This is a genomic window from Neobacillus bataviensis (assembly GCF_019969725.1).
Genome location: NZ_JAHXYW010000012.1, coordinates 114,465 through 172,135, shown reverse-complemented (window position 1 = coordinate 172,135; position 57,671 = coordinate 114,465). Strand labels below are relative to the sequence as shown.

Genomic DNA, 57,671 nt, shown 5'->3' with positions numbered 1-57,671 from the left:
AATTTTGCCTTAAAATGTAGAACAATAACAAGTGAGTGTTTAGGTGGAATTTACTAAAAATTGAGAATCTATCAAATCGGGAAGAGGTGGAAGTATGAAAGAGAAAATTTTAATCGTTGACGATCAATTTGGTATTCGCATTTTGCTAAATGAGGTGTTCCAAAAAGAAGGGTATCAAACATTCCAGGCGGCTAACGGCGTTCAGGCACTTGATATTGTAACAAAGCACGACCCTGATCTTGTCCTTTTGGATATGAAAATCCCGGGCATGGACGGAATCGAAATCTTGAAGCGAATGAAAGTCATCGACCCAGACATCCGTGTGATCATCATGACCGCCTACGGAGAATTGGATATGATTCAAGAAGCAAAAGACCTTGGTGCCATCACTCATTTTGCTAAACCATTTGATATTGATGATATCCGTGCTGCAGTACGAAAGCACATTCCGCAAAAGGCAAACTAAAGTCATTTTTTTAAAAAAATAACTAGATTCAAAAAGACAAAAAGGCAGCGAAAATGCCTTTTTTTCATACAAAAGGTGGAAATAGGAAAATGACCGCGCTTTCATTATGACACTTTTAAAAACACTGTTAGATTAATGGCATTTCTACTTTTATTCTGATATGATACATATGAACTTTGACCGGTTGCTATCTTTTCAGATGGATACATATTCATTTTAATTAGGGAAAACATTTATATGAAAAGATAACGACCCAATTTAAGGAGGAATAGAAATGCCTTTAGTTTCCATGACAGAAATGCTTAACAAAGCAAAGGCGGAAGGCTACGCGGTTGGGCAATTTAACCTTAATAACTTAGAGTTTACCCAAGCGATTCTTCAAGCTGCTGAAGCAGAAAAATCACCGGTTATTCTTGGTGTGTCTGAAGGGGCAGCCCGTTATATGTCCGGCTTCAAAACCGTTGTAAAAATGGTAGAGGGATTAATGGAAGATTTAAATGTTACCGTTCCAGTTGCGATTCACCTTGACCACGGTTCAAGCTTTGAAAAATGTAAAGAAGCAATCGATGCAGGCTTCACATCTGTTATGATCGATGCTTCCCACCACCCATTTGAAGAGAATGTCGCTACGACTTCAAAAGTAGTAGAATACGCTCATTCAAAAGGTGTTTCAGTTGAAGCAGAATTAGGAACAGTTGGCGGCCAAGAGGACGATGTGGTTGCTGACGGCGTTATCTATGCAGATCCTGCAGAGTGTAAAGAGCTAGTAACTCGTACAGGCATCGACTGCCTTGCACCAGCACTAGGTTCCGTACACGGCCCTTACAAAGGCGAACCAAAGCTTGGTTACAAGGAAATGGAAGAAATCGGTCAAGCTACTGGTCTTCCGCTTGTTCTTCATGGTGGAACAGGAATCCCAACAGCTGATATCCAAAAGTCCATTTCTTTAGGAACAGCGAAAATCAATGTTAATACTGAAAACCAAATCGCATCTGCGAAAGTGGTTCGCGAAGTATTGGCAGCTAAACCAAATGAATATGATCCACGTAAATATTTAGGACCAGCTCGCGATGCCATTAAAGAAACGGTTTCTGGCAAAATGCGCGAATTCGGTTCTTCAGGCAGAGCGTAATACAAGAACGCCTTCTATGGCCGTTTTTGTAGTTTGCCGCAATTGTGATAAAATGAAAACCGCCCTTATCTAAGGGCGGTTTCAGTGTGTTCAACGTAAACTGAAAATTTAGTCGAAATTTGGAGGGAAAATCATGAAGTTTTTTATCGATACTGCGAATTTAGAAGAAATCCGTGAAGTGCATGAGTTAGGGTTATTAGCAGGTGTAACAACGAATCCATCTCTAGTTGCAAGAGAAAAAGACGTTTCTTTCCATGACCGTATTAAAGAAATTGCGGCGCTTGTTCCTGGTTCAGTCAGTGCGGAAGTTATCTCTCTTGATGCTGAAGGCATGATTAGAGAAGGAGAAGAACTAGCTGCCATTGCCCCAAATATTACGATTAAAGTTCCAATGACTCCAGATGGATTAAAAGCATGTAATCATTTTTCAAAAAAGGGAGTAACGGTAAACGTAACCTTGATTTTTAATGCGAACCAAGCATTGCTTGCTGCAAGAGCAGGTGCTACTTATGTTTCTCCGTTCCTTGGCAGATTGGATGATATCGGTCAAAATGGTTTAGAGCTCATTTCGCAGGTTGCTGATATTTTTGCCGTACATGGCCTTGAAACCCAAATCATTGCTGCCTCTATCCGTAACCCAATCCATGTAACCGAAGCAGCATTAAGAGGCGCAGATATTGCGACAATTCCTTACAAAGTTCTAATCAGCTTGTTCCATCATCCATTAACAGATAAAGGGATTGAAGGCTTCCTAAAAGACTGGAATGCCCGTAATAACGCATAATTAATCTGCAGTTTTTCCATTTTCGTCAAATTTTTTTAATATGGATACATGAAAATAAAATTTTAGTGTAAACTATAAGATAGACAAACTGTCGGAATTTGACTTTTTATGTTGGAAAAATATACCTAGAGCCTTGCGTCAACATCAAGGTGTTTTTTTTACAAACCGCTGTAAGCGCATTCGGAATAAGGCATGGCTTAGAAGGGAGTCGAAAATGGAAAAACTTAAAATTGCAGGCGGATATCCGCTGAAGGGAACGGTTCGCATCAGCGGAGCCAAAAATAGTGCCGTTGCCTTAATTCCTGCCACCATTTTAGCAGAATCACCAGTGACAATTGAAGGACTGCCGGAGATTTCGGACGTGGAAATCTTAAAGGATTTGCTCGAAGAAATCGGCGGCAAAGTTGAAATAACGAACGATGAAATGACGGTTGACCCATCGACGATGATTTCTATGCCGCTGCCAAACGGAAAAGTAAAAAAACTGCGTGCGTCCTATTATCTAATGGGAGCAATGCTCGGCCGCTTTAAAAAAGCTGTCATTGGTTTACCAGGAGGCTGCCATTTGGGGCCAAGACCGATTGATCAGCATATTAAAGGCTTCGAGGCACTTGGCGCGCAAATCACCAACGAACAAGGGGCGATTTATTTGCGTGCGGACGAGCTTCGCGGCGCACGGATTTATCTCGATGTCGTCAGTGTGGGTGCGACCATCAATATCATGCTTGCTGCCGTTCGGGCAAAAGGACGGACAATCATTGAAAATGCGGCGAAAGAGCCAGAAATTATTGATGTCGCTACACTTTTAACGAACATGGGCGCGAAGATTAAAGGGGCCGGAACGGATGTGATCCGGATTGATGGCGTCGATACGCTGCACGGCTGCCGTCATACGATTATTCCTGACCGGATTGAAGCAGGAACCTATATGATTTTGGGAGCCGCCGTTGGGGAAGGAGTCCTCATCGACAATGTCATCCCGCAGCATTTGGAATCATTAATTGCCAAGCTGCGTGAAATGGGCGTCTACATTGAATCAGGCGACGACCAGGTGTTTGTCGACGGCGGAGCGGCGAAATTGAAGGCTGTTGATATCAAAACGCTTGTTTATCCTGGCTTTCCAACCGACCTGCAGCAGCCATTTACAACTCTTTTAACAAAAGCGACCGGTTCAAGCGTCGTCACCGATACGATTTATGGTGCCCGCTTTAAACATATCGATGAACTTAGAAGAATGAACGCCAATATTAAAGTGGAAGGCCGTTCGGCAATCATAAATGGTCCTATCCAGCTTCAAGGGGCAAAAGTGAAGGCGAGCGATCTTCGTGCCGGAGCGGCTCTCTTTATCGCCGGCCTCATGGCAGAAGGGATTACCGAAGTAACTGGCCTTGAACACATCGATCGTGGCTATAGCAATCTGGTTGAAAAATTAAATGGCCTCGGTGCGACGGTTTGGCGTGAAGCTTTAACGAACGAAGAAGTCGAGCAGTTGAAAAACACATAGAAAAGCGGAAGCGCCTTGCCCAGGGGTGACAAGCATAAGACGTGCCGGCGGGAAGGTTGTTTTTTAACCTTCTCGACGGATTGGCTTATGACCTCGAGCCCCTAGGCGCTGCAGCTAGACATTAATCGAAGTTATATAAATGAAAACGGGGGATGGAATTCATGGAAAGAAGCTTAACGATGGAACTTGTCCGCGTCACAGAAGGAGCGGCGCTGGCCTCTGCACGCTGGATGGGCCGCGGAAAAAAGGATGAAGCTGACGGTGCAGCTACATCGGCGATGCGCGATGTATTCGATACCGTTCCAATGAAAGGTACCGTTGTAATTGGTGAAGGGGAAATGGATGAAGCACCAATGCTTTATATCGGCGAAAAGCTTGGAACCGGCTATGGCCCGCGCGTGGATGTTGCTGTTGACCCGCTTGAAGGCACCAATATTTTAGCGTCTGGCGGCTGGAATGCTTTGGCCGTTTTAGCAGTAGCTGATCATGGAAACCTTCTTCATGCCCCAGATATGTACATGGAAAAAATCGCCGTCGGCCCAGAAGCCGTTGGCCAAATTGATATCAATGCTTCTGTTTTGGACAACCTGAAGGCTGTTGCCAAAGCGAAAAACAAAGATATCCAGGATGTCGTGGCAACCGTATTGAACCGTCCTCGCCACGAGCATATCATCGCCCAGCTTCGTGAAGCAGGCGCCCGGATTAAGCTGATCAACGATGGTGACGTCGCTGGTGCCATCAATACGGCATTCGACGATACCGGTGTCGATATTCTGTTTGGCTCTGGCGGTGCGCCAGAGGGAGTTATTTCGGCGGTTGCGCTGAAATGTCTCGGAGGCGAAATCATGGGAAAACTTCTGCCTCAAAATGATGCCGAGCTTGAGCGCTGCATCAAAATGGGCTTAGATGTAAACCGCGTGCTTCGTATGGAGGATCTCGTAAAGGGCGATGACGCTATTTTTACCGCAACTGGTGTAACTGACGGTGAATTATTGCGCGGCGTTCAATTCAAAGGATCACATGCATCGACACACTCGATTGTCATGCGTGCTAAATCCGGCACGGTCCGCTTCATTGAAGGCCGTCACAGCTTGAACAAGAAGCCAAATCTAGTGATTAAATAAAAACAGATAAAGGGGAGACCAGCCAGCGGCTGGTCTCCCAAACTCCATATCTCCAAGAGGGATTCCTTTCAGAAAAAATTTCCAACATTAGATAAAAGAAAATCTAGTTGATTATTTTTTTGCTAAGGGGGTAAAATAGATATTGTTTTTTATCTTGCATATTTTTCTGCAAATCTATTCATTTCAATTCTACTTCTATTTCAATTCCTCTAATCTCTTAATTACCTATTGACCATCTTTTACAAAAAGAAAGAGCGGATTCGAAGGGAAAATTTAAAAGTGTGGTGTACAAATGGACTTAACAATTTCAAGTTTAGAAAACATGAAGCTGAAGGAGCTTTATGAGCTTGCGCGTGAATATAAAGTGACCTATTACAGCAAATTAACCAAAAAAGAATTAATTTTTGCGATTTTAAAATCCCGTGCCGAGCAGCAGGGCTATTTCTTTATGGAAGGCGTCTTGGAAATCATCCAGTCAGAAGGCTTTGGCTTCCTGCGTCCGATTAACTATTCGCCAAGTTCAGAAGATATTTATATTTCCGCCTCGCAAATCCGCCGTTTCGATCTGCGCAACGGGGACAAAGTGTCCGGTAAAGTTCGTCCCCCAAAGGAAAATGAACGTTACTACGGTTTGCTGCATGTAGAAGCAGTTAATGGTGAAGACCCTGAATCGGCAAAAGAACGCGTTTACTTCCCGGCATTGACACCGTTGTATCCGAACCGTCAAATGAAGCTGGAAACAACGCCAAAACATCTTTCTACCAGAATCATGGATTTAGTTGCTCCGGTTGGTTTTGGACAGCGCGGACTGATTGTCGCTCCTCCTAAAGCCGGTAAAACGATGCTGTTAAAGGAAATCGCCAACAGCATTACGACAAACCATCCGGATGTTGAATTAATCGTACTTTTAATCGACGAGCGTCCGGAAGAGGTTACCGATATTGAGCGTTCTGTTGCGGGTGATGTCGTCAGCTCAACGTTTGATGAAGTGCCGGAAAATCATATTAAAGTCGCTGAGCTTGTGCTGGACCGTGCGATGCGTTTGGTTGAGCACAAACGCGATGTTGTCATTTTGATGGATAGTATCACGCGTTTAGCGCGTGCCTATAACCTTGTCATTCCGCCAAGCGGCCGTACGCTTTCCGGCGGTATTGACCCGGCTGCGTTCCACCGTCCGAAGCGTTTCTTCGGGGCTGCCCGTAATATTGAAGAGGGCGGCAGCTTGACTATTTTGGCTACGGCACTTGTGGATACCGGGTCACGGATGGATGATGTTATTTATGAGGAATTTAAAGGGACAGGCAATATGGAGCTGCATCTTGACCGCAGTCTTGCTGAGCGCCGTGTTTTCCCTGCGCTTGATATCCGCCGTTCCGGAACACGTAAGGAAGAATTGCTTATTCCAAAGGATCATCTTGATAAATTATGGGCGATTCGTAAGTCAATGTCCGATTCACCGGATTTTGCAGAACGCTTCTTGAAAAAATTAAGACAGACGAAGTCAAACGAAGAGTTCTTTGCACAGCTGAACGAGGAACTAAAGTCACGTCGTTCCTAAATGGAATAGAAGGGCCGGCCTGGTTTAGTCACAGGCTTAAGTTCCTTTTTCAAAAATAAAGAAGTCCTTTTCAAAAAAATCCCAACTTGCAAAAGTAGGTTACCCTTGTTATAATGGGTGCAGTGTGTTTTTAGTATTTCATGCTTGTTTTTAAGACAGGCATTTATATAACTCTGTTTCGAAAGATTCAGGGCGGAAGGAGATGAAAAGAATGAAAGCAGGAATTCATCCAAATTATAAAACAGTAACGGTGACATGTGCATGTGGTAATACATTTGAAACTGGTTCTGTTAAGAAAGAAATTCGCGTTGAAACTTGTTCAGAATGTCATCCATTCTATACTGGTCGCCAAAAATTCGCTGAAGCTGGCGGACGTGTTGACCGTTTCAACAAAAAATACGGCCTTAAGCAGCAACAATAATTTTTGCAAAGACAACAGGCGAGTGGGAAAACTTACTTGCCTGTTTTTTTATTTGACTAAAATGATAATTTTACTATAAATATGATCGTGTATCAGGGTTCGTTTAGAGGAAGGAGACGCCGTTTATGTATTTAATGAAGCAAAGCGGATGGGTTGAGGTTATCTGTGGCAGTATGTTTTCTGGAAAGTCGGAGGAATTGATTCGCCGTGTTCGGCGGGCTCAATTTGCCAAACAAAAAATAGCTGTGTTTAAGCCGAAGATTGATAATCGCTACAGTGAACAGTCTGTCGTTTCCCATAATGGCTCTTCTTTTCATGCGAAGCCAATTTCCCATTCGATTGAGATTCTGCATCATGTCGAGGCAGATATGGATATTATTGCAATTGATGAAGTGCAGTTTTTTGATGAGGGCATTGTAAGGGTAGTGCAGCAGCTGGCAGACAGCGGTCATCGCGTCGTATGTGCTGGTCTTGATATGGATTTCCGCGGGGAGCCGTTTGGACAAATGCCGGCGTTGATGGCGATTGCTGAAACGGTAACGAAGCTGCAGGCGGTTTGTACGGTATGCGGTTCACCATCGAGCCGGACGCAGCGTCTGATTGATGGACGACCTGCCTCGTATCATGACCCGGTTATCATGGTCGGCGCGTCCGAAGCGTACGAGCCTCGCTGCCGTCACCACCATGAAGTGCCAAAAACAGCATCATACCGCGGGGCGGTTGAGCAGGAAGTTTGATGTATGATACATAACTGTCTAGGAAGTGATTCCTGGGCAGTTTTTTTTGTAGGCTTGGAAAGATTTCTCTCGTTCAGTTCGGCAAGCTGGCGGGCATGATAGTAATGGAGGTGTTTTATGCGGAAAAAGTGGATGTTTTTCTCGTTTATCATGTTGTTAATGGTAACTGGATGTCAGAACAATCGTGCGGCTGAGGAAAAAGATAGCGCATATGATTTGCGGAAAGACCGAACGTCACCTAATTTTATGTCCAACCGCAATAATGGGGGCGAGCGGGACGTGGCGGAAAATGATATTGCCGACCAAAATCCTAACTTCCTTAATCTGAATAGGTCAGGAGATCGCGGAGAATTTGATGGTGAAAATCAGGGCAGCGATGTCGACAAGGCGAAAAAGGTTATTGCGGCAACAGACGAGTTTGTCACCGACTCCGTTTGGATGAATGGCGACCGGATGTGGGTTTCTGTTTATAAAAAAGGCATGCTCTCCGACAGGGAAAGAATGGACGCTGAAGCACGCCTCCACCGCAAACTAATGCGGGCCCTGCCGCGTTACAATATCGAAGTTAGAGTGAAGGAAGACCGAAGATAACATGCTCTGTTTACCAGGGCATGTTTTTTTGTATCAAAAATTGGTTTTGACTGAGTTTAACGCCTATACTATAATTAGAATGTTATGGACTAAAACTCGAGGTGAATAACTTGTTTGATCGTCTTCAATCCGTTGAAGATCGCTACGAAAGATTAAATGAACTTTTAAGCGATCCGGAAATCATTAATGATTCAAAAAAACTACGTGAATATTCAAAAGAACAATCTGACATACAAGAAACTGTGCAAACGTACCGCCAATATAAAGAGGCTCGCGAACAGCTGGCTGACGCAAAGGCGATGCTTGAGGATAAGCTCGATGCCGAAATGCGTGAAATGGTGAAGGAAGAAGTAAACGAGCTGGAAGCGCAAATCGAAGAGCTGGAATCCCGCATGAAGATTCTTCTGATTCCAAAGGACCCGAACGATGACAAAAACGTTATCTTCGAAATTCGCGGTGCGGCCGGCGGGGAAGAGGCAGCGCTGTTTGCTGGTTCGCTTTACCGGATGTACAGCCGTTATGCCGAAGCGCAGGGCTGGAAAACAGATTTGATTGATGCCAATCCGACTGGCCTTGGCGGCTACAAAGAGATCAGCTTTATGATCAATGGTGCCGGCGCTTACTCCAAATTGAAATTTGAAAATGGCGCCCATCGTGTACAGCGTGTGCCGGAAACCGAATCAGGCGGACGGATTCATACTTCAACAGCAACGGTTGTTTGTTTGCCGGAAGCGGAAGAAGTAGAGATTGAAATCCACGATAAGGATATTCGTTTTGATACGTTTGCCTCCAGTGGTGCCGGCGGACAGTCCGTTAATACAACGATGTCAGCTGTTCGTTTAACGCACATTCCAACAGGAATTGTGGTATCCTGTCAGGACGAAAAATCACAGCATAAGAACAAAGACAAAGCGATGAAAGTATTGCGCGCGCGCGTCTATGATAAATTCCAGCAGGAAGCACAGGCGGAATACGATCAAGTGCGTAAATCAGCGGTTGGTACCGGCGACCGTTCTGAGCGAATCCGTACTTACAACTTCCCGCAAAATCGTGTGACGGACCATCGCATTGGTTTAACGATTCAAAAGCTGGACCAAATATTAGAAGGCAAGCTGGATGAAGTCATCGATGCCTTGATTATGGAAGATCAAGCGAAAAGACTGGAAGAGGCTGCAGATGAGTAAAAAAGTATTCGAAGCTCTTAATTGGGCTTCTTCTTTTTTAAAAAAAGCAAATCGGGATGAGAATGCGGGCGAGCTATTGCTTCGGCATTTTACCGGGATGTCGCGGTCGCAGCTGTTTGCCAATATGCGCGATGATGTAGATCCGGCTGTGCTGTTACGTTTCGAGAAAGCTGTTCACGAGCATGTCCGCGGTGTACCGGTTCAGTATATGATCGGCTCTGAGGAGTTTTACGGCCGGACGTTCCTGGTCAATGAAGAAGTGCTCATTCCAAGGCCGGAAACTGAGGAGCTCGTTTACGAAACGCTTAAGAGAATAAATAAGCTGGGTTTAAAAAAGGTAGTGGATATCGGTACGGGTAGCGGTGCAATTGCCATCAGCGTGAAGCTGGAGCAGCCAGCATTAAAGGTCTTCGCTTCTGATATTGCGGAGGAATCCTTAATTGTGGCACGGGAAAATGCCAGCCGGCTTGAGGCCGACGTTGAATTTATTCAGGGTGATTTATTAAAGCCGTTTATGGGCGGCGAGTTTGATGTTGTCATTTCTAATCCGCCGTATATTCCGACGGGGGATATGGTGACGATGTCGGAAGTGGTCACAGAACATGAACCGCATCGGGCTTTGTTTGCGGGCGAGGACGGACTTGATTTTTACCGCCGCTTTATGCACGAGCTGCCTGAAGTGCTAGCTTCGCGCGCGCTGGTATGTTTCGAAATTGGGGCCGGTCAGGGCGAAGCGGTAGCGGAGCTTTTTCAAAAAGCATTTAAGGAAGTTAAGGTTGAAATCGTGAATGATATAAACGGCAAGGACCGGATGGTGTTTGCGGAAATTGGCTTCGGGAAGTGATCTCCCGGGGCTTTTTTTATTGTGTGGGTTTCATAATGCCCGTGAGTTTAGAAAATGAGTCTTGGCAGTCGATAAGAGAGGTTCATAAAGCCCGCGAGCTTGGAAAAAGAGTCTTGACGGTCGATAAGAGAGGTTCATAATGCCCGTGAGCCTGGAAAAAAGGGTGCAACGGTCGATAAGAAAGGTTCATAAAGCCCGCTGGGCTGAAATAAAGGCGGTAGCGGTTGATTAGTGCGGAGTAATATGAAATGTTCGGGTAAAAATATTAAAATTTACTAGTTTAAGATTCTTGGTTTCTGTCCACAATGAGGATATCGAAGGGACGGTGCTGAGAGTGAGAAGCAAAGTAGTGGTTTGGGCTTACTTAGTGGTATTATCATTGGGAACAATGTTGAGTTTATATATGCCAAAAACGGAAGCGGCAGAGAAGGAATCGATTGTAATTCCAGGGGAAGCAATCCGCCTCCGAATATTGGCGAATAGTGATTTTGAACAGGACCAGGCGATCAAGCGGAAGGTGCGCGACGCGGTTAATGCCCAGATTACCTTATGGGTGCAGGATTTAACGTCGATGGAAAAAGCAAGAGCGGTGATCAATGCGAAGCTGCCGGAGATTCAAGCGATTGCGGAACAAGTGGTGCGCGAGCAAAATTCCGATCAATCGGTGAAAGTAGAATTTGGCAAGGTTCAGTTTCCGACAAAGCTTTATGGCCAGTTTTTATATCCGGCCGGAGAATACCAGGCGATTTTGATTACATTGGGTAAAGGTGAGGGGGCCAATTGGTGGTGTGTGCTGTACCCGCCGTTATGCTTTCTGGATTTTTCAAATGGGATTGCCGTAAGCAAAGGCTTTGATGAAAAGGAACATGTTGAAGCGCAAACGGTCCAGGAAGAGCCGGTTAAGGCAGCGGTCGAACCGCGAGTGAAGACTAAACCTGTTGAAAAGCAACCACAAGTGAAGACTAAACCGGTTGAAAGACAGCCGCAAGTATCAGTGGTAAAGCAGCCGAAAGCACCCGTTAAAAAAGAGACGGTTGAAAAATCGTCAGCTGTAGTGGAAAATTATACGTTAGCGAAGCAAGAGCAGCTTTTAGAAGAAGAGCCTGTGCAAGAAATAGAAACGGTTAAGCAAGAGAAAAAACCGGTTTATACGGCAGAGGATGAACAGCCGGTGAAAGTGAAGTTTTTCGTGGTAGAGATGTGGGAAAAGCTATTTAATTAAACCAGTTCCTTTCAGCGGAGCTGGTTTTTTTAATAGATTTGCCGGTTCTATTTTATCTATCTTTTTAATATTCATAGAGTAGAAATGAAAAAAGAAGAGGTGGATAAGATGGAATTATTAATTCGCAAGGCGGGTAAAGAGGATCTCGGCAATTTAAGAGAGTTTTTGGAGCGGGCCAATCTTGGGACGGATGGAGTAAATGAGGACTCGATTGGCTGCTTTTTGCTGCTAGAAGATGAGGAAGGTACGCTTAAGGGCACGCTTGGGATGGAGGCTTATACGGATTTTGGGCTGCTGCGCTCGCTTGTCGTTACGCCTGGACAAGCTGAAAAGGAGATTTTTGTTCTTTTCGATCAAATGGTGCAATTGGCGAAAGAAAAAGGAATGCAAAGTTTATTTTTGGCAACAAATAAAGGAACGGCCCTTCCGTTTTTTGAATTAATGGGCTTTCAGAAAATTGGACGGGGAGATTTACCGCAGCAGTTTTATGGATCAAAACATATTCGACACGTTTTGAATGTGGATAACTCATTATTTTTAAAATTTTCTTTATAACTGTGGATATATCCACAAAGTTATCCACTATTTCCAGAAACTTATGCACAATTTGTGGATAAAACTTGTATTTATCCCCGCCTTCTTTTATACTTTCAAACGTACTATTTGTAAAATATGAGTCTAATCGCCGTTTTTCGTCAAATTTCGATAAAAGACTCGTTTCTGATAAAGGTGGATAACTATGAACACAAAGGTCTGGATAGTGGATAAAAATGTGGATAATTTAGAAAGTAATCCACAAATTGTGGATGCAGCGAATTTTTTGCGGGAAAATGGAGTGGTGGCCCTGCCGACAGAGACCGTTTATGGCCTCGGCGGCAACGCTGAAAGTGACGAGGCGGTGGCGAAAATTTTCGCTGCCAAGGGGAGGCCTGGGGATAATCCGTTAATTATTCACATCGCCGATAAAGAGCAGCTTAGTAGATTTGTGAGTGAGGTTCCTCGGACAGCGGAAGTGTTAATGGATGCGTTTTGGCCTGGGCCGCTGACGATTGTTTTTAATAAGAAAGAGGGCGTTCTGTCGGAAAAAGCGACGGCTGGACTTTCGACCGTGGCAGTAAGGATGCCGGATCATCCGGTGGCTCTGGCTTTGTTGAAGTCATGCGGGCTGCCGATTGCGGCGCCAAGTGCGAACAGCTCGGGCAAGCCGAGTCCGACAAGTGCGGATCATGTGCTCGATGATTTAAATGGGAAAATTGCCGGGGTTGTGGATGGCGGACCGACGGGAGTTGGCGTGGAGTCAACGGTGGTAGACTGCACCGAAGCAGTACCGGTTATTTTGCGCCCGGGCGGAGTGACGAAGGAGCAGCTTGAGGCTGTGATTGGCGAGGTTCGGGTCGACCCGGCTTTGACGGATGAAGCCTCGAAGCCAAAATCCCCGGGCATGAAATACAAGCATTATGCCCCGAATGCTCCGCTATATTTGGTGTCAGGCACCAGAGATTTTCTTCAGCGTTTAGTGGAAGAAAAGGAGAAGGAAGGGCTTTCGGCCGGAGTGTTAACGACGGAAGAGTACGTGGATCTGTTTAAGGCGGATGTGGTGCTCGCCTGCGGGCAGCGGGCCGAGCTGGAGACGGTTGCGGCAGCGCTATATGATACGCTCCGCCGTTTTAATCAATTAAAGGTGGATATTATTTTTAGTGAGATGTTTCCGAATGAAGGTGTGGGGCATGCGATCATGAACCGCCTTTTGAAGGCTGCTGGGAATAAAATAATTGGCGAGTAAGCACCAGGTCCTGCTGAATTGCGGGGCTTGGTGTTTTTTTGTATGTACGCAAGCTTTTTTTTAAAAGGAGCCCCAGTCTACGTGCCGGAAAACTCAGTACAAGAGCGATTTGGGTAACGTAGAACCCGCCTACGTGCCGGAAAACTTGGTATAGGAGCAATTTGGTTAACGTAGAACCCGCCTACGTGCCGGAAAACTTGGTATAGGAGCAATTTGGTTAACGTAGAACCCGCCTACGTGCCGGAAAACTTGGTACAGAAGCAATTTGGTTAACGTAGAACCCGCCTACGTGCCGGAAAACTTGGTATAGGAGCAATTTGGGTAACGTAGAACCCGCCTACGTGCTCGAAAACTTGGTATAGGAGCAATTTGGGTAACGTAGAACCCGCCTACGTGCCGGAAAACTTGGTACAGAAGCAATTTGGGTAACATAGCCCCCGTTTACGTGCCCGTAACCTCGATTCCAGAACTAATTCGGTCACGTAGCCCCATCCCTTCCCAATTTCCAGAAGCGCTAAAATAGAAGTAAACGCCCCAGCCATTTCCCCGCTCTACTTCTAAATCATATAGGACGTGCATATGCTGAAATAGTTAGTCCAAGGGGGCGAAGACAGAATGTCGGAGATGTTCGGAGAAGTCATGACACTACTATTAATGGCATTTGCACTAGGGATGGATGCCTTTTCGGTCGCGCTCGGCATGGGAATGCACAAACTGCGGCTCAAAAAAATCTTTGAAATCGGCATCACTATTGGACTTTTCCATGTTTGGATGCCGCTTTTGGGCCTCGTTGCAGGCAAATTTTTATCAGAAAAATTTGGAGCCTTCGCCACCTTTATTGGCGGCTTACTTTTAATCGTTTTAGGGGTGCAGATGATTTGGGCAAGCCTCAAAAAAGGGGAGGAAAAAGCCATCACACCTGCCGGGATTGGCTTAATCATATTTGCGCTCAGCGTCAGCCTCGACAGCTTTTCCGTCGGACTTTCCTTAGGCATATACGGTGCCAAAACGCTTTTGGTCTTATTATGCTTTGGAATCGCGGCAACTGTGCAAACATGGGCGGGGTTACTGCTCGGAAGAAAGGTCAGCAGCTGGATGGGGAGCTACAGCGAGGCACTAGGCGGAGCAATTTTATTGGCCTTTGGCATAAAACTGCTAGCACCACTTTGGCAAATTTTATAAAAATAAACAGGATTATCCTCCAAATAAATAGAATTGTAGAATATATCATTCTATTAATTGGGGAGGGGCGGCGTGTGCAGCCAAACATTTGGGTAAAAATTTGTATTGCTCTGATCGTTATCTCTTATTCTCTTGTTCCGGGACTGGCAACAGCGGAAACAACCTCGGAAATCCAATTATTCGAAAAAGTGACCGATCAAACGACGTCGATTAAAGGGAAAACGATTGAAAACGCAAAAGTCTCAGTGGAAAACAATCAGGGAATCCTGGGCTCTGCTCCAGCCGATTCGGCAGGACAATTTGAAGTGGCCATTCCAAAGCAGCCAGCAGGCACGATGCTGACGATTTCGGCGGAGGATGGGGCCAATCATACATACGAATTGTTAGTTAAGACAGCCGTAACAGGATGGGTTAAAGAAGGCAGCCTTTGGTATTATTATGGAACAAATGGAGAAAAGCAAACAGGCTGGATCACCGACAAAGGCCAAGCCTATTATCTTGACCAATCTGGTGTGATGAAAACGGGCTGGTTATTAGAGAATGGCAAGTGGTATTTTTTAAAAAATAACGGCGCTATGGCAACGGGCTGGATTCAAACAGGTGGCAAATGGTATTTTCTTGACTCTAAGGGGGTCATGCAGACCGGCTGGCTCCTGGATGGCGGCAAGTGGTATTATTTAAGCGGTTCCGGGCAGATGCTAAGCGGCTGGGTGAAGGACGGAAGCCGTTGGTACTATATGAACAGCAAAGGTGCGATGCAGACGGGCTGGGTTTTCACTAGCGGTAAATGGTACTATCTTGCATCAAATGGGGCTATGAAAACAGGCTGGCTGCTCGATGGCGGCAAGTGGTACTATCTCAATAGTGACGGCTCGATGAGGAGCGGCAGCTGGATCCAAAGCGGAAAGGACCGTTTTTACCTAGGCAGCAAGGGGTACGTTTCATCAGTTCAGCTGGATGTTCCGCTAGTTGCGCAAATGCCGGAGCTGCCGCGCGGCTGTGAAGTGACGTCACTCGACATGTTGCTCTTGGATGCTGGAAAAAATGTTTCAAAAATGACGCTTGCTTCCCAGGTGCGGAAAGACCCGACGCCATATTCGAAAACGAATGGCCAAGTATACTTCGGAAATCCGTATTCGGGTTTTGTCGGCGACATGTATACGTTTAATAAGCCAGGGCTTGGGGTTTACCACGGGCCAATTGCGGATTTGGCGGAACGCTACCTGCCAAACCGGGTGATCGATTTCACGGGCAGCAGCTTTGAGGAAATCTATAAGCATCTGAACAGTGGCAAACCGGTGTGGGTCATCAACAATGTGTTGTTCGATACGGTCCCATCCCAATACTGGCAAACATGGAATACGCCGACAGGAAGAATTTCTATTACCTATAAAGAGCACAGCGTCCTGATCACAGGCTATGACAGCCAATATATTTATTTCAATGACCCGCTAAGTGTTACTAAAAATCGTAAAGTTTCCATCAGCGCCTTCAAACGCGGCTGGGAGCAAATGGGGAAACAAGCCATCTCTTATCGCTAAGTGGAGCAGGCATTTTTGAATGGTGGAAATTTTGTTTTATAATAGGGGGAAAGGGGGCATTTATAGTGCAGCGGATATTATTTGTTTGTACGGGAAATACGTGTCGGAGTCCAATGGCTGAGGCGATTTTAAGACATAAGAAAATCGGTGAGATGGAAGTCAGGTCCGCGGGAATTTATGCCGCACATGGCAGCGAGGCATCGGCCCATGCCAAACAGGTGCTAGATGACAACAAAGTAGCCCATAATCACCGTTCCACGCTGTTAACGAATCAAGAGGTGGACTGGGCGGATTTGATTTTAACGATGACCTCCTCCCATAAATTTGCCATCCAACAGCAATACCCTCATTCGACCGCGAAGGTATATACACTGAAGGAATATACTGGGGAACCGTTTGACCATGATGTCATCGATCCCTATGGCGGCAGTTTAGCACAATATAAAGAAACCTTTAATCAGCTGGACAAATTAATTGAAAAAGCAATTGGAAAAATAAACTCATAAAACAAGCTCTCTTCGATGAGGGCTTTTTTTTTTGGCTGTGAAAAGCGAAGCGACTGGATCGGAAATCAACAGGCTAGTTTAACACAGTTTTTTTCTTTATATTTTTCAGGCGGTATGTCAAAATTAAAAGAAGATTGAGTTGAAAAACAGGGGGTCTTTACGTGAAAGTAGCATTAGCATCTGATCATGGCGGGGTCAATATTCGCAAGGAAATCGCCCATCTGCTAGAGGAATTGAAAATAGAATATGTGGATTTTGGCTGCGATTGTGAAACGTCCGTCGATTATCCGGACTACGCGCTGCCGGTGGCCGAGAAGGTCGCGAGCGGCGAGTTTGACAGGGGAATCCTGATTTGCGGCACAGGAATTGGCATGAGCATTGCTGCAAATAAGGTGAAGGGAATCCGCTGCGCTCTTGTGCACGATACCTTCAGTGCGAAGGCAACACGCGCACATAATGATACCAATATGCTTGCAATGGGCGAACGCGTCATTGGCCCAGGGCTTGCCCGCGATATTGTGGAAATCTGGCTGACAGAGGAATTTGAAGGCGGCCGTCATGCAGGACGTGTCGGCAAAATCACGGAATACGAGAAAAAGCATTTATAACTTTCTTTTCAGAAAGGTCGAGGTTCACGATGATCCAAGAATGGGAAAAGGAACTTGAAGCGATTCTAGCAGAATTCAAAGAGCAGGCCGGGTTTAAACCGGGACAGCTGCTGGTGGTCGGCTGCAGCACGAGCGAAGTGATCGGCGAACGAATCGGGACTGCTGGCACGTTCGAAGTGGCCGAAATGATTTTTCAAAGTTTGAAAAAGTTGCAGGGAGATACGGGTATCCAGCTGGCATTCCAGTGCTGCGAGCACTTAAACCGGGCCTTGGTGGTCGAGCGTAAAACAGCCATTGATCGACATTTAGATGAGGTTTCGGTTGTCCCGGCACGTACCGCTGGCGGGGCGATGGCGACCTATGCCTTTGAAAACATGGACGATGCCGTTGTCGTGGAATTTGTGAAGGCAGAGGCGGGAATCGATATCGGCCATACGTTCATCGGCATGCACTTAAAGCATGTTGCCGTGCCGTTGCGTGTCAATCAGAAAAATGTCGGCCATGCCCATGTGACACTTGCCAAAACGCGGCCGAAGCTAATCGGCGGCGCCAGAGCGGTGTATGAACGAAAAGACGAAAATTCAAGTTGTTCTTAATTGTAATGTTCGTGATTTACTGTTTATCTGGTGGGTAGTACAGGAAATTCATCCGGAATTTGTTTAAAAAACGAAAAATGTTTCTCTTTTATTTTCATAGTAGTTCGTGTTAAAATTAAAAGGGAATTTTCGAAATAGTCCACAGTCTTTTACATACAAGGGGGATAATCATGAAGCATTTGTCTCAACAGGACGAGCAGGTTTTTCAAGCGATTCAAAAAGAACTTGGCCGTCAGCGTACTAAAATCGAATTAATTGCCTCAGAAAACTTTGTCAGTGAAGCCGTTATGGAGGCACAGGGGTCAGTTTTAACGAACAAATACGCAGAGGGATATCCAGGGCGCCGTTACTATGGCGGTTGTGAATATGTTGATATCGTGGAAGACCTTGCCCGCAACCGTGCGAAGCAGATTTTTGGTGCGGAATATGTCAACGTTCAGCCGCATTCCGGTGCACAAGCCAATATGGCCGTTTACTTCACGATCTTAGAGCAAGGCGACACAGTGCTTGGCATGAATTTATCCCACGGCGGCCACTTAACACACGGCAGCCCAGTCAATTTCAGTGGTATCCAATATAATTTCGTTGAATACGGTGTGGATGAAACCACTCACCGCATCAACTATGATGACGTTCGTGCGAAAGCTCTTGAGCATAAGCCGAAGCTAATCGTTGCCGGTGCCAGTGCTTATCCGCGTGCAATCGATTTTGCCAAGTTCCGTGAAATCGCTGATGAAGTTGGCGCTTACCTTATGGTGGATATGGCGCACATCGCTGGACTTGTGGCAGCAGGCCTGCACCAAAATCCAGTGCCGTATGCAGATTTTGTTACAACTACTACACATAAAACCTTACGCGGTCCTCGCGGCGGGATGATCCTTTGCAAAGAGGAATTTGGCAAGAAGATCGATAAATCAATCTTCCCAGGAATTCAGGGCGGTCCATTGATGCACGTGATCTCAGCCAAAGCGGTTGCTTTTGGCGAAGCACTGCAGGACAGCTTTAAAGAATATGCCGGCAATATCATTGCCAATGCCCAGCGTTTAGCTGAAAGCTTGGTAAAAGAAGGCTTAACATTAGTTTCCGGCGGGACGGACAACCACTTATTATTAGTGGATGTAACAAGCCTCGGCTTAACAGGAAAAATCGCTGAAAAGGTACTCGATGAAATCGGCATCACTGTTAATAAGAACACGATTCCATTCGATCAAAACAGTCCGTTTGTCACAAGCGGTGTCCGCATCGGAACAGCTGCGGTAACATCACGCGGCTTCGGTTTAGACGAAATGGACGAAATTGCTTCCATCATTGCGTTCACTTTGAAAAATCACGAAGACGAAGCGAAGCTTGAAGAAGCACGCGGACGCGTTGAAGCTTTAACAAGCAAATTTACATTATATCCAGAATACTAAGCAGCAGAGAATCGGCCTAATTACTTTTATAATTAGGCCGGTTTTTTTTGAAAAATCTAACTTGTTTCCGGACCCGGTATCCGAGTTGCTCATTGCATTATTTTTCTGTAAAATGAGACGAAGTTAATTTTAATTTTACGAAAAGGGGCGATTTTTGTGGCAAAGGTATACGTCTTCGACCATCCGCTTATCCAGCATAAACTTACGTACATACGCGACATAAATACAGGAACAAAGGAGTTCCGCGAGCTCGTTGATGAAGTGGCTACATTGATGGCGTTTGAAATCACAAGGGATATGCCGCTTGAAGATATCGAGATTGAAACGCCGGTTTGCAAGACAAAATCAAAGGTCCTTTCCGGGAAAAAATTAGGATTAGTTCCGATTTTGCGCGCTGGAATCGGCATGGTTGATGGGATGTTAAAATGTATTCCAGCTGCAAAGGTTGGCCACGTCGGCTTATACCGCGATCCGGAAACCTTAAAGCCTGTTGAATACTATGTGAAGCTTCCAAGTGATGTAGAAGAGCGCGATTTCATCGTCGTTGACCCGATGCTCGCAACCGGCGGTTCAGCTATTGATGCGATCCATGCATTGAAAAAGCGCGGCGCCAAAAACATCAAATTTATGTGTTTAATTGCCGCACCAGAAGGCGTCGAGGCTGTAAAAACCGAGCATCCGGACGTTGATATTTACATCGCCGCTTTGGACGAGAAATTGAACGACCACGGCTACATCGTACCAGGCCTTGGCGATGCCGGCGACCGCTTGTTTGGAACAAAATAAATTTTTTGAAAACGTCGAGTAGAAATGCTCGGCTTTTTTATTTTCAATGCCCGTGGAAGCTTACTTCCTTCCTTTTTGGGCAATGAACAAAACTTTTGCATACTAGTTAATTATTAAAGCTAGCTGCATACTTTCCCCGCTCAATGAAAACGATATGAAAAAGGGGAAATTTACACATGAAACTTCTATTATGCCTGCTCTTGGCTATGCAAATTCCGGTATCTTACAAACCACAGCATGCACAAGCCTTTCAACCTTCAAAAATCCTAATTCATCCACCCATTCCAAAAACAACATCGGTTGCCATTGTGGTTCTTGATCAGCCGCAATCTGAGCAGGAAATCAGACAACTGATCAAACCTTACCAACATGTAAAGCTGCGCCGTATTTTTCGTGAGGCCCTTAACGGATTTTCCATCGAAGGCAGCCCCGAAAGCATAGAGCAGCTCTCCCAACAAAAACGGATCCTGAATGTCTCGCCCGTTGTCCAATACCAGGCTGAAACCGAGGAAAGTGTCAAAATTATTGGCGGCCAAGAAGTACGAAGGTATTTTGACGAACAAAACGAACGACTAACGGGGAGGGGGGTCAAGGTGGGCGTTATTGATACAGGCGTCGATTATACGCACCCCGACCTGCAGCGAAATTATGCAGGCGGCCACGACCTTGTCGATAATGACCGCGACCCAATGGAAACGAAGGCTATTGGCAGAGCAACCATCCACGGCACCCATGTTGCCGGAATCATTGCCGCCAATGGAAAAATTAAAGGCGTCGCCCCCGAGGCAAAGATCGTCGCATACCGTGCGCTCGGTCCGGGCGGCGGCGGGACAACGGAGCAGGTGCTCGCGGCGATTGAACAGGCAATCAAGGACAAGGTCGATATCGTGAACCTTTCACTCGGGAACGATATCAATGGCCCCGACCTTCCGATCAGTCTTGCACTTAACCGGGCCGTTGATAAGGGAATTGTTGCCGTGGCGGCTTCCGGCAATTCTGGGCCGGATGTGTGGACGGTCGGCTCACCAGGGACCGCCTCAAAAGCCATCTCCGTTGGCGCTTCGACACCGACGATGAAAATCCCGAAATTATTAATAGAAGGAACGCGGGAAAAATTTCGGATTCAGCCGCTCGAAGGCTCGGCTGAATGGAGTCTGGACCGATCCGTAGAATTAGTCGATGGCGGCAACGGCCGGCCGCAGGACCTTCAAAATGTCCAAGGCAAAATTGCGTTGATCAAAAGAGGCACGATAACGTTCAGCGAAAAGGCGGAAAATGCCCTCAAGGCTGGGGCAAGGGCTGTATTAATCTACAATAATATGAGCGGCAGCTTCATGGGGAACCTGGAAACTCAGCTGACCCTCCCGGTCGGAGCACTCGCGAAGGGTGACGGAGTCTTTTTGAAAAAAGAATTAAGTAAACGAAGTGTACAAGCAAGGCTTGAGGTCACGGAGGAAGTGGACCGGCTGGCGGACTTCAGCTCGCGGGGGCCTGTGACGGGGACATGGGAGATTAAGCCGGACCTGATCGCGCCGGGGGTGGCGATAAATTCGACAATTCCGGGCGGATACTTGAGCCTGCAGGGGACAAGTATGGCGGCGCCGCATGTGGCCGGGGCCTGTGCGCTGATAAAGCAGGCGCATCCTGATTGGACGCCGGAGCAAATTAAGGCGGCGTTGATGAATACAGCTAAGCCATTAACGAAAGCGGCTGCCTTTTATCGCACCTACGAACAGGGGGCTGGACGGATTCAGGTGGCTGAGGCAGTTAAGGCGGAATCACTCGTCACCCCAAGCTCGCTCCACTTTGGCAAATTTCACGAAGAGGATGTTCATAAGTCCGTCCTTAAGATAGAGAACACAAGCAGACGCACCCTCCGTTACACGTTTGATATCCCGCACCATGTCGACGGGCTTGAATGGCGGCTGCCGCTGGCGTTCACCTTAGAGCCGAAGCAAACTAAGGATGTTACGGTGGAGTTGACGGTGGACCCGGCTCTTTTCAAAGGAAAGGTTCAGGATGGATACTTGAGTCTGCAGGCGGGGGCGGCCAAGGTTCAAATTCCCTATCTCTATGTACTCGAGGAACCCAATTACCCGCGGGTGATGGGCTTTGATTTTGGGGAGGGAGATCAGCCGGGGCAGTATAAATATGAAGTGTATTTGCCTGGCGGCGCAGAGGAATTCGGGATTGCCCTGTTTAACCCGGAGGATTACCGGTTCATTGGTTTTCTCGATACGGGAACCAATCTAAAAAAAGGACAGCTTGAAAAAGTACTCACGGAAGAACAGCTGCCGCCGAAGGGGACTTACTTGGCAAAAGTGTTTGCCAAAAAGGCGGGCAGGGAGGATTTTATGGAGACGATGATCACCATCCCAAATTAGAATTATTTCCCGAAATTTCTGAAAACATTGTTCACAAAATAGACACAAAAAGGTCAAAAATTCTTCAATATTTACAATACAATGATAGTGGAAACGAAAATCCAAAAATGCCAAAAATCATGGGAAATTGTTTGTGGTATATTTCACGTAAATTCATTGACATTGACAAGTCGCTATTGTATGCTAACAAAGGGTGTAAAATGATAGGGTTTTCACATAATTGATACATTTTAGACGTATTAATTTACCTCTTACCCGCTTGACATTCTCTTGGAGTGAGGATCGATAGTATGCGTCAAAATAACCGCAACCCATTTCAAGCTATGGCTTTGATGTCCGCAATTGTCTCCCAGTTAGTTGGTTCCATTCTCATAGGTATATTTGCAGGTAGATGGCTGGATCGACATTGGGGTACCGAGCCAATTTTTTTAATAGTCGGATTGCTTGTTGGACTTGCAGCGGGAACATATTCCATGCTGATTTCAATCCGCCATTTTTATTCAGGAGAAAAATAACGATGCCAGATTTTCGAAAGATGTACAACAGGCAAAAGAAATGGATTTTCTACTTGTTGTCCATTTATGTTCTTGGCTGGGGCTTCACCGAGTACAAAACAGTGTTTCTTGGACTGTTTCTTGGGACTGTTTTCAGTTTCCTGAATCTTTGGTTATTGGTGCGGAAGACTGAAAGGTTTGATAAAGCTGTTTCAGAAGGGAAGAAGGTACGCTCCCTGGGGTCGCTGCAAAGGATGGCGACAGCCGGAATCGCGGGCGTCATTGCGCTTCGATACCCTGAGTACTTCCACATCGCATTTGTAGTGGTAGGACTAATGACATCCTATATTGTCATTATGATAGATTATTTTTATCATGCGTTGCATGTACATAAATAATGGGAAGCGAGGTGAGTTTACATGCATCATGGAGCTCCTGAGTTTGAATTTATGGGTCTATGGTTTAATGGTGCCAATATCCTGATGATTACAGTTGCAAGTTTGGTTGTTTTTCTAATTGCCGTGCTTTCTACCCGCAGGCTTGCAATGAAACCAACAGGAATGCAGAACTTTTTAGAATGGGTACTTGATTTCGTAAGAGGCATTATCAACAGCACGATGGATTGGAAGGAAGGCGGCAGATTCCACGTCCTAGGGTTGACGCTCATTATGTATATTTTTGTTTCCAATATGTTAGGTTTGCCGTTTGCGATCGTCGTTGACGAGAAGCTATGGTGGAAATCGCCAACAGCCGACCCAGTCATCACCTTGACTTTAGCCTGTTTGGTAGTGGGGTTATCCCATTTCTACGGCGTCAAGCTAAAAGGCGCAAAGGGTTATGGAGAAGGCTTCTTCAGCCCGATGAAATTCTTATTCCCATTAAAGATCATTGAGGAATTTGCAAATACCTTAACATTAGGTCTGCGTCTTTACGGTAACATTTACGCTGGTGAATTGTTACTATCACTATTAGCAGCAGGATTAGCCCATCAAGGTATCGCCGGTATGATAGCAGCAATACCGCTGACACTCGTATGGCAAGGTTTCTCGATTTTCGTAGGCAGTATCCAAGCTTACATCTTCACAATGTTAACAATGGTTTATCTGTCCCATAAAGTCAGCCATGACCATTAATTTTATACAAAATAAAAACTTATTCATACAATTTTAAGGAGGAACAAAATAATGAATCTTATAGCAGCAGCAATTGCAATCGGTTTAGCAGCAGTAGGTGCAGGTATCGGTAACGGTCTAATCGTAGGACGTACAGTAGAAGGTATCGCTCGTCAGCCACACGCTCGTGGTCTATTACAAACAACTATGTTCATCGGGGTAGCGTTAGTTGAAGCCCTTCCGATCATCGGTGTTGTAATTGCGTTCATGGTATTGAACCGATAAAATGACAAAAACTCCAGATGGCGAAGCGCGTAAAAACTTCGCCATTACTTTATGTCTGTTATTTTAAAATGGTTGTTTTACTATCGCTTTAGCGACTCTTGAAAGGAGTGAACCCGGGGTGTTAACGAACAGTCTAGTATTGGGGGCTGCAGCGGAAGCTGGCCACCATGTAAATTACGGAGATATACTTTTCCAGCTTATTTTATTCATCGTTTTGTTAGCATTGCTTAAAAAGTTTGCTTGGGGTCCTTTAATGGGCATTATGAAGCAGCGTGAAGAGCATATTGTTAGCGAAATCTCTGCGGCTGAATCAAGCCGTGCGGAAGCGAAAAAGCTTTTAGAAGAGCAAAGAAGTCTTTTAAAAGAAGCGCGTGCAGAAGCACAAGTCTTAATGGAAAATGCGCGCAAGCAAGGCGACCTTCAACGTGAAGAAATCGTTGTTGCGGCCCGCTCTGAGGCAGAACGCATTAAAGAAGCTGCCAAGCTTGAAATTGACCAGCAAAAAGAGAAAGCTGTTGCCGCTATCCGCGAGCAGGTTGCTTCACTATCTGTTTTAATTGCTTCTAAAGTAATTGAAAAAGAATTGACGGCACAAGATCAAGACCAGCTGATTAACGAATATCTTAAAGAGGCAGGAGAAGAGCGATGAGCAACTCTATGGTAGCAAAACGCTACGCGTCAGCTCTTTTTCAAATTTCAAAAGAACAGCAGATTCTAAGTAACGTAGAAGAAGAACTTCGCGTAGTACGGGAAGTCTTGGATTACAATGCTGATTTGAAGGCTGTTTTAAAATCTTCAAAGCTTACAAATGAAAACAAAAAGGAAATCATCCGTAATGCGTTTTCAACTGTAAATGCTTATGTTTTAAATACGTTGATGATTTTAATCGACCGCCATCGCGAAGATGAAATCGTTGAAGTGGTAAACCAATTTATCGAGCTTGCAAATGAGGAAATGGGCATTGCGGAAGCAAAAGTCTACAGCATTCGTCCGTTGACAGATGCTGAAAGAGAAGCTGTTTCCACAACATTTGCTGCTAAAATTGGCAAGAAGTCATTAAGAATTGAAAATATCGTGGATTCCGAATTGCTCGGCGGCATCAAGCTCCGCATCGGAAATCGTATATATGACGGCAGCTTGCGCGGCAAGTTGAACCGTTTAGAACGTAAATTGTTAAGCTAAGACGAAAAGCGGAGGCGACCGTTTAGCGAAGTACACTAGTCGCTGGGAGCCGGAGCTGGACAATTATCAAAGTCGCATGTTGCGAAAAGTATATGCAAAGTATCGTAGATAGGGGTGAAACTCATGAGCATCAAAGCTGAAGAAATCAGTGCCCTGATAAAGAAGCAGATTGAAAACTATCAGGCAGAAATTCAAGTTACTGATGTCGGTACAGTTATCTCCGTAGGTGACGGTATCGCTCGTGTTCATGGCCTCGACAATGTCATGGCTGGAGAACTTGTTGAATTTGCAAACGGCGTTATGGGTATGGCACAAAACCTTGAAGAAAATAACGTCGGTATCATTATCCTTGGACCTTTCACTGAAATCCGTGAGGGTGACGAGGTTCGCCGTACAGGACGCATCATGGAGGTTCCGGTTGGTGAGGAACTTATTGGACGCGTTGTAAACTCTCTAGGACAACCAATTGATGGTATGGGTCCAATCAACACAACTAAAACTCGCCCAATTGAAGTAGTTGCTTCAGGCGTTATGGCTCGTAAATCCGTTCATGAGCCATTACAAACGGGTATTAAAGCGATTGACGCGCTTGTGCCAATCGGCCGCGGTCAGCGTGAGTTAATTATCGGAGACCGTCAAACAGGTAAAACATCTGTTGCGATCGACACAATCTTGAACCAAAAAAGCGAAAACATGATTTGTATCTATGTTGCCATCGGTCAAAAAGAATCAACTGTACGTAACGCGGTTGAAACTCTTCGTAAGAATGGTGCATTAGATTACACAATCGTTGTTTCAGCTTCTGCATCACAGCCAGCTCCAATGCTATTCTTAGCTCCATATGCGGGTGTATCAATGGCAGAAGAGTTCATGTACAACGGCAAGCACGTTTTAATCGTATATGATGATTTATCTAAGCAAGCGGCTGCATACCGTGAGCTTTCCCTATTACTTCGCCGTCCTCCAGGTCGTGAAGCATATCCAGGGGATGTTTTCTACTTGCACTCCCGCTTATTAGAGCGTGCAGCGAAATTGAACGACACACTTGGTGCCGGTTCAATCACAGCATTACCGTTCATCGAAACACAAGCAGGTGACGTTTCTGCTTATATCCCAACAAACGTTATCTCCATCACAGATGGACAAATCTTCTTGCAGTCTGACCTATTCTTCTCTGGCGTACGTCCAGCGATCAATGCCGGTCTTTCTGTATCCCGTGTAGGTGGATCCGCACAAATCAAGGCGATGAAAAAGGTTGCAGGTACACTGCGTCTTGACCTTGCATCATACCGTGAACTTGAAGCATTTGCTCAGTTCGGTTCTGACCTTGATAAAGCAACACAAGCAAAGCTTGCTCGTGGTGCCCGTACGGTTGAAGTATTAAAACAAGATCTTAACAAGCCGCTTTCTGTTGAAAAGCAAGTAGCGATTCTATATGCATTAACACGCGGATTCTTAGATGATATTCCTTTAGTAGATATTCGTCGCTTTGAATCTGAATTCTTAAACTGGTTAGACCACAACCGCAAAGAGGTGTTAGACCATATTACAAAGACGAAGGATCTTCCTTCTGATGACGATATGGCTTCTGCAATCAACGACTTCAAAAAGACGTTTGCAGTTTCCGAATAAGTATAGGGTCTGACATAAGTTTCGGCACCAGCACCTTGCTCAAGAGGTGCTGATGCTAAACATTCTTTGAATGAGGGTGGTGAGAACCTATGGCATCATTACGTGATATAAAAAATAGTATTAATTCTACGAAAAAGATGAGTCAGATCACCAAAGCGATGGAGATGACGTCAGCTGCGAAATGGAACCGCGGCGTTATGAATGCAAAGTCATTCGTACCGTACATGGAAAAAATCCAGGAAGTAACGGCGGCAATCGCTTCGGGGGCACAAGGTGTGGCTCACCCAATGCTTGAAGCCCGTGAAGTAAAGAAAACGGGTTATGTTGTTATGACATCCGACCGTGGTCTTGCTGGAGCGTTTAACAGCAACGTCATCCGTCGTGTCTATCAAACCATTCAAGAACGTCATAAATCGAATGATGAGTTTGCGATTATTGCAGTCGGACGTGTGGCACGTGACTTTTTCTTGAAGCGCGGCATCAAAGTAGCTCTTGAGATTACGGGGGTTTCCGATCAGCCGAACTTCAACGACATTAAAGAAATTGCTTCCAGTACGGTTGGCATGTTCGCGGACGGCACATTCGATGAACTATATATTTACTACAGCCATTATATCAGTGCGATTTCTCAAGAAGTAACGGAGAAGAAGCTGCTTCCGCTATCGGATATCACTTCTTCAAAAGAGCTTGCTTCTTATGAATTTGAACCGTCTCCAGAAGAAATTCTTGAAGTTCTCCTGCCGCAATATGCAGAAAGCTTAATTTACGGTGCTCTTTTAGACAGTAAAGCAAGTGAGCATGCTGCCCGGATGACGGCGATGAAGAACGCAACCGATAATGCAAAAGAAATGATCAAGAACTACTCGCTTATTTACAACCGTGCCCGTCAGGCAGCGATCACGCAGGAAATTGCGGAAATCGTCGGCGGTGCGGCGGCATTAGAATAGAAATGCGGAAGCGCCTTGAACAGGGGCGACAGGCATAAGACGAGCCGGCGTGAAGGTTGCTTTTTAACATTCTCGACGGATTGGCTTATGACCCCGAGCCCCTAGGCGCTGTAGCTGGACAGTAATCGAAGTCATATAGTGGGTTGGCGTGAGGCCAGCCTTGCAGTTTAAATAAATTTTTCGTGAGGTGATTGCCAGAATCCCTCACGGATTTGTTCAAAGAGTAAGATAGGAGGGAAAACGATGAACATTGGACGCGTTGTTCAGATTATGGGTCCGGTTGTTGACGTTAAATTTGAAAACGGCAAACTACCTGAGATCTATAACGCTTTAAGAATTAATTCCAAAGCGCGTAATGAGTCAGAAGTTGATATCAACTTAACCCTTGAAGTAGCCCTTCATTTAGGTGATGATACAGTTCGTACGATTGCGATGGCTTCTACTGACGGTTTAACTCGCGGTTTGGAAGTACAAGATACTGGTGCACCGATTTCGGTACCGGTTGGGGATCCAACTCTTGGCCGTGTATTTAACGTATTAGGTGATGTTATTGACTTGAAGGAAGAGATTCCGGCAAGTGAGCGCCGTGATTCCATTCACCGCGAAGCACCAACATTCGAAAATCTTTCTACTGAAGTAGAAATCCTTGAAACTGGTATTAAGGTAGTAGACTTGCTTGCTCCATATATTAAGGGTGGTAAGATCGGTCTATTCGGTGGTGCCGGTGTAGGTAAAACCGTATTAATCCAGGAATTAATCAACAACATCGCTCAAGAGCACGGCGGTATTTCCGTATTCGCCGGTGTTGGTGAGCGTACTCGTGAAGGTAACGACCTTTACCACGAAATGACGGATTCAGGCGTTATCAAGAAAACAGCGATGGTATTCGGACAAATGAACGAGCCGCCAGGAGCACGTATGCGTGTTGCTTTGACTGGTTTGACAATGGCTGAATATTTCCGTGATGAGCAAGGACAGGACGTTCTTTTCTTCATGGATAACATCTTCCGTTTCACGCAAGCAGGTTCTGAGGTATCTGCCTTACTTGGCCGTATGCCATCTGCGGTAGGTTACCAGCCGACTCTTGCTACTGAAATGGGTAAATTACAAGAGCGTATCACATCTACTAACGTAGGTTCTGTTACATCGATTCAAGCGATCTACGTACCAGCCGATGACTATACGGATCCGGCTCCGGCTACGACTTTCGCTCACTTGGATGCAACAACAAACCTTGAGCGTAAGCTTTCTGAGATGGGTATTTACCCTGCGGTGGATCCTCTTGCTTCGACTTCTCGTGCATTGTCACCTGAAATCGTTGGCGAAGAGCACTACAATGTATCTCGTAAAGTACAGCAAACATTACAACGTTACCGTGAATTACAGGATATTATCGCAATCCTTGGTATGGATGAACTTTCTGATGATGATAAGTTAGTCGTAGTTCGTGCACGACGTCTGCAGTTCTTCTTATCACAAAACTTCCACGTTGCTGAACAGTTCACTGGCCAGCCTGGATCTTATGTGCCTGTTAAGGAAACGGTTAAAGGATTCAAAGAAATCCTTGATGGTAAGTACGACCACCTTCCAGAAGATGCGTTCCGCTTAGTCGGCCGTATTGAAGAAGTGGTTGAGGCCGCAAAACGCATGGGTGTAGAAGTCTAAAGTGCGCCAGGAGGGTAAAAAATGAAGACGATTAAAGTCAATGTTGTTACTCCCGATGGCCCGGTGTATGACTCAGAAGTGGAAATGGTGATTGCAAAGGGTATTGCTGGTGAATTAGGTATTTTGCCAGACCACATTCCTTTGGTTGCTCCTCTTGAGATTAGCGCGGTTCGTCTGTTGAAGGATGGGAAAGAAGATTTGGTTGCGGTTAGCGGTGGATTTTTAGAAGTCCGTCCTGACCAAGTGACGATTTTAGCCCAATCTGCTGAAAAAGGTTCAGAAATTGATGTTGCACGTGCGCTAAAAGCGAAAGAACGTGCTGAGCAGCGTCTTCAAGAACAGCGCCAGGATCATATTGATTTCAAACGTGCTGAGCTTGCCCTGCAACGCGCCGTCAATCGCCTCGCCGTATCGGATAAGAAATAATTTGAATATAATGGAACCCCTCCAGTTTTTGGAGGGGTTTTTTGCATTTATTGGATTTTTTGGTGGACAAGCCTCACCAAATGTCGACATTTTTCGAAAAAATTTAATTTACAAAAGCCCAGTTTTACTGCTAAGATAATAATGGGTTCAAAAATTGAATTAATTCATAATGTGAACATTTGGGAGGCGCCACATGGAAAATCAATTTAAAGTCCGTGAAGCGGTTATTTTAGCGGCAGGAAAAAGTGTGGATTTTGAAGAGCCGGTTAGCCTGCTTGAACTGGATAATAGTAATTTATTAACTAGACACCTAAATCTATTAAAGCAAAAAGGAATCGAAAAAATTGTCATCGTAACAGGCTATAAGAAGGAAGCCTTTGATTTCTTAAAGGATGTAGAAGGAGTTTATTTAGCCGAAAACAACAAGTACAAGTGGACGGGTTCGATGGCATCGCTTGCCTGTGCAGCAGAATACATAACAGGCGATTTCCTGTTGGTAGAGCATGATATCTACACAGAGGAAGAGACTTTTGATCAATTACTCGAAAATAGCCAAAGGTCCTGCATTTTGCTTACAAATGAAAGCGGATCCGGAGCCGAGGCTTTTGTTGAGTTAAAGAACGGCTATTTATATAAAATTTCGAAGGATATCGCGCAATTTAATAAGGTTGATGGCGAAATGGTCGGCATCAGTAAGCTTTCCTTTGAAGTTTTTTCTAAAATGACAGAGGAATATAAAGAGAATAAAAACCCTTATTTAAACTATGAATACTTACTGTTGGATGTTGCAAGAGAGTATAATGTCGGCTTTGTTAAAATGAATGACTTAATCTGGACGGATATCGATACCACTGAAGATTATATTAATGCCAGAAATGTTGTGCTGCCAAAATTAAAACGCAGGGAAGCTCAATTTAAAAAAGAGCAAATTCATGAGCTGGTCACAAAAGCGTTAAATGTAAGCGAAGCTGAGATTGAGAGCATTGTTCCTTTTGGCGGAATGACAAATAAAAACTTCAAGATTACCTTAACGAATCAAAAGGACTATGTATTGCGGATTCCAGGTGTTGGAACGGAAGCCATGATTAATAGATTTGCAGAAAAAATCAATTCTAATCTTGTCAGTGAAATCGGGCTCGATTCGCCATTAATTTATTTTAATGCCGAAACGGGTGTGAAGATTTCGGAGATTATTCCAAATGCCGAAACGTTAAACGGGAAAATGTGTAAGCGAGAAGACATCATGGAGCTGACGACGGACCGACTTCGCACGCTGCATCAGTCAAACATCCCTATGGAAAATACGTGGGATGTATTTAAGGAAATGGATAAATATGAACAATTAGTCATCGAAGCGGAAGGCCAATTTTATGAAGGATATGAGGAAGTACGCAATCAGGTGAAGGAAATCGAGAAGATTTATAAAGCGATGAATATTCAGTTTGTTCCATGCCATGTTGACCCTGTTGCCGAAAACATGGTGAAAAGCGGCGAAAGACTTTATCTAATTGACTGGGAATACAGCGGCTTGAGTGATCCAATGTGGGACATCGCGGCACATTCGATGGAAAGTGTGTTTTCTCCGGAAGACGAGGAATTGTTCTTATCCCATTACTTTAAGGGAGAAGAAGTTAAGGAAGAGATCAAAACAAGAATCTTAATGAACAAGATCTTCCAGGATTTCTTATGGAGCACCTGGACGGTCATAAAGGAAGCAGCAGGTGATGATTTCGGTTCATACGGAATTCATCGTTTCGACCGTGCTAAAGAAAATATTAAGAAGGTTCTAGGGGAGGGAAAAGTGCTTGAATACAAAAACTAAAGGAACTATAGCTGCCGTCATTTCGGCAATGACCTGGGCGTTAGATACGGTTTTTATTGGAGTGATCCTAGCACATACTTTATTTGTGTCAACGGACCAAATTATCTTTTTAGCACCGCTGATCAGTACCTATTTCCATGATGCCTTTTCAGCCGTTTGGGTAATGATTTATATGGCATTTAAAGGCGAACTAAAGAACTCGTTCGCGAAAATGAAGACACGCAGCGGCCGATATGTCATGCTGGCAGCGTTAATGGGCGGGCCGGTCGGTATGACCTGTTACGTTTTAGCAGTAAAGTATATTGGGGCTTCGTATACGGCTTCGATTTCGGCCGTCTATCCGGCTGTTGGCGCCTTGTTTGCCTTCTTATGGTTAAAAGATAAACTATCCGTCCGAAACTGGATTGGGCTGTTTGTGAGTATCCTCTTTATCTTTATTTTAGGGTATTCAAGCGGGGAGCTTGGTCCTAACGCAACCTTAGGGTTCATCTTTGCTTTAGGTTCGGTATTCGGCTGGGGGATGGAATGTGTCATCTGCGCTTATGGGATGAAGGATGATGTGACACCAGAACACGCGTTACAGATTCGACAAGTTACTTCTGCCTTGGTATTCGGATTGATCATTATTCCAATCTTTGGCGGATATGCCGTAGTAGGTGACATTATCATGTCTAAAGAAATGATCTATATTGCATTAGTCGGATTATGTGGCGCCGTTTCTTACTTAGGCTACTACAAAGCGATTAACGAAATCGGGCCGACTAGAGCGATGGCCATCAATATTACTTATGTGTCTTGGACAATTTTCTTCGGGTTTATCTTCTTTGGAAGTCCGGTTACAGCAAAACTGCTCATTTGCAGTGTCATGATTATTGTAGGTTCGATTATTACAGTCGCAAATCCAGACGAACTTAACTTCAAAAAATTCTTCAAAAAGGCAGCAGCTTAATTTGCTGCCTTTTTGGCTGATGAAGAGAGGGGATACATAATGGGGAAATTAGATGGAAAAGTAGCGATAATTACAGGCGGCGCTGGCGGAATCGGAATTGAAACGGCCGGGTTATTTTTAAAAGAAGGGGCGAAGGTTGTTTTAGTCGGGCAAACCGAGGAAAAACTGCTCAAGGCCAAGGCAGAGCTCGAGATTTTCGGTGAGGTTCTTGTCGTACAGGCGGATGTTTCTGAAGAAGAGGACACGATGAAATATGTCAGAACGACCATGGACCATTTTGGGAAAATTGATATTTTCTTTAACAATGCCGGAATTGAAGGGCCGATTTGCAAGCTCGTGGATGTAGCGGTTGAGGATTTTGATAAGGTGATGAATGTCAATGTACGGGGTGTGTTTTTAGGCTTAAAGCATGTATTGCCGATCATGATGGAACAACGAAGTGGCAGCATCATTAATACGGCGTCAGATGCCAGCTGGATGGGGTATACGGACTTAGGGCCATATGTAGCGGCCAAGCATGCTGTCGTCGGGCTGACAAAAACAGCGGCCAATGAGGCGGCACATGCCAATGTAAGGGTCAATTCGATTCACCCGACAAGTGTGAATACAAGAATGATGAGGTCGATTGAAGAGGCCATGAACCCGGGTGAGTCAGAAAAGGCAAGGGAAATGTTTGCTGGACTGATTCCATTCGGCCGTTACGCGGAGCCGATTGATGTTGCGAACCTGGTATTATTCCTTGCTTCCGATGATAGTTCTTTTATTAGCGGCAGCCAGCATCGGATTGATGGCGGAATGTCGGCGAATTCAAATTAATAGTATTCCTAATGAAGCCAGTCATTTGACTGGCTTTTTCTTATTCTATAGCAGTTTTGTGAAAATGGAAATAAAGAACTGTAATCGTAATAATATTTTAACTATTATAATTATTGATTTTGTGGTATTTTATCTTATAAATAAACTATCGTAGTATACCTATGTAGTTTTATCCATAGAAAGGAAGTTGTATAAAAAATAATTTGAAAATTCCCCTTATTTCGATATTGACTTCAAACGTTATAGTATGTAATATAATCTTATAATACAATTGGACATGAGATATAACGTGTTCCATAGAGAGGGAGGCTAAAGAGCTGCAATACTGAACTTATTCAAAGATGAAAGCGTTTTAGATGAGTTGTATAAGGAATAAATAATTGGGGGTATGTATGTGAAACGTTGGTTTACTCTAGCAGTTGGTATTTTCATGGTAATGTCATTAATACTAGCAGGATGTTCGTCAAGCAGCTCTACCTCATCCAAATCGGAAAATGGAAAGAAAACGATCACATTTTTCTACCGATGGCCAAATGAGCCGTACAAAACATATTTTAATAGTGTGATTAAAGAGTTTGAAAAACAGCATCCAGACGTTCATGTTGAACAGGTAACAGCGTTAAACGATGATTACAAACAAAAGGCAAACGTACTTCTTGGAAGCAAGAATCCACCGGATGTTTTCTTTACTTGGGCTGGTGAATATGGTCAAAAGTTTATTCGTGATGGTGTAGCTTTAGACCTTACAAAATACTACCAAGATGACAAAGCCTGGTCAGACAATTTAATCGCATCACAGGTGAAATTCTTCCAAAAGGATGATAAAACCTATGGTGTTCCACTATTTACCGACAGTAAACTATTCTTCTACAACAAAGATCTATTTGATAAATTAGGTTTGAAAGCACCAACTACATGGGATGAGTTTATCACTGTACTTAAAACCATTAAAAAGAGCGGACAAACTCCAATCATCTTAGGAAATAAATCACCATGGGCAGCTGCTCACTATGTAACAGCATTGAATCAAAGAATTGTACCACAGGATGTGTTAGCAAAAGATTTAAGCTTTAAGGGAGCAGAGTTCACGGATCCTAGTTATGTTGAGGCATTAAAGAAGCTCGATGAATTACGTCCATTCTTTAATGAAAATCCAAATGCGACTGCACATGATGAAGCAAGAAACTTATTCCTTGGCGGAAAAGCCGCGATCATGTTCCTAGAAACACAGGAAATTACGTATATGAAAAACGCTGCGTTTAAGTGGGATTCCTTTAAAGTACCGACCATCGATGGTGCTAAAGGAGACCAGGGAGGCTTAATAGGGGCTCCAGAAGGATTTATGGTTCACAGCAAATCCCAACACCCTAAAGAAGCAGTCGAGTTCTTAAAATTCTTAACTTCTAAGGCAAACGGGGAGAAATTAGCTAAGGATACCGGTATGCCAAGTACAGTTGAAGGAGCGGTTAATGCCAATACCGCAACGGAAGCTGATGTAAAAGCGATGGATATGATTAAAGAACAGCCAAACATGCTGATCTGGACAGACAGCGCATTAGATACTCGAATTTTCAAGCCTTATGGAGATGGCGTTCAAGCTATGATTGGCGGCACGATGAAGCCTGAACAAATCATGAAGGCCGTCCAGGATGCAGCGAAGCAAGTAAAGTAATAAAGAATAATGAATTCTAGAAGGTGTCGGTTAATAGGAAACTAGCTTCCTATTAAACCGACATTTTCATAGATGTTGATGGGAGGGGTATAGATGCGTAGAACGAGAATAGTCCCGCTTATTTATATGGCACCCGCCTTATTGATGCTGGCCCTATTTGTATACTATCCTTTGGTTCGAAATATCATTAATGGCTTTTATGAATGGAACCCATTCACATTAGATAGAAGCTTTGTTTCACTAGATAACTATACACGCTTGTTTAAAGATCCCGTCTTCTTCACGGTACTGAAGAACAATCTCCTATACGCCATTATCTCCGTTATCCTCCAGGTTGGGCTTGGATTAGTGATTGCAGCGATATTAGAAGATAAGATTTTCAGGAGATTTTCCACCTTCTTCCGGACAACCTTTTTTATCCCGGTTCTCATTTCAATGACGGTTATTGGGATCCTCTTTAGCTTTATCTATAATCCAGATGTCGGCTTGCTAAATAGCTTTCTAAGATTGGTAGGTTTGGGTGAATGGACGGAAGGCTGGCTAGGAAATCCAAAAACATCTATTTTTGCTGTCATTGCTGTTTCCCAATGGCAAAGTATCGGTTATACCGTTATGTTGTATGTGCTGGCGGTTCAAAAAGTCCCTGGGGAATTATACGAAGCAGCGACGATCGATGGAGCGGGTAAAATCCGGACATTCTTTAGCATTACGGTTCCACAGGTAAAAGAAATGACGTTTGTTCTATTAATCTATACAGTGACAGGCTCCTTCTTGGTGTTCAGTGAAGTATATGTATTAACAGCTGGTGGTCCTAGTAACTCGTCACAAGTATTTAGTACATATCTATACCAGAAGGCCTTTATCGACAATGAACCTGGGTTTGCTTCAGCGATTGCCAACGTGATTTTGGGTATCACACTCATTTTCTACTTTATCCAAAATAAGTTCTTAAAAACAGGGGAGGAGTAAAGATGAAGCCGATGGAAGCACATGAAGATTCACAAATGGTTAGTCCCGGCGGAAAGATCTTAAAGTTTCCGAATAAAAACTTTAAGGCTTCCAAAAGAAAGCCAGGCTTATCAATAACAGTCGGACTAATCTTTCTTTTCCTTACTCTGTACTTTATTGCCATTGCCTATCCTTTATTTTGGATGATTGTCAATTCTTTTAAAAACACGGCTGAGATTTTTAACGACAGCTGGGGACTTCCGAAAGAATGGCTCTTTTCAAACTATACGACCGCCTGGGAACAAGGGGTTTCAAGTTACTTCGTTAATAGCTTGATTATCACGGGAGGCACGTGTATTCTGACGGTTTTAATCAGTGCAGCCTGTGCCTTTGGTTTGACTCGCTATCAACTTAAAGGCGGCAAGTTCCTTCTGCTTTTCGTTTCAGCCGGCCTGATGTTTTCACCACAGAGCAGTTTAATCCCTCTTTATGAATTAGTTCAAAAAATGGGGATTTTTGATACACATTGGGCTCTGATATTAACCTTTACGGCTTATCGGATTCCATTAACGGTTCTCTTAATCCGGTCCTTCTTCTTGTCGATTCCGAAAGAGCTGGAAGAATCCGCGTTTCTGGATGGGGCGACAAGCTTGGATGTATTCGCAAGAATCTACATGCCAATGAGCAAACCGATTATGTTCACGGGTATCATTTTAACCGCTTATTATGCGTGGAACGAGTTCTTATTTTCTATCATCTTCATACAAACAGAGGAATTAAAGCCGATAACTTCTGGTCTATTAGTCTTTAAAGATGCGCTTAATACTAACTGGGGAGTATTAATGGCAGGACTAGTGATTTCAGCACTGCCGCTTATTGTGATTTTTATTTTCATGCAGAAATACTTTGTCCGCGGTTTGGCTGAAGGAAGCGTCAAGGGATAAAAGGGGGAATCCTCCCCCTGCTTCTCGAATAAATGTATAACGTATTATAATGTATTACATATAAATCAAAGGGAGTGAAAGTAATGTTGAATTTTAACAGGGAAAAATATCTTACAGTAACTGGCGGCGCTGTGGGCCTTAGAGAGGAAATTGAGAAGGTTGCTGACCAGGTTTATGAAAAAGGATTTAAAAATATTTTCTTAATTGGATCAGGCGGGGCGGTAGCCACTTTTTATCCGTTTGAATATATGATCAACTCGACATCAACGATTCCTGCCTATGCGGAAATTGCAGCGGAATTTGTGCTGCAAAATCATAAACAGTTTACTTCAGATTCACTTGTGATTCTTTCGTCACTATCTGGAACGACAGAAGAGACGGTCGCTGCAGCAAAATACTGTAAAGAAAGGGGAGCGACAACGATTGGCTTGACAGGCGAATACAATAAGCCGCTTGCTGATACAGTTGATTTTCCTCTTGTGAATTTTGCAGAAAATGATTTTGCCAGCGATTCCAATCAGTTAGTGCTCTATTTGTTGATTTTTAAACTAATGAATAAAAATGGCGATTTCCCTAACTATGAGGCATTTGCAGCCCAATTAGAGGTACTTCCTGAAAAATTAATCGAAGTAAAAGAACAGTTCGAAGCTAGGGCAGAAGCATTTGCGGTTGCCTATAAAGATGAGCCTTATCATATGGTGGTGGGTTCCGGGTCAACTTGGGGACGCGCTTACTCCTATGCGATGTGTGTGTTGGAGGAAATGCAGTGGATCAAAACAAAATCGATTCACGCAGCAGAATTCTTCCATGGCACATTGGAGTTAGTCGATGAAAACACAAGCATGATTCTCCTAACGGGTGAAGATGAAACGCGCCCGCTGATGGAACGTGTGGAGCGCTTTTCAGAAAAGTATACGAAGAAAGTAACAATCCTTGATACGAAGGATTACGAGTTAGAAGGGATCAGCGAAGAGTTTAGAAAATATTTGTCACCAATCGTTACATCTACTCAGCTTCAAAGACTCAGCGTCCATTTAGAAGATAAACGTAATCACTCGTTAGAAATTAGAAGATATTATCGTACGGTAACTTATTAAAATAATTTGCGGGAAGATACAATGTTTCGTTGTATCTTTCTGCTATTCAACGAATGGGAGGATTCAATTATGAAGTTAATTGCTGTTGGGGATAACGTAGTAGATTACTATGAAGACCGCGGGGAGATGTTCCCGGGCGGAAATGCCGTCAATGTAGCGGTATTTTGGAAACGATATGGCGCCGAGTTCGTTTCCTATATTGGAATTGTCGGGAATGATGAAGAGGGCGATCATATCGTCAGTTCGTTAAAGCAGGAAAATATCGATGTTTCCCAGGTTCGTAAAGTGTTTGGACCATCGGGTGAGGCTGTTGTCACTTTAGACGAGCAAGGAGATCGGAAGTTTGTAGGCTCGAATAAGGGCGGGGTTCAAAAGCTTGTAAAACTGAATTTTGCAGAAGCGGAATTGGAGTTTATTAATACTTTCTCATTGCTGCACACAAGTGTATATAGCTATATCGAAAAGGAACTGCCTTTATTGAAAACATACATCGATATTTCCTTTGATTTTTCAACAAGGTACGATGATGAGTATTTGGAGCTGGTTTGTCCCCATGTCAAATTTGCAATCTTCTCTGGAGGCGATTTAACGAAGCAAGAGTGTGAAGCGCTGATCGCGAAAGTTCATGCAGCAGGAACACCAAATGTGATCGTAACCAGAGGTTCAGAGGGATCGGTATTTTCGGATTCCCGTCAGGTTTATGAACATGGAATTGCCGATGCCGATGTCGTTGATACATTAGGAGCAGGCGATACGTTTGTGGCTGTGTTCTTAAAGGAGTACGTCCAGCATGGTGATGCAAAGGCTGCGATGCAAAGGGGTGCTGCGGCTGCGGCTGAAACGTGCGGACGCTTTGGCGCATTTGGCCATGGCAAGAAGCGGGAGAAAAGGATTGTCATTGGGTAATCTATGTATTTGATGGTGGCCGGTCCTATGGGGCTGGTCTTTTTTTGCTCCGTTGCGTTCCTACGTGCCTGGGAAAGGTCTGGAGCAGAGGAAATGGTCACGTAGAAAGGCTCTACGTGCCCGAAAAAGGTCTGGAGCAGAGGAAATGGTCACGTAGAAAAGGTCTATGTGTCCGAAAAAGGGCTTGAGAAGATAAACCGGTCACGTATTGTCTTGTGATGGCCTAAAACAACAGTAAAGAAAAAGCCCCTCAAGTCTAACTTGAGGAGCTCCAATGGATTAGTATTCCACTTTCCACATATAACGTCTTTTTGACAGAGGATGATTACGGGCTTCTGCAAGCTGTTCAGCATATCTGCGTAGAATATTATTTAATACCAGCGGAGCAATATAGCCTTTTAATTCTTCGTCTATGCCAGTCAGATCAAGATCCTTAGCGTCTAAAACAACTAATTTTTCACCGTATTTCTTCGAGAAATCCAATGCTCTTTCATCAAGAGGACGGGTTTCATCCAAGCCAAGCAGGATAATAAATGGAACATCCTTATCGATAATTTCGAATGGACCATGGAAATATTCACCGGAGTGAACAGCATTGGAATGGATCCATTGCATTTCCATTAGGATACAAATTGCATAAGAGTAGGCGATTCCATAGTTAGCTCCACTTGCCATTGTATAAATGACTTTTTCATCTTTGTAATCTTGACCAAATTGTTGTGCTTGGCTTTCATATTGCTTGTTTGACTTTTCAAAAACAGCCTCGAGATTGTGTAAGCTGTTGATCAATTTTTCAAACTTATCGTTTCCTTCTAATACGTTTAAGGCACCTAAAGTTAATTGATAAAGCAAACCTAAATTTGTATTAAAGGCAATAGATTCTGCGCCCCATTCATATTTAACAACAAATTCACTTTCCTGTGCCAGCGGAGAAGTTGGCTGGTTCGTAAAGCCAACAGTTAATGCGCCTTTTTCACGGGCAAATGTCGCTGCTTTAACGGTTTCAGGTGTTGTACCAGACATGGAGCATAGGACAACCAATGAATTTTCACCAAGTTTTCTAGGGTTGCGATGAATGAATTCATTAGAACTGTAAACATCTGAAGAAATATTAAGGGCTTCACGGTCCATTATGTACTTATTTGGATACATAATGGCAGAAGAGCCGCCGCATGCTACAAAAAATACGTGGTCAATCGTACGTCCTTTCAAAGCATCTAATACCGTTTGAACCTGTGGATCTACAACTACTTGTGAATTAACCATTCATTTTTCCTCCTTAGAATCTTTGGTTTGAAATATAATAATACATTATATAACATTATATTAACTACCAGCAGAATAATTGTCAATCTTTTTTGAACATTAAATTTATTAGCAAGATGAAAATTTATATTAAATTGACTTATAACATAATATAATGTTATATTTATTTTGAATATTTTTGCAAAAGGGGAGGGTAAGAAGCGTGGTAAAGATCACTCGGGATCAGATTACAGGGATGAACTTCCATTATAAGCACTATCCATTGGAATATTTTTTAGATGCAATGGTTCGCTATGAATTTAAAAATATTGAACTATGGGGGGCTTCTCCTCATTTTTATGTAGAAGAAATGAGCATCCAGGATATTCGAAATGTAAAAAAAGAAATTGATAGAAGAGACTTATCGGTGGTCTGCTTTACACCAGAACAGTGTGTTTACCCTATTAATCTTGCCGCAAAAGAGAAAAGGATACGTGAAAATAGTATTCAATACTTTATCAAATCAGCAGAAGCGGCAAAAGAATTAGAGGCACCGATGCTGTTAGTTACCCCTGGATGGGGCTATGAAAATGAAGATAGACAGGAAGCCTGGAAAAGAACGAGAGATTCATTGGAAAAATTAGCAGGTATAGCGGCAGAGCTGGATTTAACCCTTGCGTTTGAACCATTAACGAGAATGGAGTCCAATTTGGTTAACGATGCGAAGTCCTTAAAAGCGATGTTAGATGAAGTCAATAGCCCTAATCTAAAAGGGATGATTGATACGATTCCAATGGCGCTGACAAAAGAGGATTTTCTTGATTATCATAACCTATTAAATCAGGACCTAGTTCATATTCATTTCATCGATGGGAAACCGGAGGGCCACCTTGCCTGGGGGGATGGTGTGCTGCCATTACAGAAATACATCGATCAATTGAGCCAAATTGGCTATAAAGGGTTTCTGACTTTAGAATATACATCCTACCAATACGTTCAAAACCCCGATGCTGCCATTGAAAAATCGTTGGAGGTCCTATCTAGCATAATAGAAGGATAAAAAACAAAATTGATAGCGTAAATGAAATTATATATACTTAGTAGTATCAAGGAAATGCCGAAAATCCCAACTAAACATTTTTAATAGAAGGCAGGTGAAACAAATGTTAAAACAGGATGATCAAATTCCATTGTATATTCAATTAAAGGAGTCTATCCGCAGTTCGATTGTAAATGGAGATTTAAAGTTTGGTGATAAAATACCAACAGAATTAGAGTTGAGCGAAGAATATAAAATTAGCAGGATTACGGTAAGAAAAGCCATTGTCGAATTGGTGGAAGAGGGCTACCTTGTAAAAAGGCAGGGTAAAGGGACATTCGTAAACAAAAGGAAAATTGAAAGAAAGATTGTCCATTTTTTAAGCTTTAGTGATGCTTGTAAAGCGAACGGATTAAAAGCGAGCAGCAAAGTCATTAAAAAAGAAATTATCCAGCCAACCTCAAAGGATCAAACAATGCTCCAGCTTGAGGATGGAGATGCACTGTTATTTATCCAGAGAGTCCGATATGCCGGCGATTCGCCAATCATGATTGAAAACAACTATTTTTCCTATAAAGAATATCACTCTTTATTAAATGAAAATTTAGATGGCTCCATCTATAAGATATTGGAAGAAAAACTGGGCGTAAAACCAGCCGGTTCAAGCGAACTTTCCTTGGAGATTGTCAGGGCAGGCGATGAAGAAATGGAGCTGCTCAATATCGCAAGCGGCGAACCCCTCTTTTTCATGGATACAACGGTCACAGATGAGAACGGCCAGCCTGTCCATAGAGGAAAACAGTATATATTAGGGGACAGCTATAAATTTATCTTGAAGCAATAATCATATGAAAGCGCTTTGATATTTTAAAATAATAAAAGCCGAGATCCTTCTCGGCTTTTTAAATTATATAGAAAGCTGATCCTTAAACTTTTTTAATTTATAAATAATAGTAGGCTGGCTGAGGCCTAAATATTCCGCCATTTCGTAGGTGGTTTTGCACTCTCTGTACGCTTTTGCTAATAACTCGATTTCTACTTCCTCCAGCACTTCTTTTAAATTCCTTTTTTCGATACGATCCTTCGCAAGGACCCATGTGGGATCCTTCATATTTTTCTTAAAGTCAAAAGGAAGATGTTCAGGCAAAATCATATCATCTTCAATCGTCAGGATCAGCCGTTCCAGCAAATTCTCCATTTCACGGACATTGCCCGGCCACTCATAATCAATTAATAAGTCATACGTGGATGTGTGCAATTTTTTAGACTCGTTGTATTTTGCATTCAGTAATTCCAGGTAATGCTTTAGTAAAATCGTGATGTCATCTTTTCTTTCCTTTAAAGAAGGGATGTGAATAGGAATGACATTTAAGCGGTAGTAAAGGTCCAAGCGGAATTTCCCCTCGTCGACCATCTGCTTCAGGTTTTGGTTCGTAGCCGTGATCAGGCGGAAATTAACTTGGCGCTCTTTTTTTCCTCCGATTCGCAGGAACTTTCTTTCTTGGAGAACCTTTAGCAATTTTACCTGCATGTTTAATGGTAGCTCGCCAATTTCATCTAAAAAAATCGTTCCCTGGTCTGCTTGCTCAATCAAGCCTTGTTTTCCTGATTTTTGTGCGCCTGTAAAGGAACCTGGCTCATAGCCGAACATTTCCGATTCAAATAACGCTTCAGGAATCGTGCCGCAGTTTACTTCAATGAAAGGTTCTTTTTGCCGCTCGCTTTGATCATGTATAAATCGGGCCAATGTACTTTTTCCAACACCCGATTCCCCTAAAAATAAAATCGCCGCATCAGTTGGAGCCACTCGCTGCAGGGTCTTAAAGATTTGCTGCATGCTCGTGCTTCTGAATAAAAGCGGCCGATCGCTGGCGTCTTTTTCGCGCAGCTCCTCTACTTCAGTTTGGAATCCGGCCACCTTTGATTGCAGCTGGCTGTATTGCTCCTGCAATTTCACAATCTCTGTTTGGTCCTGGCTGTAGCTGATCACTCTGATTAAACGTCCTTCCTGATTAAAAACAGGATAACCAGTCGACATGACGACTTTTCCTGACTGGGTATGCTGCATAATCCGGATAATTTTTTTCTCTTTTAAGACAAGGGCATTAATCGAAGGAGAGAGAATTCCTTCTTTTTCTAATTCATAGACAGACCTTCCGATATAGGATCCGGGTTCTAACCCATACATGACCCAATGTTCCGGATTGGAGCGCAAGATGATGCCATTCTCATCGGTGACTGTAATGTTATTGTTTGAGGTTTCAATGATTTTATTGAGTTCGAGTTTAACTTCATCGTTCATACATAAACCCCCTTTTGATTAAATTTTCAATCAAATCGGACAATTAATCAATAATTAAATTAATAATGATTAAAAATTAAATCAACGCTCCTTAAACTAGCGATTTTTCAGGCTGAAAAAGTTGGCATGCTTTTTGCATTAATAAAGGTAAATCAATTTTTAAAAAGGGAGTTATTCAGATGGAAAACTACGTACGTGAATTAGAAGAATTAGATAAAAAGCATTTTTTACATCCGACTTCACCAATCCAGCAGCAACAGACTGATGGCCCCGGCTTTATTTTTACAAAGGGTGAAGGGGTATTTTTAGAAGATATTAAAGGAAATAGGGTTATAGATGGCATGTCTTCTTTGTGGAATGTGAACATTGGGCATGGCCGGGAGGAAATCGGAAAAACAGCGATGGAACAGATGTCCAAATTAGCGTTTAACTCTTGTTTTTCGACCTACAGCAATGAACCGGCCATCCGCTTGGCGGCGAAATTGGCAGAAATCGCACCGGGCAATTTAACGGCAACGTTTTTTACTTCAGGAGGTTCGGAATCGAATGATACCGCATATAAGCTTGCCCGGCATTATTGGATATTAAAAGGGCAGCCGGAAAAGAAGAAAATCATCACGAGAACGAAGTCCTACCATGGGGTGGCGATGGGGGCAACGAGCGCAACAGGTTTAAAGCCGTTCCGGGATTTTACGAACTCATTAGCTCCTGACTTTTATTATGTGGATCATTTTTCAACGTCCGCATTACGCGAGTTAATCGAAATAGAAGGCGCTGACACAATTGCCGCTTTTGTCGCTGAACCTGTTCAGGGTGCCGGCGGCGTTCATATCGCACCTGAACACTATTTTAAAGAGATCCGGGAGATTTGCGACCAATACGGGATATTATGGATTACCGATGAAGTTATAACTGGATTTGGACGGACAGGCACCTATTTTGGAATCGAGCATTATGGAGTTGTGCCAGATATGATGTGCTTTGCAAAAGGCGTAACAAGTGGCTATGCCCAGCTTGGCGGTGTGATGATTTCGGAAAAAATGCACCAGGATTTTAAAGAGCTCTCTACAGGCACATTATTGCATGGGTATACGTACAGCGGCCATGCGATGGCTTGCAGTGTGGCTTTGAAAAATCTTGAAATCATCGAACGTGAAAATTTGATTGAAAATGCGAAGCAAATGGGAGCGGAAATGCTGGCCGGATTTAGGCAGCTTCAAAGCAAACATAGCATGATTGGTGAAGTTAGGGCCTTGGGTCTTATGGGGGCGATTGAAATTGTGAAAGATCGGCAGACAAACGAGCGTTTCGCCACTCCACTCGCTCCACTGATTGTTTCGGAAGCGGCTAAAAGGGGAGTGGTAGTCCGTGCCGTCGTATTTGATGGCCAGGACACGATTGTATTTGCCCCGCCATTAATTATTAATCAAGAAGAAATCGTACAAATGATGAAGATTTTATCAGAGACCTTATCGGCAGTGGAAAACACCATTAAGCAGGCCGAAGGTGTATAATAACCGATTGAGGAAATGACGGAAAAGAAACTGGATATATTTAATCGGAATTAATTATTTATAAGGGAGCGGGCCAGGCGTTTAGCCTGGCATTTTTTTGTTCATGAAATGCTGATTTTTGAATAGGATTGTAGGGGAAGGGTTGGCCGAGTGGAGATTGTTCTAAAAATGTAGAAAAAAGGTGAACAATTAATGACAAATCTCACTGTTTAAAATCTTATTTTGGTGTTTAATAGGTGTTGTTGTCGAATTCAAGTATGTTTCTGCTGAATAAGCAACTAGTATAAATTGCCCAATTTACTGCTTTTTTGAAGGCTTGTTCTCATGGCCTAAAAATGGGCAATTTCTGCGGCGGCAGACTTCCAATTTTTATAAATAAGGCTTGTCGACAGGGGTTTGTAACAATGCTATAATGAATTCGGTTACAATATTCATAAGTATGAAAATTTTCAACATTGGAGGGGATAGACATGGAACTTTTGAATGTATATCAGAATAATTATCTGATAGTTTTTGTGTTCCTATGTCTTGGGGTGTTGCTGCCAGTGGTGGCGTTATATTTAGGTAAGCTTCTGCGTCCGCATAAACCAGATGATGCGAAGTATACCACATATGAGAGCGGTATTGAGCCATTTCACGATTCCCGTGTACAGTTCAATGTCCGCTATTATATTTTTGCCCTAATGTTTGTTATTTTTGATGTGGAGACGGTGTTTTTATATCCATGGGCGGTGGCCTATGATAAGTTAGGACTATTTGCATTAGTCGAAATGTTAATTTTCGTGGTTATGCTGGTAATTGGCTTAATCTATGCATGGAAAAAGAAGGTGCTAAAATGGATTTAAAATTGGACCTTTCACCAGAGGAAATGAAAGAGTTAGAACGAAATGTATTTTTCGCAACGCTGGAGCAAATTAAGGCATGGGCTCGAAGTAATTCTTTGTGGCCAATGACATTTGGTCTGGCTTGTTGTGCGATTGAGATGATGGGCGTGGGCGGCGCGAATTATGACTTGGACCGTTTTGGTTCCTTTTTCCGTACGTCGCCGAGACAGTCGGATTGCATGATTGTGTCTGGTACGGTGACGAAAAAAATGGCGCCGATCGTAAAGCGTTTATATGATCAGATGCCGGAGCCAAAGTGGGTTATTGCGATGGGGTCATGTGCAACTGCAGGCGGACCGTATATCAAGTCGTATTCCGTTGTTAAGGGAGTCGACCAAATCGTCCCTGTTGATGTGTATATTCCAGGCTGCCCGCCGAACCCAGCGGCATTAATTTATGGAATTAATAAGTTAAAGGAAAAGATTCGCTATGAGGCGAAGACTGGGAAGAAGGTGATCTAACCGATGAGCGGGGATAAGGATCTCGAGCAATTAAAGAAAGAGGCAGCTGAGAAAGCGAAGGCCGCGGCACTGGCAAAGCGTCAGGCGAAGGCGGCTGGCGAAGCGGCGCCGAAACCAGCAGCCGAAGCACCAAAGCCACCAGCCGAAGAGTCACCGAGGGCAGCTGAACCGGTTCAAGCGGCAGGAAACGCTTCATCTGGCGGGGATGCCGATGATTTAGCGAAGAAAAAAGCAGCGGCAGCAGCGAAGGCAAAGGCGGCTGCACTAGCGAAGAAGAAACGAGAAGGCATTGTGGATGAGCCAGCTGCACCGGTTAAAGAAGCACAAGCTCCGGCAGAAGAGACGGCCGCACCGCAGGCCTCATCGAACGACGCTGATGATCTTGCTAGAAGAAAAGCAGAAGCCGTAGCGAAAGCTAAAGCAGCGGCAGCGGCGAAACGGAAAGCGATGGAACAGGCAGGCGGAGAAGCCCCTGCGGCGCCAGTTGCACCAGCAGCAGAAACCGCGGCCGATGCAGGCGACGACGACTTAGCAAAGAAAAAAGCTGCAGCCGTAGCGAAAGCCAAAGCGGCAGCAGCAGCAAAACGAAAAGCCATGGAGCTAGCCGGAGGCGAGGCATCACAGGCGGCAAAGGCGAAAGCAGCCGTATCGGGTGGCGATACAGGAGCGGACGCAACTGATGATGAAAAAGCGAAAGCAAAGGCAGCAGCAGTAGCGAAGGCCAAAGCAGCGGCAGCAGCCAAAGCAAAGGCAGCAGCGGCAGGTAAAGCGGGCGATACAGCGCCAGCCGCATCAGAAGCCGCAGCACCGTCAGCCAATCAGCCATATCTAGATAAATATGTGAAGGTAATTGCTGAAAATCTGGGTGCAGATGTTTTAGAAGATTCTTATATTAATAAACTATCCAAAGATGTTCCGACCCTTGTGGCAAAGCGTGATACATATTTTAAGCTGGCTCAATTTTTAAAGTATAATGAGCTACTCGCATTTGATTATCTCTCTGAGCTGCACGGAACGGATTTTGTGACGCATATGGAAGTATATGTTCACTTATTCTCATACAAAAATCGCCAATCGGTGGCGTTAAAAGTGAAAATAGACCGTGATGAACCAACAATTGAATCCTTGCAGCCGATTTGGGCAGGCGCCAACTGGCCTGAATGCGAGGCATATGACTTATTAGGAATTAAGTTTACCGGACACCCGGATTTGCATCGGATTTTGCTTGGAGAAGAATGGGTTGGCCATCCACTGCGTAAAGATTATGAACCGTATGATGTGGAGGTGTAGCGGGTGATCAGAACAGAAGAAATGCTTTTAAACGTCGGTCCACAGCACCCGAGTACGCATGGAGTATTCCGGCTTGTAGTTAAAATTGATGGCGAAATCATTACGGAAGCAAAGCCTGTCATCGGTTACTTACACCGCGGTACAGAAAAATTGGCCGAGAATTTGCAATACACACAAATAATTCCTTATACCGACCGGATGGACTATTTGTCAGCGATGACGAATAACTATGTCATCTGTCATGCGGTCGAAACGATGATGGGGATTCAAGTTCCGGAACGAGCAGACTTCCTTCGTGTCATGGCAATGGAATTGGGACGTATCGCAAGCCACTTAGTGGCATGGGGTACTTATTTGCTTGACCTTGGTGCGACGAGCCCGTTCATCTATGCATTCCGTGACCGTGAAATGATTATCAATATGCTTAATGAACTTTCAGGGGCGCGCTTGACCTTTAACTATATGCGTGTTGGCGGCGTAAAATGGGATGCTCCGGAAGGCTGGGTGGAAAAAGTACGGGATTTTGTTCCGTATATGCGCGAGCAAGTCAAAGGCTATCATGATCTTGTCACCGGAAATGAAATTTTCCTTGATCGGGTAACGGGTGTAGGAAGATATACGAAAGAGGATGCGATTAACTATTCGTTAAGCGGTCCAAACCTTCGCTGTACCGGCGTGAAGTGGGACCTTCGTAAAGATGAGCCATATTCCATTTATGACCGTTTTGATTTTGACGTGGTCACCGAGGAAAGCGGCGACTGCCTGGCACGCTATAAAGTGCGCATGGGTGAGGTTTCACAATCATTAAATATCCTTGAGCAGGCATGTGAACAATTCCCTGCGGAAGGTGAAATATTAGCAAAAGTACCGAAAATCATTAAGGCGCCTAAAGGTGAAGCGTTTGTCAGAATCGAGTCACCACGCGGAGAAATTGGCTGTTATATCTCAAGCGACGGCAAAAAAGAACCGTATCGCCTGAAGTTTAGAAGACCATCATTCTATAACCTGCAAATTCTCCCGAAATTACTAGTAGGCGAAAATATTGCAAACCTGATTGCTATATTAGGGGCAGTTGATATTGTCCTTGGGGAGGTGGACGGTTAATGGTACAAGATCTACTCCATTCAAGTCCAGGTTTGGCCAACTTTGCAATCTTCTTTTTACTAGGGGTTGTCTTGCTGTTAGTCGTATTAGGCTTCGTAACATATGGGATTTTAGCCGAGCGGAAGGTCATGGGTTACATGCAGCTCCGCCACGGTCCAAACCAGCTTGGCGGTAACTGGGGCTTATTGCAGACCGTCGCTGACGTTTTGAAGCTTTTACTAAAAGAAGACATTATTCCGAAATTGGCAGACCGTCCGTTATTTATCCTGGCGCCAGTCATTGCCTTTGCCCCGTCCTTCATGGTCCTGGCAACGATTCCGTTTACTGATAAGTTTCAATTTGCGGATATCGGGGTTGGCTTGCTCTATTACATTGCGGTTTCTGGTTTGACAACCTTTGGTGCCTTGCTTGGCGGCTGGGGCTCCAATAACAAGTACGCCCTTTTAGGCGGCGCACGGGCAGCAGCACAGATGATTTCATATGAAATCCCGCTTGTTATGTCCGTTCTTGGTGTCATTCTATTATCAGGAAGCTTAAATTTAAATGATATCGTCCATGCGCAAAAGGGCGGCTGGTTCATCCTGTTGCAGCCGATTGGCTTTATTGTGTTTTTTATTGCTTCGGTTGCCGAATTAAACCGAACGCCGTTTGACTTGCCGGAAGCAGAATCCGAGCTTGTTGCCGGTTTCCACGTTGAATATTCCGGCTTCCGCTTTGCCTTCTTTATGCTGGCGGAGTATGTGTACCTATTTGCCATGTCGTCCCTGATTACAGTCATTTTCCTAGGAGGTTGGCTGCCGCCATTTGCGTTCCTTGGCTTTATTCCAGGTGCGGTATGGTTCTCACTTAAGTTCTGTGTGGTCATCTTTGTATACTTGTGGCTCCGCAGTACGCTGCCGCGTTTCCGCGTTGACCGTTTAATGGAGTTCGGCTGGAAAGTGCTGCTTCCAGTGGCACTAGGAAACATCTTCCTGACAGCCTTGATCAAATCATTATTTTTCTAAAAAGAAATCATTAGATCGTGTTTGAAAGGTCGTATCGCCTAGCGATACGCTGGCTGCAATCACAATTTTTAAAAGGTAAAAGGGGTGAAAAACGTGCTTGGAATAGCAAAAGGCTTGAAATATACCCTAAAACAATTATCACGCGAAAAAGTCACTTATGACTATCCAAATAAGCCGCTTCCACTGCCGGACCGCTTTCGCGGGATTCAGAAGTTTTATCCGGAAAAGTGTATTGTGTGCAATCAATGTATGAACATTTGTCCGACTGAATGTATAAACCTGACAGGTAAAAAACATCCCGATCCGGCGAAAAAGGGGAAAATCATCGATACGTATGACATCAACTTCGAGATTTGCATCCTTTGTGACCTATGTACGGAGGTTTGTCCGACAGAAGCGATTATTATGACGAATAATTTCGAGCTCGCTGAATACAGTCGCGATATGTTATTTAAAAACCTCGAATGGCTGGATGAAAACGACGAAAATATACGGAAGGAGAATAAAGCATGACCTTCTCAGGCGAATTTCTCGCTTTTATGGGGCTCGCACTTGTGGCGATCATCGGCGGCGTGCTTCTTTTGAACCTTACCAGAGTTGTTCATATGGTCGTTGCCCTCATCTTCACGTTCGTAGCTATTGCCGGAATTTATGTGCTGCTTTCCGCGGAATTTGTCGCGGCTGTGCAAATCTTAATTTATTCCGGTGCCATTACGATCATTATGCTGTTTGGCATCATGTTAACAAGGCATAACGATGAAAGTGAATCAAAAGCAGGCAAATGGAGAAAGTTCCTTTTATTTTTAGGAGTGCTGGGCTTTGCTTTTGCCGTTTACCTTGGCATTTACAATTTCAATATTGATCAAGTTCCGACCACCTTGCATGAAAACAACACGATGCAAATCGGTCAGGCACTGTACTCAAAACATATTATTCCATTTGAGTTAGTCTCTGTTTTACTTTTAGTTGCGTTGGTTGGTTCCATTGTCTTGGCGAAAAAAGAGGATAAGGAGGCGGATAAGGAATGAGTTCAGTTCCCGCTTCAGCCTTCTTGGCACTAGCACTGATTTTATTTTGCATCGGCTTATACGGTGCATTGACGAAGAGAAACACGGTTATCGTTCTTATTTCGATCGAATTAATGCTGAACGCTGTGAACATTAACCTGGTAACCTTCAGCAAATACGGCATGGCGCCATCGATTACAGGTCAAATTTTTGCCCTGTTCGCGATTAGCGTTGCCGCAGCGGAGGCAGCGGTCGGTCTTGCGATCCTTATCGCACTCTACCGCACTAAGAAAACCGTCAACATCGACGAAATGGACACAATGAAAAATTAAAAAAACCTTGGTGCCAGTCGCTTTCCCGCGGATTCGACAAGTTCGGGTGGTGACAGGCACGGATAGGAGAAAATGATGGAAAATGCATGGCTTATACCGCTTTTCCCGCTAATATCGTTTTTGATCCTTCTTCTATTCGGTAAGCGATTGAAGGAAGCGAGTGCGTATGTTGGGATTCTGCTTACGCTGGCATCGCTTATTTATTCGATTTTAGTGTTATTTGAGCGCTTTTCAGAGCCAACCTACGTCACGAAGTTTGACTGGCTCACAATAGGAGATTTTCATCTAACAGCGGGCTTTGAAGTGAATCAATTAAATGCATTAATGCTGTTTATCGTATCGCTCGTCAGTTTCTTGGTACATACCTATTCCAAAGGTTATATGCACGGAGACGAGCGCTTTCATGTCTTTTATGCTTACTTAGGATTATTTACCTTTGCCATGCTTGGTCTGGTGATTTCGCCAAACCTGCTGCAAACGTATATCTTCTGGGAACTTGTAGGTGTAGGTTCCTTCCTATTAATCGGTTTCTATTTCTACAAAGAAGAAGCAAAAGCGGCTGCGAAAAAGGCGTTTATCATGACCCGTATCGGGGACGTTGGCCTGTTTATCGGCATGGCGCTGCTCTTCTGGCAGACAAAAAGCTTTGAATACAGTGATATTTTTGCGGCTGTTGACGCTGGACAGGTGTCAGGAACGATGATCACGTTGACGGCGATCCTGATTTTCATCGGAGCAGTTGGTAAATCGGGTCAGTTCCCGCTTCACACATGGCTTCCAGATGCGATGGAAGGTCCAACACCTGTTTCGGCGTTAATCCACGCAGCGACAATGGTTGCCGCCGGGGTATACTTGGTTGCGTCACTTTTCCCATTGTTCTCAGCAAGCCATACCGCACTTATGACTGTTGCCGTTATCGGCGGATTCACGGCGATTTTCGCGGCAAGCATCGGTCTTGTGCAAACAGATATTAAACGAGTTCTTGCTTATTCAACTGTCAGCCAGCTTGGCTATATGATGCTCGCGCTTGGTTCTGCGGGTTATGTGGCTGGTGTGTTCCACCTGATGACGCACGCGTTCTTCAAGGCGCTCTTGTTCTTGGCTGCCGGTTCAGTCATTCATGCGGTACACACACAGGATATCGAAGAAATGGGCGGGCTTTGGAAAAAGCTTAAGCTCACTGGACCATTATTTCTAATCGGAACACTCGCGATTAGCGGTGTGCCGTTATTATCCGGTTTCTTCAGTAAAGACGAAATTTTAGCAGCGGCCTGGGAAGGCGGACATCCGGTTCTTTTCGTCCTTGCTTTAGTCGCAGCATTCTTTACAGCATTCTATATGTTCCGCTTGTTCTTCATGGTCTTCACTGGTGAAGCACGCGGCAATCAGAAACATGTTCACGAGTCACCATCTGTGATGACCTTCCCAATGATCATCCTTGGTGTTCTAGCCGTAGTTGCTGGTTATGTGAACACACCTTGGTTTGGTACCTTCCTAGGCGACTGGCTCGTTGACGGAAACGAAGCCCTAGCGGCACACGGACACCATGAAGGTCCCGTTTGGATTATGATTCTAGCAACCGTCGTTTCCTTGCTCGGAATCTACCTAGCTTGGTTAATTTACGGAAAACGCTCTGTTTCCCGCAACTGGCTGAGCGGCAGCGGCGACATGCTGCATACCGTTCTATTAAACAAATATTACGTCGACGAATTCTATCAACTGACCATCGTCGTTATTACAAAAGGAATCAGCTACTTCCTGCGTTTCATCGATACCTTCCTTGTTGAAGGCATCGTCAAAGGCATCACTGGCTTTGTCCAAGGACTTGGAGCAACAGGTTCAAAAATGCAATCCGGCCAGGTGCAGACGTACGGAGCAGTGGCGTTTATCGGACTGGCGTTACTTGCCGTCATCTATGCATTAACAGGGGGGTACTTACGATGAACTTACATGCAATTCTTTCAATCCTAGTATTCTCCCCTTTACTAGGTATCGTCGTGTTAGCGTTCATGCCGAAAGATCAGGAAAAATCAATCAAAATCGTCGGCTTCTTGGCCACCCTGCCGGCACTGCTGCTATCACTGGCAGCATATGCTCACTATCTAGCAGGTAAGCATTTGAGTGATTTTTCCGTGTCAGTGGAATGGATTCATTTCCGCGGCATGAATGTCGAGGCGCCATACTTCGCTGTTAACTATGAGCTAGCGTTAAGCGGCTTTCAGCTGCTGTTAGTCGTGCTTACAGCGGTAGTGGCAACGCTCGCGTCGATTGCGGCCCGTTATGTGAAAAAAGAATGGAAAGGATTCTTCATACTGTTCCTTCTTTTAGAAGTAGGCATGCTCGGCGTGTTCACAGCGGAAAACTTAATACTATTCTTCATTTTCTTCGAGGTTACACTCATTCCGACGTTCTTCTTAATCGGAAAATGGGGTTATTTTGAAAAAGAAAAAGCGGCCTACAGCTTCTTGATTTATAACGGTTTGGGCTCTGCGGTCCTATTAATCGTGATCATGATTCTATTTGCCAAAACAGGCACTACCAATATCAATATTTTAAAAGATATCTTGGCAGACCCAAGTGCACCGCTTTCAGGGGACTTAAAGCTTGGCCTCCTCATCGCACTCTTGGTGGCTTTTGGAGTCAAATTACCAATTTTTCCATTGCACAGCTGGATGCTGCGCGTGCACGTACAAGCACCGCCGCCAGTCGTTATGATTCACTCTGGTATTCTTTTAAAAATTGGTGCGTACGGATTAATCCGTTTTGGAATGGGGCTATTCCCCGAGCAGTTTGATACTCTTGCGACGCTGATTGCAGTCCTTGGGGTGATTAACCTTCTCTACGGGGCGTTCCTTGCGTTCATTCAAACAGACTTTAAAATGGTTTTGGCTTACTCGTCGATTTCTCATATGGGAATCGTCCTCATCGGACTTGCGGCAATGAATGAGGCAGGGGTTCAAGGGGCGATTTTCCAAGTGATTTCACACGGTTTAATTTCGGCCTTATTGTTCTTCTTAGTGGGTGTGTTATACGAACGCACCGATACATCTTTGATTGGAAACCTTGGCGGAATGGCGAAGGGAATGCCGGTTGCGGCAGGCTTCCTTTTAGCAGGGGCAATGGCCTCACTTGGTCTTCCTGGTATGTCCGGCTTTGTCAGCGAATTCATGGCGTTCCTAGGGCTTTTCAAAGAAATGCCTTGGCTTGCGGCCATTGGTACGATCGGCATCATTATGACTGCAGCGTACTTGCTTCGCGCCGTGCTTGGCATGACGTTTGGCAAGTCACACCGCGAATTTACCGGCGTTGTTGACCTTAAAGGCGTTGAATTCGTGCCAGTGGTCGTTCTTATGTTGTTAATCGTGTTAATCGGTGTTTACCCAAGTGTTCTAAGCTCACCGCTTCAAGCCACACTTGAGACTATCATGCCAGGGCTGGGAGGGTGATGAAGGATGAGTTTTGAGACATTGAGTCAGTTTAACTGGAGTGTCATGATGCCGGAGTTCATCATCCTTGGTGTTGCTGCACTTCTTACCATTATGGATTTATTTATGCCGAAGGGGCAGGATCGCCGCATCCTCGGCTGGATTGGCATTGCGGCGATCGCGGCGGCAATCGTTTCCGTTGCAAGCTTAGCGGGCGGTGCTGTTGTTTCGATATTAGATGATACCTTCCGCCTTGACAGTTTTGCGATTGCTTTTAAATTGCTGCTCCTTGGCGGTGCGGGACTGGTTTTATTCCTTGCCGTCAGCTATGAAGCAAAAGAAGGCATGGAAGAGTACCGCGGCGAGTTTTACTATTTGTTTTTAACAGCGCTGCTCGGTGCGATGTTCATGGCCTCCAGCGGTGATTTGATCACGTTATTTATCGGGTTAGAATTGTTATCTGTTTCTTCCTATGTTTTAGCGGGCATTCGCAAGCATAACTTAAAGTCGAACGAATCAGCGATGAAATACGTCATCAACGGCGGTATTTCCACTGCGATTACGTTGTTCGGGATGAGCTATGTGTACGGATTAACCGGTTCTACCAATTTGCTGGCGATTGCCCAAAGCCTATCTGGTTTAACTGATGGCCAGCATGTTTACTTGCTTGGTTTATCCTTTTTGATGATTTTCGTCGGTCTGGCGTTTAAATTGGCGGCTGCGCCGTTCCATATGTGGGCACCGGATGTCTACCAAGGTGCGCCGACACCGGTTACAGCGTTCTTAAGCGTAGTATCTAAAACAGCTGGTTTTGTGATTGTCATCAGAATTCTGTTAACGGTATTTGGCGCTGCGACAACGAAGGGTCCAGGCTCCATGCCAATTTTGCTCGACATGCAGGACTATATCGCGTTTATCGCGGGAGCTACGATGATTATCGGTAACGTGGTGGCATTAAAGCAGTCGAACATTAAACGAATGTTTGCCTACTCCAGTATCGCCCATGCAGGTTATATCCTAGTGGCGTTAACGTCGTTATCGTCCAATATGTTCTATTCCATCTGGTTCTACCTGCTTGCTTACTTGTTCATGAACCTTGGAGCATTTGCGATAATCCAGATTGTGACTGAAAAGACCGGCTCGGCTAAGATTGCGGATTTTGCGGGGTTATACCGCCGTTCTCCAGGATTGGCTGTTGTGATGGGAATTTTATTGGTTTCCTTGGCAGGCTTCCCGGGAACCGCCGGCTTTATCGGCAAATTGAATATCTTTATAGGTGCGTTTGTAGGTACTCCGCATTATGTATTAGCGTCAATCATGATTGCGACAACAGTCGTGTCTTATTTCTACTATTTCGGCGTGATGACACAAATCTTCTTCCGCCCGTCAGCAAGTGAAGACAAGTTCAAGATTCCAGCAAGCATTCTTGTTGTCTTGATTGTCGCTGTCGTAGGTAGCGTGCTGTTCGGCATTATGCCAAACATCGCATTAGATTTTATGAACAACAACTTAGACATCTTGGGTGATTTTTTTAGCTGAGGTTTAAGTGGTTAAATATAAGGGGTATTTTAATGAAAAAGAAGAGGTTGGGGAGCCTCTTCTTTTTTTGTGGCTGAAAGCCGTATGTTTATTTTTGTATAGGATCTGGGGTTTTATTTACTTCCTTAAGCTCCGTCTCTGATTGTGATTGGTTCATTTCCTTGCCGAGCTTCCGCATTTCCTCCATGTTACGTGCCATCGACCCATTTTTTTCTTCCCTCAATACCGAAGCATGCTCAACTTCTCTATCAGGGAGATAATTTCGATCATTGATATCAGCGGTATGCCTTTTTTCAGTCAAGACCAAGATTTTTCCTTCTTCTACGGAGTTTCCATAGTATTTTGCTTCATCGTCCGGAATTCCCAGTCCTACCAGCGCTCCGGCTATTCCGCCAAGACCAGCCCCTGTTAACGCCCCAATTAAGGTTGCTGCCAGCGGACCTGCCGCGATGATTGGGCCAACACCAGGGATAGCAAGTGCACCAACTCCTACTAATAAACCTGTTACACCGCCGACGGTGCCCCCTGTAATGGCTCCAGTGGCCGCCGTATCTTCCGCAGATGCTCCTGTTTCATCTGTAACATGATTCACATGTTTAAGATTTTTTCCGATCACGGAGATTTCATCTTTACGGTATCCCTGTGCAATCAAATCCTCAACGGCTTCAATCGCTTCTTGTTCCGATGCGTAAACACCTGCAACCTTTTTTTCATGTCTGTCCATGTTTAGTTCCTCCTCTTAATTAATGTGTATATAGATTCTTAGAAATAAGCTGCCTTTGACATTATTTCGATAGATTTTCTTTTACTTTCCCATAAGATTCTCGTAATTTACCTTTTGCCTTATCCAGCTTGCCTTCTGCCACCTTGGAATGATCATCAGTTAATCGGCCCATTTGCTCCTTCGCTTCTCCTTTTACCTGATCAAAATTTCCTTTTACTTCATCTTTATTCATCGAATGTTTCCTCCTTTAGTTTTTATCGTTTTCTTCCATTTTCGTCTCGACATTTTTCATTGCTTCCTTCATATTTTGCTTCGCATCCTCTACGGCGCCCTTGGCGTTATCCTTGGTATCCTGATCAATCTGGTCCTTTTGCTCGCCGTCGCTGATCCCGTTATCTTGGTCTACTCCATCACCACATCCGGCTAAACCACCAAAGGTTAATAAAGCAGCCAGTCCTCCCACGAGTAATCTCTTCTTCTGACCCATCCCTTTCAACTCCTTTTGTTGGTTTTATCGTGCACAGATTGTATTCCCATGG

At 44.3% G+C, this 57,671-nt stretch carries 58 protein-coding genes and 2 pseudogenes; 55 read left to right on the top strand and 5 right to left on the bottom strand.

Annotated features, from left to right (window positions below; genetic code table 11):
* Positions 1-94: 94 nt before the first annotated feature.
* The 41 genes and pseudogenes from LC455_RS24540 (at position 95) to LC455_RS24340 (ending at position 39,262) form a co-directional block, all read left to right on the top strand.
* Positions 95-466, top strand: coding sequence for a response regulator (locus LC455_RS24540; RefSeq protein WP_223594925.1), 372 nt, complete (start codon positions 95-97; stop codon positions 464-466).
* A 274-nt stretch (positions 467-740) separates the two neighbouring features.
* Positions 741-1,598, top strand: a complete 858-nt coding sequence (locus tag LC455_RS24535; protein ID WP_223594924.1) for a class II fructose-bisphosphate aldolase — start codon at positions 741-743, stop codon at positions 1,596-1,598.
* Positions 1,599-1,731: 133 nt separating this feature from the next.
* Positions 1,732-2,382 carry a fructose-6-phosphate aldolase gene (fsa, locus tag LC455_RS24530; RefSeq protein WP_223594923.1) on the top strand — a complete coding sequence of 217 codons (651 nt, stop codon included), beginning with the start codon at positions 1,732-1,734 and terminating at the stop codon, positions 2,380-2,382.
* A 214-nt stretch (positions 2,383-2,596) separates the two neighbouring features.
* Positions 2,597-3,886: a UDP-N-acetylglucosamine 1-carboxyvinyltransferase gene (locus tag LC455_RS24525; RefSeq protein WP_223594922.1), complete on the top strand. Its 1,290-nt coding sequence runs from the start codon at positions 2,597-2,599 to the stop codon at positions 3,884-3,886.
* Positions 3,887-4,047: 161 nt separating this feature from the next.
* Entirely contained in the window at positions 4,048-5,010 is a 963-nt protein-coding gene (gene glpX / locus LC455_RS24520; RefSeq protein WP_223594921.1) for a class II fructose-bisphosphatase, read from the top strand.
* Positions 5,011-5,302: 292 nt separating this feature from the next.
* Positions 5,303-6,568 (top strand): transcription termination factor Rho, encoded by a 1,266-nt coding sequence (gene rho / locus LC455_RS24515; protein ID WP_223594920.1) that lies wholly within the window; start codon positions 5,303-5,305, stop codon positions 6,566-6,568.
* Positions 6,569-6,779: 211 nt separating this feature from the next.
* Positions 6,780-6,989, top strand: a complete 210-nt coding sequence (gene rpmE / locus LC455_RS24510; protein WP_223594919.1) for a 50S ribosomal protein L31 — start codon at positions 6,780-6,782, stop codon at positions 6,987-6,989.
* A gap of 125 nt (positions 6,990-7,114) precedes the next feature.
* Positions 7,115-7,726, top strand: a complete 612-nt coding sequence (locus LC455_RS24505) for a thymidine kinase (RefSeq protein WP_223594917.1) — start codon at positions 7,115-7,117, stop codon at positions 7,724-7,726.
* A 117-nt stretch (positions 7,727-7,843) separates the two neighbouring features.
* A complete protein-coding gene (locus LC455_RS24500) occupies positions 7,844-8,317 on the top strand; it encodes a hypothetical protein (RefSeq protein WP_223594915.1) in 474 nt (157 codons plus the stop codon).
* 110 nt (positions 8,318-8,427) lie between these two features.
* The gene (gene prfA, locus LC455_RS24495; protein WP_223594913.1) at positions 8,428-9,501 is read left to right on the top strand and encodes a peptide chain release factor 1; all 1,074 of its coding nucleotides are present in this window, start codon (positions 8,428-8,430) and stop codon (positions 9,499-9,501) included.
* On the top strand, positions 9,494-10,345 hold the full coding sequence (prmC, locus tag LC455_RS24490) for a peptide chain release factor N(5)-glutamine methyltransferase (RefSeq protein ID WP_223594911.1): 852 nt from the start codon (positions 9,494-9,496) through the stop codon (positions 10,343-10,345). Before prfA ends, prmC begins: the two co-directional genes overlap by 8 nt.
* 334 nt (positions 10,346-10,679) lie before the next feature.
* Complete coding sequence (spoIIR, locus tag LC455_RS31795) at positions 10,680-11,567, top strand: stage II sporulation protein R (protein WP_223594909.1); 888 nt, start codon at positions 10,680-10,682, stop codon at positions 11,565-11,567.
* A gap of 108 nt (positions 11,568-11,675) precedes the next feature.
* The gene (locus tag LC455_RS24480) at positions 11,676-12,122 is read left to right on the top strand and encodes a GNAT family N-acetyltransferase (protein ID WP_223594907.1); all 447 of its coding nucleotides are present in this window, start codon (positions 11,676-11,678) and stop codon (positions 12,120-12,122) included.
* A 184-nt stretch (positions 12,123-12,306) separates the two neighbouring features.
* Positions 12,307-13,350 carry an L-threonylcarbamoyladenylate synthase gene (locus LC455_RS24475; RefSeq protein ID WP_223594905.1) on the top strand — a complete coding sequence of 348 codons (1,044 nt, stop codon included), beginning with the start codon at positions 12,307-12,309 and terminating at the stop codon, positions 13,348-13,350.
* Between the two features lie 615 nt (positions 13,351-13,965).
* Positions 13,966-14,532 carry a manganese efflux pump MntP gene (locus LC455_RS24470; protein ID WP_223594903.1) on the top strand — a complete coding sequence of 189 codons (567 nt, stop codon included), beginning with the start codon at positions 13,966-13,968 and terminating at the stop codon, positions 14,530-14,532.
* A gap of 74 nt (positions 14,533-14,606) precedes the next feature.
* Positions 14,607-15,410, top strand: a pseudogene (locus LC455_RS32115) (Ig-like domain-containing protein); the annotation flags it as partial.
* A 63-nt stretch (positions 15,411-15,473) separates the two neighbouring features.
* Positions 15,474-16,073 (top strand): annotated as a pseudogene (locus LC455_RS32110) (C39 family peptidase); the annotation flags it as partial.
* Between the two features lie 65 nt (positions 16,074-16,138).
* Complete coding sequence (locus LC455_RS24455; protein WP_223594901.1) at positions 16,139-16,579, top strand: low molecular weight protein arginine phosphatase; 441 nt, start codon at positions 16,139-16,141, stop codon at positions 16,577-16,579.
* A 161-nt stretch (positions 16,580-16,740) separates the two neighbouring features.
* Positions 16,741-17,187 (top strand): ribose 5-phosphate isomerase B, encoded by a 447-nt coding sequence (gene rpiB / locus LC455_RS24450; protein WP_223594899.1) that lies wholly within the window; start codon positions 16,741-16,743, stop codon positions 17,185-17,187.
* A 29-nt stretch (positions 17,188-17,216) separates the two neighbouring features.
* Positions 17,217-17,783: a TIGR01440 family protein gene (locus LC455_RS24445; RefSeq protein WP_223594897.1), complete on the top strand. Its 567-nt coding sequence runs from the start codon at positions 17,217-17,219 to the stop codon at positions 17,781-17,783.
* A 170-nt stretch (positions 17,784-17,953) separates the two neighbouring features.
* A complete protein-coding gene (gene glyA, locus LC455_RS24440; protein WP_223594895.1) occupies positions 17,954-19,195 on the top strand; it encodes a serine hydroxymethyltransferase in 1,242 nt (413 codons plus the stop codon).
* A gap of 156 nt (positions 19,196-19,351) precedes the next feature.
* Positions 19,352-19,981 (top strand): uracil phosphoribosyltransferase, encoded by a 630-nt coding sequence (gene upp, locus LC455_RS24435; RefSeq protein WP_223594894.1) that lies wholly within the window; start codon positions 19,352-19,354, stop codon positions 19,979-19,981.
* A gap of 176 nt (positions 19,982-20,157) precedes the next feature.
* Positions 20,158-22,365: a S8 family serine peptidase gene (locus LC455_RS24430; protein ID WP_440446423.1), complete on the top strand. Its 2,208-nt coding sequence runs from the start codon at positions 20,158-20,160 to the stop codon at positions 22,363-22,365.
* A 290-nt stretch (positions 22,366-22,655) separates the two neighbouring features.
* On the top strand, positions 22,656-22,880 hold the full coding sequence (locus LC455_RS24425; protein WP_223594893.1) for an AtpZ/AtpI family protein: 225 nt from the start codon (positions 22,656-22,658) through the stop codon (positions 22,878-22,880).
* A gap of 2 nt (positions 22,881-22,882) precedes the next feature.
* A complete protein-coding gene (locus tag LC455_RS24420) occupies positions 22,883-23,257 on the top strand; it encodes an ATP synthase subunit I (RefSeq protein ID WP_223594892.1) in 375 nt (124 codons plus the stop codon).
* Positions 23,258-23,278: 21 nt separating this feature from the next.
* On the top strand, positions 23,279-23,992 hold the full coding sequence (atpB, locus tag LC455_RS24415) for a F0F1 ATP synthase subunit A (RefSeq protein ID WP_223594891.1): 714 nt from the start codon (positions 23,279-23,281) through the stop codon (positions 23,990-23,992).
* 51 nt (positions 23,993-24,043) lie between these two features.
* Positions 24,044-24,256: a F0F1 ATP synthase subunit C gene (gene atpE / locus LC455_RS24410; RefSeq protein WP_223594889.1), complete on the top strand. Its 213-nt coding sequence runs from the start codon at positions 24,044-24,046 to the stop codon at positions 24,254-24,256.
* A 118-nt stretch (positions 24,257-24,374) separates the two neighbouring features.
* The gene (locus LC455_RS24405; protein ID WP_223594888.1) at positions 24,375-24,905 is read left to right on the top strand and encodes a F0F1 ATP synthase subunit B; all 531 of its coding nucleotides are present in this window, start codon (positions 24,375-24,377) and stop codon (positions 24,903-24,905) included.
* Positions 24,902-25,438: a F0F1 ATP synthase subunit delta gene (locus LC455_RS24400; RefSeq protein WP_223594886.1), complete on the top strand. Its 537-nt coding sequence runs from the start codon at positions 24,902-24,904 to the stop codon at positions 25,436-25,438. The genes LC455_RS24405 and LC455_RS24400 overlap by 4 nt, the downstream gene beginning before the upstream one ends.
* Before the next feature lie 123 nt (positions 25,439-25,561).
* Positions 25,562-27,070: a F0F1 ATP synthase subunit alpha gene (gene atpA / locus LC455_RS24395; RefSeq protein WP_223594884.1), complete on the top strand. Its 1,509-nt coding sequence runs from the start codon at positions 25,562-25,564 to the stop codon at positions 27,068-27,070.
* A gap of 89 nt (positions 27,071-27,159) precedes the next feature.
* Entirely contained in the window at positions 27,160-28,017 is an 858-nt protein-coding gene (gene atpG / locus LC455_RS24390; RefSeq protein ID WP_223594882.1) for an ATP synthase F1 subunit gamma, read from the top strand.
* A gap of 243 nt (positions 28,018-28,260) precedes the next feature.
* Entirely contained in the window at positions 28,261-29,682 is a 1,422-nt protein-coding gene (gene atpD / locus LC455_RS24385) for a F0F1 ATP synthase subunit beta (protein WP_223594881.1), read from the top strand.
* 21 nt (positions 29,683-29,703) lie between these two features.
* Positions 29,704-30,108: a F0F1 ATP synthase subunit epsilon gene (locus LC455_RS24380; protein WP_223594879.1), complete on the top strand. Its 405-nt coding sequence runs from the start codon at positions 29,704-29,706 to the stop codon at positions 30,106-30,108.
* 193 nt (positions 30,109-30,301) lie between these two features.
* Positions 30,302-31,930, top strand: a complete 1,629-nt coding sequence (locus LC455_RS24375) for an NTP transferase domain-containing protein (protein ID WP_223594878.1) — start codon at positions 30,302-30,304, stop codon at positions 31,928-31,930.
* On the top strand, positions 31,914-32,879 hold the full coding sequence (locus LC455_RS24370) for a DMT family transporter (protein WP_223594877.1): 966 nt from the start codon (positions 31,914-31,916) through the stop codon (positions 32,877-32,879). Before LC455_RS24375 ends, LC455_RS24370 begins: the two co-directional genes overlap by 17 nt.
* 39 nt (positions 32,880-32,918) lie before the next feature.
* Positions 32,919-33,695, top strand: a complete 777-nt coding sequence (locus tag LC455_RS24365; RefSeq protein WP_223594876.1) for an SDR family NAD(P)-dependent oxidoreductase — start codon at positions 32,919-32,921, stop codon at positions 33,693-33,695.
* Positions 33,696-34,083: 388 nt separating this feature from the next.
* Positions 34,084-35,367: an ABC transporter substrate-binding protein gene (locus LC455_RS24360; protein ID WP_223594875.1), complete on the top strand. Its 1,284-nt coding sequence runs from the start codon at positions 34,084-34,086 to the stop codon at positions 35,365-35,367.
* A gap of 93 nt (positions 35,368-35,460) precedes the next feature.
* Positions 35,461-36,336, top strand: a complete 876-nt coding sequence (locus LC455_RS24355) for a carbohydrate ABC transporter permease (RefSeq protein ID WP_223594874.1) — start codon at positions 35,461-35,463, stop codon at positions 36,334-36,336.
* Positions 36,337-36,338: 2 nt separating this feature from the next.
* On the top strand, positions 36,339-37,259 hold the full coding sequence (locus LC455_RS24350) for a carbohydrate ABC transporter permease (protein ID WP_440446422.1): 921 nt from the start codon (positions 36,339-36,341) through the stop codon (positions 37,257-37,259).
* 83 nt (positions 37,260-37,342) lie between these two features.
* On the top strand, positions 37,343-38,356 hold the full coding sequence (locus LC455_RS24345; protein ID WP_223594873.1) for an SIS domain-containing protein: 1,014 nt from the start codon (positions 37,343-37,345) through the stop codon (positions 38,354-38,356).
* 69 nt (positions 38,357-38,425) lie between these two features.
* Positions 38,426-39,262 (top strand): PfkB family carbohydrate kinase, encoded by an 837-nt coding sequence (locus LC455_RS24340; RefSeq protein WP_223594871.1) that lies wholly within the window; start codon positions 38,426-38,428, stop codon positions 39,260-39,262.
* A gap of 279 nt (positions 39,263-39,541) precedes the next feature.
* Here LC455_RS24340 and LC455_RS24335 read toward each other — a convergent pair whose 3' ends face one another.
* Complete coding sequence (locus LC455_RS24335) at positions 39,542-40,528, bottom strand: SIS domain-containing protein (protein ID WP_223594869.1); 987 nt, start codon at positions 40,526-40,528, stop codon at positions 39,542-39,544.
* A gap of 202 nt (positions 40,529-40,730) precedes the next feature.
* Here LC455_RS24335 and LC455_RS24330 point away from each other — a divergent pair, with 202 nt between their 5' ends.
* A complete protein-coding gene (locus LC455_RS24330) occupies positions 40,731-41,567 on the top strand; it encodes a sugar phosphate isomerase/epimerase family protein (protein WP_223594867.1) in 837 nt (278 codons plus the stop codon).
* Between the two features lie 103 nt (positions 41,568-41,670).
* Positions 41,671-42,390 (top strand): GntR family transcriptional regulator, encoded by a 720-nt coding sequence (locus LC455_RS24325; RefSeq protein ID WP_223594866.1) that lies wholly within the window; start codon positions 41,671-41,673, stop codon positions 42,388-42,390.
* Positions 42,391-42,453: 63 nt separating this feature from the next.
* Here the strand turns inward: LC455_RS24325 and LC455_RS24320 are convergent, their stop codons facing one another.
* A complete protein-coding gene (locus LC455_RS24320; protein ID WP_223594865.1) occupies positions 42,454-43,848 on the bottom strand; it encodes a sigma-54 interaction domain-containing protein in 1,395 nt (464 codons plus the stop codon).
* A 179-nt stretch (positions 43,849-44,027) separates the two neighbouring features.
* Here LC455_RS24320 and LC455_RS24315 point away from each other — a divergent pair, with 179 nt between their 5' ends.
* The 12 genes from LC455_RS24315 (at position 44,028) to nuoN (ending at position 56,408) form a co-directional block, all read left to right on the top strand.
* On the top strand, positions 44,028-45,362 hold the full coding sequence (locus LC455_RS24315) for an aminotransferase family protein (protein ID WP_223594864.1): 1,335 nt from the start codon (positions 44,028-44,030) through the stop codon (positions 45,360-45,362).
* Positions 45,363-45,832: 470 nt separating this feature from the next.
* On the top strand, positions 45,833-46,207 hold the full coding sequence (locus tag LC455_RS24310) for an NADH-quinone oxidoreductase subunit A (RefSeq protein ID WP_223594863.1): 375 nt from the start codon (positions 45,833-45,835) through the stop codon (positions 46,205-46,207).
* Positions 46,198-46,707: a NuoB/complex I 20 kDa subunit family protein gene (locus LC455_RS24305; protein WP_223594862.1), complete on the top strand. Its 510-nt coding sequence runs from the start codon at positions 46,198-46,200 to the stop codon at positions 46,705-46,707. Before LC455_RS24310 ends, LC455_RS24305 begins: the two co-directional genes overlap by 10 nt.
* 3 nt (positions 46,708-46,710) lie before the next feature.
* On the top strand, positions 46,711-47,997 hold the full coding sequence (locus tag LC455_RS24300) for an NADH-quinone oxidoreductase subunit C (RefSeq protein WP_223594861.1): 1,287 nt from the start codon (positions 46,711-46,713) through the stop codon (positions 47,995-47,997).
* Between the two features lie 3 nt (positions 47,998-48,000).
* The gene (locus tag LC455_RS24295) at positions 48,001-49,101 is read left to right on the top strand and encodes an NADH-quinone oxidoreductase subunit D (RefSeq protein WP_223594860.1); all 1,101 of its coding nucleotides are present in this window, start codon (positions 48,001-48,003) and stop codon (positions 49,099-49,101) included.
* On the top strand, positions 49,101-50,105 hold the full coding sequence (gene nuoH, locus LC455_RS24290) for an NADH-quinone oxidoreductase subunit NuoH (RefSeq protein ID WP_223594859.1): 1,005 nt from the start codon (positions 49,101-49,103) through the stop codon (positions 50,103-50,105). Before LC455_RS24295 ends, nuoH begins: the two co-directional genes overlap by 1 nt.
* 93 nt (positions 50,106-50,198) lie before the next feature.
* Entirely contained in the window at positions 50,199-50,618 is a 420-nt protein-coding gene (gene nuoI, locus LC455_RS24285) for an NADH-quinone oxidoreductase subunit NuoI (protein WP_223594858.1), read from the top strand.
* The gene (locus tag LC455_RS24280) at positions 50,615-51,133 is read left to right on the top strand and encodes an NADH-quinone oxidoreductase subunit J (RefSeq protein ID WP_223594856.1); all 519 of its coding nucleotides are present in this window, start codon (positions 50,615-50,617) and stop codon (positions 51,131-51,133) included. Before nuoI ends, LC455_RS24280 begins: the two co-directional genes overlap by 4 nt.
* Positions 51,130-51,444, top strand: a complete 315-nt coding sequence (gene nuoK / locus LC455_RS24275; RefSeq protein WP_223594854.1) for an NADH-quinone oxidoreductase subunit NuoK — start codon at positions 51,130-51,132, stop codon at positions 51,442-51,444. The genes LC455_RS24280 and nuoK overlap by 4 nt, the downstream gene beginning before the upstream one ends.
* Positions 51,445-51,516: 72 nt before the next feature.
* Positions 51,517-53,388 (top strand): NADH-quinone oxidoreductase subunit L, encoded by a 1,872-nt coding sequence (gene nuoL, locus LC455_RS24270; RefSeq protein WP_223594853.1) that lies wholly within the window; start codon positions 51,517-51,519, stop codon positions 53,386-53,388.
* Positions 53,385-54,890 carry an NADH-quinone oxidoreductase subunit M gene (locus tag LC455_RS24265; RefSeq protein ID WP_223594851.1) on the top strand — a complete coding sequence of 502 codons (1,506 nt, stop codon included), beginning with the start codon at positions 53,385-53,387 and terminating at the stop codon, positions 54,888-54,890. Before nuoL ends, LC455_RS24265 begins: the two co-directional genes overlap by 4 nt.
* Before the next feature lie 6 nt (positions 54,891-54,896).
* Positions 54,897-56,408 (top strand): NADH-quinone oxidoreductase subunit NuoN, encoded by a 1,512-nt coding sequence (gene nuoN / locus LC455_RS24260; protein ID WP_223594849.1) that lies wholly within the window; start codon positions 54,897-54,899, stop codon positions 56,406-56,408.
* An 88-nt stretch (positions 56,409-56,496) separates the two neighbouring features.
* Here nuoN and LC455_RS24255 read toward each other — a convergent pair whose 3' ends face one another.
* The 3 genes from LC455_RS24255 to LC455_RS24245 all read right to left on the bottom strand — a co-directional run bounded on the left by LC455_RS24255 (position 56,497) and on the right by LC455_RS24245 (position 57,619).
* Entirely contained in the window at positions 56,497-57,132 is a 636-nt protein-coding gene (locus LC455_RS24255) for a general stress protein (RefSeq protein WP_223594847.1), read from the bottom strand.
* Between the two features lie 61 nt (positions 57,133-57,193).
* On the bottom strand, positions 57,194-57,364 hold the full coding sequence (locus LC455_RS24250) for a CsbD family protein (protein WP_223594845.1): 171 nt from the start codon (positions 57,362-57,364) through the stop codon (positions 57,194-57,196).
* Positions 57,365-57,379: 15 nt separating this feature from the next.
* Complete coding sequence (locus tag LC455_RS24245; protein WP_223594844.1) at positions 57,380-57,619, bottom strand: hypothetical protein; 240 nt, start codon at positions 57,617-57,619, stop codon at positions 57,380-57,382.
* Between the last annotated feature and the right edge of the window lie 52 nt (positions 57,620-57,671).

What these genes read in the sequence shown, in the direction of transcription:
- LC455_RS24540 (WP_223594925.1), top strand. Translation starts at nt 95, where the DNA reads ATGAAAGAGAAAATTTTAATCGTTGACGATCAATTTGGTATTCGCATT.
- LC455_RS24535 (WP_223594924.1), top strand. Translation starts at nt 741, where the DNA reads ATGCCTTTAGTTTCCATGACAGAAATGCTTAACAAAGCAAAGGCGGAA.
- fsa (WP_223594923.1), top strand. Translation starts at nt 1,732, where the DNA reads ATGAAGTTTTTTATCGATACTGCGAATTTAGAAGAAATCCGTGAAGTG.
- LC455_RS24525 (WP_223594922.1), top strand. Translation starts at nt 2,597, where the DNA reads ATGGAAAAACTTAAAATTGCAGGCGGATATCCGCTGAAGGGAACGGTT.
- glpX (WP_223594921.1), top strand. Translation starts at nt 4,048, where the DNA reads ATGGAAAGAAGCTTAACGATGGAACTTGTCCGCGTCACAGAAGGAGCG.
- rho (WP_223594920.1), top strand. Translation starts at nt 5,303, where the DNA reads ATGGACTTAACAATTTCAAGTTTAGAAAACATGAAGCTGAAGGAGCTT.
- rpmE (WP_223594919.1), top strand. Translation starts at nt 6,780, where the DNA reads ATGAAAGCAGGAATTCATCCAAATTATAAAACAGTAACGGTGACATGT.
- LC455_RS24505 (WP_223594917.1), top strand. Translation starts at nt 7,115, where the DNA reads ATGTATTTAATGAAGCAAAGCGGATGGGTTGAGGTTATCTGTGGCAGT.
- LC455_RS24500 (WP_223594915.1), top strand. Translation starts at nt 7,844, where the DNA reads ATGCGGAAAAAGTGGATGTTTTTCTCGTTTATCATGTTGTTAATGGTA.
- prmC (WP_223594911.1), top strand. Translation starts at nt 9,494, where the DNA reads ATGAGTAAAAAAGTATTCGAAGCTCTTAATTGGGCTTCTTCTTTTTTA.
- LC455_RS24480 (WP_223594907.1), top strand. Translation starts at nt 11,676, where the DNA reads ATGGAATTATTAATTCGCAAGGCGGGTAAAGAGGATCTCGGCAATTTA.
- LC455_RS24475 (WP_223594905.1), top strand. Translation starts at nt 12,307, where the DNA reads ATGAACACAAAGGTCTGGATAGTGGATAAAAATGTGGATAATTTAGAA.
- LC455_RS24470 (WP_223594903.1), top strand. Translation starts at nt 13,966, where the DNA reads ATGTCGGAGATGTTCGGAGAAGTCATGACACTACTATTAATGGCATTT.
- LC455_RS24445 (WP_223594897.1), top strand. Translation starts at nt 17,217, where the DNA reads ATGATCCAAGAATGGGAAAAGGAACTTGAAGCGATTCTAGCAGAATTC.
- glyA (WP_223594895.1), top strand. Translation starts at nt 17,954, where the DNA reads ATGAAGCATTTGTCTCAACAGGACGAGCAGGTTTTTCAAGCGATTCAA.
- LC455_RS24430 (WP_440446423.1), top strand. Translation starts at nt 20,158, where the DNA reads ATGAAACTTCTATTATGCCTGCTCTTGGCTATGCAAATTCCGGTATCT.
- LC455_RS24425 (WP_223594893.1), top strand. Translation starts at nt 22,656, where the DNA reads ATGCGTCAAAATAACCGCAACCCATTTCAAGCTATGGCTTTGATGTCC.
- LC455_RS24420 (WP_223594892.1), top strand. Translation starts at nt 22,883, where the DNA reads ATGCCAGATTTTCGAAAGATGTACAACAGGCAAAAGAAATGGATTTTC.
- atpB (WP_223594891.1), top strand. Translation starts at nt 23,279, where the DNA reads ATGCATCATGGAGCTCCTGAGTTTGAATTTATGGGTCTATGGTTTAAT.
- atpE (WP_223594889.1), top strand. Translation starts at nt 24,044, where the DNA reads ATGAATCTTATAGCAGCAGCAATTGCAATCGGTTTAGCAGCAGTAGGT.
- LC455_RS24400 (WP_223594886.1), top strand. Translation starts at nt 24,902, where the DNA reads ATGAGCAACTCTATGGTAGCAAAACGCTACGCGTCAGCTCTTTTTCAA.
- atpA (WP_223594884.1), top strand. Translation starts at nt 25,562, where the DNA reads ATGAGCATCAAAGCTGAAGAAATCAGTGCCCTGATAAAGAAGCAGATT.
- atpG (WP_223594882.1), top strand. Translation starts at nt 27,160, where the DNA reads ATGGCATCATTACGTGATATAAAAAATAGTATTAATTCTACGAAAAAG.
- atpD (WP_223594881.1), top strand. Translation starts at nt 28,261, where the DNA reads ATGAACATTGGACGCGTTGTTCAGATTATGGGTCCGGTTGTTGACGTT.
- LC455_RS24380 (WP_223594879.1), top strand. Translation starts at nt 29,704, where the DNA reads ATGAAGACGATTAAAGTCAATGTTGTTACTCCCGATGGCCCGGTGTAT.
- LC455_RS24375 (WP_223594878.1), top strand. Translation starts at nt 30,302, where the DNA reads ATGGAAAATCAATTTAAAGTCCGTGAAGCGGTTATTTTAGCGGCAGGA.
- LC455_RS24365 (WP_223594876.1), top strand. Translation starts at nt 32,919, where the DNA reads ATGGGGAAATTAGATGGAAAAGTAGCGATAATTACAGGCGGCGCTGGC.
- LC455_RS24360 (WP_223594875.1), top strand. Translation starts at nt 34,084, where the DNA reads ATGTATGTGAAACGTTGGTTTACTCTAGCAGTTGGTATTTTCATGGTA.
- LC455_RS24355 (WP_223594874.1), top strand. Translation starts at nt 35,461, where the DNA reads ATGCGTAGAACGAGAATAGTCCCGCTTATTTATATGGCACCCGCCTTA.
- LC455_RS24350 (WP_440446422.1), top strand. Translation starts at nt 36,339, where the DNA reads ATGAAGCCGATGGAAGCACATGAAGATTCACAAATGGTTAGTCCCGGC.
- LC455_RS24345 (WP_223594873.1), top strand. Translation starts at nt 37,343, where the DNA reads ATGTTGAATTTTAACAGGGAAAAATATCTTACAGTAACTGGCGGCGCT.
- LC455_RS24340 (WP_223594871.1), top strand. Translation starts at nt 38,426, where the DNA reads ATGAAGTTAATTGCTGTTGGGGATAACGTAGTAGATTACTATGAAGAC.
- LC455_RS24335 (WP_223594869.1), bottom strand. Translation starts at nt 40,528, where the DNA reads ATGGTTAATTCACAAGTAGTTGTAGATCCACAGGTTCAAACGGTATTA.
- LC455_RS24325 (WP_223594866.1), top strand. Translation starts at nt 41,671, where the DNA reads ATGTTAAAACAGGATGATCAAATTCCATTGTATATTCAATTAAAGGAG.
- LC455_RS24320 (WP_223594865.1), bottom strand. Translation starts at nt 43,848, where the DNA reads ATGAACGATGAAGTTAAACTCGAACTCAATAAAATCATTGAAACCTCA.
- LC455_RS24315 (WP_223594864.1), top strand. Translation starts at nt 44,028, where the DNA reads ATGGAAAACTACGTACGTGAATTAGAAGAATTAGATAAAAAGCATTTT.
- LC455_RS24310 (WP_223594863.1), top strand. Translation starts at nt 45,833, where the DNA reads ATGGAACTTTTGAATGTATATCAGAATAATTATCTGATAGTTTTTGTG.
- LC455_RS24305 (WP_223594862.1), top strand. Translation starts at nt 46,198, where the DNA reads ATGGATTTAAAATTGGACCTTTCACCAGAGGAAATGAAAGAGTTAGAA.
- LC455_RS24300 (WP_223594861.1), top strand. Translation starts at nt 46,711, where the DNA reads ATGAGCGGGGATAAGGATCTCGAGCAATTAAAGAAAGAGGCAGCTGAG.
- nuoH (WP_223594859.1), top strand. Translation starts at nt 49,101, where the DNA reads ATGGTACAAGATCTACTCCATTCAAGTCCAGGTTTGGCCAACTTTGCA.
- LC455_RS24280 (WP_223594856.1), top strand. Translation starts at nt 50,615, where the DNA reads ATGACCTTCTCAGGCGAATTTCTCGCTTTTATGGGGCTCGCACTTGTG.
- nuoK (WP_223594854.1), top strand. Translation starts at nt 51,130, where the DNA reads ATGAGTTCAGTTCCCGCTTCAGCCTTCTTGGCACTAGCACTGATTTTA.
- nuoL (WP_223594853.1), top strand. Translation starts at nt 51,517, where the DNA reads ATGATGGAAAATGCATGGCTTATACCGCTTTTCCCGCTAATATCGTTT.
- LC455_RS24265 (WP_223594851.1), top strand. Translation starts at nt 53,385, where the DNA reads ATGAACTTACATGCAATTCTTTCAATCCTAGTATTCTCCCCTTTACTA.
- nuoN (WP_223594849.1), top strand. Translation starts at nt 54,897, where the DNA reads ATGAGTTTTGAGACATTGAGTCAGTTTAACTGGAGTGTCATGATGCCG.
- LC455_RS24255 (WP_223594847.1), bottom strand. Translation starts at nt 57,132, where the DNA reads ATGGACAGACATGAAAAAAAGGTTGCAGGTGTTTACGCATCGGAACAA.
- LC455_RS24250 (WP_223594845.1), bottom strand. Translation starts at nt 57,364, where the DNA reads ATGAATAAAGATGAAGTAAAAGGAAATTTTGATCAGGTAAAAGGAGAA.
- LC455_RS24245 (WP_223594844.1), bottom strand. Translation starts at nt 57,619, where the DNA reads ATGGGTCAGAAGAAGAGATTACTCGTGGGAGGACTGGCTGCTTTATTA.